58 protein-coding genes (2 of these 58 running past the window's edge) are annotated in these 54,101 nt (G+C 70.5%); 45 read left to right on the top strand and 13 right to left on the bottom strand.

Annotated elements, in window-relative coordinates:
• The 5 genes from DRV85_RS04910 to DRV85_RS04890 all read left to right on the top strand — a co-directional run.
• Positions 1–390 carry the final stretch of an ABC transporter ATP-binding protein gene (locus DRV85_RS04910; RefSeq protein ID WP_113288378.1) on the top strand. Its footprint begins 693 nt before the window's first position, so the window shows 390 of its 1,083 coding nt (coding positions 694–1,083); its start codon lies beyond the left edge, outside the window; it ends in the stop codon at positions 388–390.
• A complete protein-coding gene (locus tag DRV85_RS04905; protein WP_113288312.1) occupies positions 387–1,739 on the top strand; it encodes an aminotransferase family protein in 1,353 nt (450 codons plus the stop codon). The genes DRV85_RS04910 and DRV85_RS04905 overlap by 4 nt, the downstream gene beginning before the upstream one ends.
• Complete coding sequence (gene kce, locus DRV85_RS04900; RefSeq protein ID WP_113288311.1) at positions 1,740–2,666, top strand: 3,5-dioxohexanoate:acetyl-CoA acetone transferase; 927 nt, start codon at positions 1,740–1,742, stop codon at positions 2,664–2,666.
• A gap of 256 nt (positions 2,667–2,922) precedes the next feature.
• Positions 2,923–3,408 carry a GNAT family N-acetyltransferase gene (locus tag DRV85_RS04895; protein ID WP_113288310.1) on the top strand — a complete coding sequence of 162 codons (486 nt, stop codon included), beginning with the start codon at positions 2,923–2,925 and terminating at the stop codon, positions 3,406–3,408.
• Positions 3,408–4,427: a histone deacetylase family protein gene (locus DRV85_RS04890; RefSeq protein ID WP_113288309.1), complete on the top strand. Its 1,020-nt coding sequence runs from the start codon at positions 3,408–3,410 to the stop codon at positions 4,425–4,427. The genes DRV85_RS04895 and DRV85_RS04890 overlap by 1 nt, the downstream gene beginning before the upstream one ends.
• A gap of 46 nt (positions 4,428–4,473) precedes the next feature.
• On the opposite strand, the gene DRV85_RS04885 is transcribed toward DRV85_RS04890, so the two are convergent.
• Positions 4,474–5,238: a crotonase/enoyl-CoA hydratase family protein gene (locus DRV85_RS04885; protein ID WP_113288308.1), complete on the bottom strand. Its 765-nt coding sequence runs from the start codon at positions 5,236–5,238 to the stop codon at positions 4,474–4,476.
• A gap of 91 nt (positions 5,239–5,329) precedes the next feature.
• Positions 5,330–5,737 carry a PaaI family thioesterase gene (locus DRV85_RS04880; protein ID WP_113288307.1) on the bottom strand — a complete coding sequence of 136 codons (408 nt, stop codon included), beginning with the start codon at positions 5,735–5,737 and terminating at the stop codon, positions 5,330–5,332.
• Between the two features lie 152 nt (positions 5,738–5,889).
• On the opposite strand from DRV85_RS04880, the gene DRV85_RS04875 reads away from it, so the two are divergent.
• Positions 5,890–6,306, top strand: a complete 417-nt coding sequence (locus DRV85_RS04875; protein WP_113288306.1) for a c-type cytochrome — start codon at positions 5,890–5,892, stop codon at positions 6,304–6,306.
• Positions 6,303–6,701, top strand: a complete 399-nt coding sequence (locus DRV85_RS04870) for a c-type cytochrome (protein WP_113288305.1) — start codon at positions 6,303–6,305, stop codon at positions 6,699–6,701. The genes DRV85_RS04875 and DRV85_RS04870 overlap by 4 nt, the downstream gene beginning before the upstream one ends.
• Before the next feature lie 2 nt (positions 6,702–6,703).
• Here DRV85_RS04870 and DRV85_RS04865 read toward each other — a convergent pair whose 3' ends face one another.
• Positions 6,704–7,393, bottom strand: coding sequence for a hypothetical protein (locus DRV85_RS04865; RefSeq protein WP_113288377.1), 690 nt, complete (start codon positions 7,391–7,393; stop codon positions 6,704–6,706).
• An 83-nt stretch (positions 7,394–7,476) separates the two neighbouring features.
• On the opposite strand from DRV85_RS04865, the gene DRV85_RS04860 reads away from it, so the two are divergent.
• The 5 genes from DRV85_RS04860 to rnd all read left to right on the top strand — a co-directional run bounded on the left by DRV85_RS04860 (position 7,477) and on the right by rnd (position 11,947).
• Positions 7,477–7,938: a DUF3429 domain-containing protein gene (locus tag DRV85_RS04860; protein WP_113288304.1), complete on the top strand. Its 462-nt coding sequence runs from the start codon at positions 7,477–7,479 to the stop codon at positions 7,936–7,938.
• Between the two features lie 56 nt (positions 7,939–7,994).
• A complete protein-coding gene (locus DRV85_RS04855) occupies positions 7,995–8,876 on the top strand; it encodes a DUF305 domain-containing protein (RefSeq protein ID WP_113288303.1) in 882 nt (293 codons plus the stop codon).
• A gap of 190 nt (positions 8,877–9,066) precedes the next feature.
• Positions 9,067–10,113, top strand: a complete 1,047-nt coding sequence (purM, locus tag DRV85_RS04850) for a phosphoribosylformylglycinamidine cyclo-ligase (RefSeq protein WP_113288302.1) — start codon at positions 9,067–9,069, stop codon at positions 10,111–10,113.
• A complete protein-coding gene (gene purN / locus DRV85_RS04845) occupies positions 10,094–10,702 on the top strand; it encodes a phosphoribosylglycinamide formyltransferase (RefSeq protein ID WP_113288301.1) in 609 nt (202 codons plus the stop codon). Before purM ends, purN begins: the two co-directional genes overlap by 20 nt.
• Positions 10,703–10,786: 84 nt before the next feature.
• Positions 10,787–11,947, top strand: coding sequence for a ribonuclease D (gene rnd, locus DRV85_RS04840; protein WP_113288300.1), 1,161 nt, complete (start codon positions 10,787–10,789; stop codon positions 11,945–11,947).
• 3 nt (positions 11,948–11,950) lie between these two features.
• Here the strand turns inward: rnd and DRV85_RS04835 are convergent, their stop codons facing one another.
• Positions 11,951–12,451 carry a hypothetical protein gene (locus DRV85_RS04835; RefSeq protein WP_113288299.1) on the bottom strand — a complete coding sequence of 167 codons (501 nt, stop codon included), beginning with the start codon at positions 12,449–12,451 and terminating at the stop codon, positions 11,951–11,953.
• Between the two features lie 135 nt (positions 12,452–12,586).
• On the opposite strand from DRV85_RS04835, the gene DRV85_RS04830 reads away from it, so the two are divergent.
• Entirely contained in the window at positions 12,587–13,006 is a 420-nt protein-coding gene (locus DRV85_RS04830) for a SufE family protein (protein ID WP_113288298.1), read from the top strand.
• Between the two features lie 57 nt (positions 13,007–13,063).
• Here DRV85_RS04830 and DRV85_RS04825 read toward each other — a convergent pair whose 3' ends face one another.
• Both DRV85_RS04825 and DRV85_RS04820 read right to left on the bottom strand, forming a co-directional pair.
• Positions 13,064–13,714, bottom strand: coding sequence for a DUF1638 domain-containing protein (locus DRV85_RS04825; RefSeq protein ID WP_113288297.1), 651 nt, complete (start codon positions 13,712–13,714; stop codon positions 13,064–13,066).
• A 24-nt stretch (positions 13,715–13,738) separates the two neighbouring features.
• Entirely contained in the window at positions 13,739–14,443 is a 705-nt protein-coding gene (locus DRV85_RS04820; RefSeq protein ID WP_113288296.1) for a corrinoid protein, read from the bottom strand.
• 200 nt (positions 14,444–14,643) lie between these two features.
• Between DRV85_RS04820 and DRV85_RS04815 the strand changes: the two genes are divergently transcribed.
• Positions 14,644–15,744: a PA0069 family radical SAM protein gene (locus tag DRV85_RS04815; RefSeq protein WP_113288295.1), complete on the top strand. Its 1,101-nt coding sequence runs from the start codon at positions 14,644–14,646 to the stop codon at positions 15,742–15,744.
• Positions 15,745–15,750: 6 nt separating this feature from the next.
• Here DRV85_RS04815 and bmt read toward each other — a convergent pair whose 3' ends face one another.
• The 3 genes from bmt to DRV85_RS04800 form a co-directional block, all read right to left on the bottom strand.
• A complete protein-coding gene (gene bmt, locus DRV85_RS04810; RefSeq protein WP_113288294.1) occupies positions 15,751–16,767 on the bottom strand; it encodes a betaine--homocysteine S-methyltransferase in 1,017 nt (338 codons plus the stop codon).
• A gap of 74 nt (positions 16,768–16,841) precedes the next feature.
• On the bottom strand, positions 16,842–17,945 hold the full coding sequence (locus tag DRV85_RS04805) for a hypothetical protein (protein ID WP_113288293.1): 1,104 nt from the start codon (positions 17,943–17,945) through the stop codon (positions 16,842–16,844).
• A 22-nt stretch (positions 17,946–17,967) separates the two neighbouring features.
• Positions 17,968–18,282, bottom strand: coding sequence for a DUF1476 domain-containing protein (locus DRV85_RS04800; RefSeq protein ID WP_113288292.1), 315 nt, complete (start codon positions 18,280–18,282; stop codon positions 17,968–17,970).
• Positions 18,283–18,457: 175 nt separating this feature from the next.
• Between DRV85_RS04800 and purC the strand changes: the two genes are divergently transcribed.
• The 7 genes from purC (at position 18,458) to DRV85_RS04765 (ending at position 27,583) form a co-directional block, all read left to right on the top strand.
• Positions 18,458–19,219: a phosphoribosylaminoimidazolesuccinocarboxamide synthase gene (purC, locus tag DRV85_RS04795; protein WP_113288291.1), complete on the top strand. Its 762-nt coding sequence runs from the start codon at positions 18,458–18,460 to the stop codon at positions 19,217–19,219.
• A gap of 68 nt (positions 19,220–19,287) precedes the next feature.
• Entirely contained in the window at positions 19,288–19,518 is a 231-nt protein-coding gene (purS, locus tag DRV85_RS04790) for a phosphoribosylformylglycinamidine synthase subunit PurS (protein ID WP_113288290.1), read from the top strand.
• Complete coding sequence (locus DRV85_RS04785) at positions 19,518–20,561, top strand: alcohol dehydrogenase catalytic domain-containing protein (RefSeq protein WP_113288289.1); 1,044 nt, start codon at positions 19,518–19,520, stop codon at positions 20,559–20,561. Before purS ends, DRV85_RS04785 begins: the two co-directional genes overlap by 1 nt.
• A gap of 11 nt (positions 20,562–20,572) precedes the next feature.
• A complete protein-coding gene (gene purQ, locus DRV85_RS04780) occupies positions 20,573–21,241 on the top strand; it encodes a phosphoribosylformylglycinamidine synthase subunit PurQ (protein WP_113288288.1) in 669 nt (222 codons plus the stop codon).
• 36 nt (positions 21,242–21,277) lie between these two features.
• The gene (locus DRV85_RS04775; RefSeq protein ID WP_113288287.1) at positions 21,278–23,041 is read left to right on the top strand and encodes a sensor histidine kinase; all 1,764 of its coding nucleotides are present in this window, start codon (positions 21,278–21,280) and stop codon (positions 23,039–23,041) included.
• 6 nt (positions 23,042–23,047) lie between these two features.
• Entirely contained in the window at positions 23,048–24,382 is a 1,335-nt protein-coding gene (locus DRV85_RS04770) for a sigma-54-dependent transcriptional regulator (protein WP_113288286.1), read from the top strand.
• A gap of 444 nt (positions 24,383–24,826) precedes the next feature.
• Positions 24,827–27,583, top strand: coding sequence for an Rne/Rng family ribonuclease (locus tag DRV85_RS04765; RefSeq protein ID WP_113288376.1), 2,757 nt, complete (start codon positions 24,827–24,829; stop codon positions 27,581–27,583).
• Positions 27,584–27,594: 11 nt separating this feature from the next.
• On the opposite strand, the gene DRV85_RS04760 is transcribed toward DRV85_RS04765, so the two are convergent.
• A complete protein-coding gene (locus DRV85_RS04760; RefSeq protein WP_113288285.1) occupies positions 27,595–27,816 on the bottom strand; it encodes a sulfurtransferase TusA family protein in 222 nt (73 codons plus the stop codon).
• A gap of 100 nt (positions 27,817–27,916) precedes the next feature.
• On the opposite strand from DRV85_RS04760, the gene DRV85_RS04755 reads away from it, so the two are divergent.
• From DRV85_RS04755 to DRV85_RS04710, 10 genes are all read left to right on the top strand, one after another.
• Positions 27,917–28,666 carry a cytochrome c biogenesis CcdA family protein gene (locus DRV85_RS04755; protein ID WP_113288284.1) on the top strand — a complete coding sequence of 250 codons (750 nt, stop codon included), beginning with the start codon at positions 27,917–27,919 and terminating at the stop codon, positions 28,664–28,666.
• 68 nt (positions 28,667–28,734) lie between these two features.
• On the top strand, positions 28,735–29,946 hold the full coding sequence (locus DRV85_RS04750; protein WP_113288283.1) for a hypothetical protein: 1,212 nt from the start codon (positions 28,735–28,737) through the stop codon (positions 29,944–29,946).
• The gene (locus DRV85_RS04745; RefSeq protein WP_113288282.1) at positions 29,943–31,355 is read left to right on the top strand and encodes a cytochrome P450; all 1,413 of its coding nucleotides are present in this window, start codon (positions 29,943–29,945) and stop codon (positions 31,353–31,355) included. Before DRV85_RS04750 ends, DRV85_RS04745 begins: the two co-directional genes overlap by 4 nt.
• Positions 31,356–31,436: 81 nt before the next feature.
• Positions 31,437–31,820, top strand: a complete 384-nt coding sequence (locus tag DRV85_RS04740) for a winged helix-turn-helix domain-containing protein (protein WP_233495399.1) — start codon at positions 31,437–31,439, stop codon at positions 31,818–31,820.
• 69 nt (positions 31,821–31,889) lie between these two features.
• Positions 31,890–32,672 (top strand): molybdate ABC transporter substrate-binding protein, encoded by a 783-nt coding sequence (gene modA, locus DRV85_RS04735; protein ID WP_113288281.1) that lies wholly within the window; start codon positions 31,890–31,892, stop codon positions 32,670–32,672.
• Positions 32,673–32,675: 3 nt separating this feature from the next.
• Entirely contained in the window at positions 32,676–33,368 is a 693-nt protein-coding gene (modB, locus tag DRV85_RS04730; RefSeq protein ID WP_113288280.1) for a molybdate ABC transporter permease subunit, read from the top strand.
• Positions 33,365–34,450, top strand: coding sequence for a molybdenum ABC transporter ATP-binding protein (gene modC, locus DRV85_RS04725; protein ID WP_113288374.1), 1,086 nt, complete (start codon positions 33,365–33,367; stop codon positions 34,448–34,450). Before modB ends, modC begins: the two co-directional genes overlap by 4 nt.
• A gap of 69 nt (positions 34,451–34,519) precedes the next feature.
• Positions 34,520–35,179: a CDP-diacylglycerol--glycerol-3-phosphate 3-phosphatidyltransferase gene (pgsA, locus tag DRV85_RS04720; RefSeq protein WP_113288279.1), complete on the top strand. Its 660-nt coding sequence runs from the start codon at positions 34,520–34,522 to the stop codon at positions 35,177–35,179.
• A gap of 4 nt (positions 35,180–35,183) precedes the next feature.
• The gene (gene moaD, locus DRV85_RS04715) at positions 35,184–35,429 is read left to right on the top strand and encodes a molybdopterin converting factor subunit 1 (RefSeq protein ID WP_113288278.1); all 246 of its coding nucleotides are present in this window, start codon (positions 35,184–35,186) and stop codon (positions 35,427–35,429) included.
• Positions 35,430–35,432: 3 nt separating this feature from the next.
• Positions 35,433–35,876 (top strand): molybdenum cofactor biosynthesis protein MoaE, encoded by a 444-nt coding sequence (locus tag DRV85_RS04710; protein ID WP_113288277.1) that lies wholly within the window; start codon positions 35,433–35,435, stop codon positions 35,874–35,876.
• Between the two features lie 37 nt (positions 35,877–35,913).
• On the opposite strand, the gene DRV85_RS04705 is transcribed toward DRV85_RS04710, so the two are convergent.
• The 3 genes from DRV85_RS04705 to ubiA all read right to left on the bottom strand — a co-directional run bounded on the left by DRV85_RS04705 (position 35,914) and on the right by ubiA (position 39,235).
• Positions 35,914–36,240: a hypothetical protein gene (locus tag DRV85_RS04705; protein WP_113288276.1), complete on the bottom strand. Its 327-nt coding sequence runs from the start codon at positions 36,238–36,240 to the stop codon at positions 35,914–35,916.
• Positions 36,237–38,141: an OmpA family protein gene (locus DRV85_RS04700; protein ID WP_113288275.1), complete on the bottom strand. Its 1,905-nt coding sequence runs from the start codon at positions 38,139–38,141 to the stop codon at positions 36,237–36,239. Before DRV85_RS04700 ends, DRV85_RS04705 begins: the two co-directional genes overlap by 4 nt.
• A 119-nt stretch (positions 38,142–38,260) precedes the next feature.
• Entirely contained in the window at positions 38,261–39,235 is a 975-nt protein-coding gene (gene ubiA, locus DRV85_RS04695; RefSeq protein WP_113288274.1) for a 4-hydroxybenzoate octaprenyltransferase, read from the bottom strand.
• 111 nt (positions 39,236–39,346) lie between these two features.
• Here ubiA and DRV85_RS04690 point away from each other — a divergent pair, with 111 nt between their 5' ends.
• From DRV85_RS04690 to DRV85_RS04625, 14 genes are all read left to right on the top strand, one after another.
• Positions 39,347–40,102, top strand: coding sequence for a 16S rRNA (uracil(1498)-N(3))-methyltransferase (locus DRV85_RS04690; RefSeq protein WP_113288372.1), 756 nt, complete (start codon positions 39,347–39,349; stop codon positions 40,100–40,102).
• Positions 40,099–40,620 (top strand): hypothetical protein, encoded by a 522-nt coding sequence (locus DRV85_RS04685; protein WP_420820908.1) that lies wholly within the window; start codon positions 40,099–40,101, stop codon positions 40,618–40,620. Before DRV85_RS04690 ends, DRV85_RS04685 begins: the two co-directional genes overlap by 4 nt.
• 75 nt (positions 40,621–40,695) lie before the next feature.
• Entirely contained in the window at positions 40,696–42,066 is a 1,371-nt protein-coding gene (locus tag DRV85_RS04680; RefSeq protein ID WP_113288273.1) for a glutamate--cysteine ligase, read from the top strand.
• 361 nt (positions 42,067–42,427) lie between these two features.
• Complete coding sequence (gene ileS, locus DRV85_RS04675) at positions 42,428–45,403, top strand: isoleucine--tRNA ligase (protein WP_113288272.1); 2,976 nt, start codon at positions 42,428–42,430, stop codon at positions 45,401–45,403.
• The gene (locus DRV85_RS04670) at positions 45,396–45,647 is read left to right on the top strand and encodes a DUF3253 domain-containing protein (protein ID WP_275401711.1); all 252 of its coding nucleotides are present in this window, start codon (positions 45,396–45,398) and stop codon (positions 45,645–45,647) included. The genes ileS and DRV85_RS04670 overlap by 8 nt, the downstream gene beginning before the upstream one ends.
• A gap of 228 nt (positions 45,648–45,875) precedes the next feature.
• On the top strand, positions 45,876–46,535 hold the full coding sequence (locus tag DRV85_RS04665; RefSeq protein WP_113288271.1) for an ABC transporter ATP-binding protein: 660 nt from the start codon (positions 45,876–45,878) through the stop codon (positions 46,533–46,535).
• A complete protein-coding gene (locus DRV85_RS04660; protein WP_113288270.1) occupies positions 46,513–48,198 on the top strand; it encodes a KpsE/RkpR family capsule polysaccharide export protein in 1,686 nt (561 codons plus the stop codon). The genes DRV85_RS04665 and DRV85_RS04660 overlap by 23 nt, the downstream gene beginning before the upstream one ends.
• Before the next feature lie 113 nt (positions 48,199–48,311).
• Positions 48,312–49,805: a phosphomannomutase/phosphoglucomutase gene (locus DRV85_RS04655; protein WP_113288269.1), complete on the top strand. Its 1,494-nt coding sequence runs from the start codon at positions 48,312–48,314 to the stop codon at positions 49,803–49,805.
• A gap of 275 nt (positions 49,806–50,080) precedes the next feature.
• A complete protein-coding gene (locus DRV85_RS04650; RefSeq protein WP_113288268.1) occupies positions 50,081–51,001 on the top strand; it encodes a manganese-dependent inorganic pyrophosphatase in 921 nt (306 codons plus the stop codon).
• A 73-nt stretch (positions 51,002–51,074) separates the two neighbouring features.
• Positions 51,075–51,950, top strand: coding sequence for an HAD family hydrolase (locus DRV85_RS04645; RefSeq protein ID WP_113288267.1), 876 nt, complete (start codon positions 51,075–51,077; stop codon positions 51,948–51,950).
• 106 nt (positions 51,951–52,056) lie between these two features.
• Positions 52,057–52,500, top strand: a complete 444-nt coding sequence (locus DRV85_RS04640; protein ID WP_113288266.1) for a MaoC family dehydratase — start codon at positions 52,057–52,059, stop codon at positions 52,498–52,500.
• A 114-nt stretch (positions 52,501–52,614) separates the two neighbouring features.
• A complete protein-coding gene (locus DRV85_RS04635; RefSeq protein WP_113288265.1) occupies positions 52,615–53,553 on the top strand; it encodes a bifunctional riboflavin kinase/FAD synthetase in 939 nt (312 codons plus the stop codon).
• On the top strand, positions 53,550–54,023 hold the full coding sequence (locus tag DRV85_RS04630; RefSeq protein WP_113288264.1) for a YcgN family cysteine cluster protein: 474 nt from the start codon (positions 53,550–53,552) through the stop codon (positions 54,021–54,023). Before DRV85_RS04635 ends, DRV85_RS04630 begins: the two co-directional genes overlap by 4 nt.
• Positions 54,023–54,101: the 5' portion of a threonine aldolase family protein gene (locus DRV85_RS04625; RefSeq protein WP_113288263.1), read on the top strand. 968 nt of this gene lie beyond the right edge of the window; 79 of the gene's 1,047 nt are visible here — the first part of the coding sequence; it begins with the start codon at positions 54,023–54,025; its stop codon lies beyond the right edge, outside the window. The genes DRV85_RS04630 and DRV85_RS04625 overlap by 1 nt, the downstream gene beginning before the upstream one ends.

The raw sequence follows: 54,101 nt of genomic DNA, 5'->3' as shown, positions 1-54,101 counted from the left end.
CGTTTCCTCGGTGCCTCGAACATCCTCGAGGCGCAGGCCAAGGGCCGCGAGAACGGCGCCGTCATGCTGGAGACGCCGATCTTCGGCCGCTTGCCCGTGCCGGTGGAAAAGGCGCCCCGGCTCAATGGCGACGGGTCTGCCAAGCTGGTGATCCGGGCCGAGAAGCTGCTGCTCTGCCCGCGCGGCGCGGCGGGCGAGGGCGTGGCGACGGTCGATGCCCGCGTCGAGACCGTGGACTACCAGGGTCAGGCGGTGCGCTATTTCGTACGCGCCGGCGACACCCAGCTTCAGGCTATCAACATGATCGACGGACACCCCTTCGCCGAAGGCGCGGAGGTCACCCTGCACCTGCGCCCGCGCGACTGCGCTGCGCTGCCGGAGGATCGATGAGCGAAAGACCCCCTTCCCATCTCTTCTACCAGGGCCGCCAGCGCCGCCCGGTGCTGGACCAGGCGCGCGGCATCCACATGTGGGACGTGGACGGGCGGCGCTACATCGACGGCTCGTCGGGCGCGATGGTCTGCAACATCGGCCATTCCAACCCCCGCGTGCTGGAGGCGATGCAGCGGCAGATGGCGCGCTCGACCTTCGGCTACCGCCTGCATTTCGAGACCGAGGCGAGCGAAGCGCTGGCGCGGCGGACGGCCGAGCTGCTGCCGGGCGATCTCGAGCGGGTCTTCTTCGTCTCGGGCGGGTCGGAGGCGGTGGAATCTGCCCTGAAGCTCGCCCGCCAATGGGCGCTGGCGACCGGCCAGGGCAGCCGCTGGAAGGTGATCTCGCGCTTCCCCTCCTACCACGGGTCCACTCTGGGCGCGCTGGCCACGACCGGCTACGACGCGCTCACCGACCCCTTCGCGCCGATGATGCGGATGATGCCGCGGGTGCCGGCGCCGCGGGCCTATCTCGACGGGCTCGACCCCGCCGACCCGGCGACGGGCCGCCACTACGCCGACATGCTTGCCGCGAAGATCGAGGAGGAGGGGCCCGAGAGCGTGCTGGCCTTCATCCTCGAGCCGGTGGGCGGGGCCTCCACCGGCGCGCTGGTGCCGCCGGCGGGCTACATGGAGCGGGTGGCCGAGATCTGCCGCCACTACGGCATCCTGCTGATCTACGACGAGGTGATGACCGGAGCGGGGCGCACGGGCCGGTTCACGGCCGCCGAGCACTGGGGCGTCACGCCGGACATCATGGTGCTGTCCAAGGGCTTCGCGGCGGGCTACGTGCCCCTAGGCGCGATGGCCGCGCCCCCGCGCCTCGTCGAGCCGGTCCTCGACGCGGGCGGTTTCGTGCACGGCTACACCTACGCCGGCAATCCGCTGGCCTGCGCGGCGGGCCTCGCCGTGGTGGAAGAGATCGAGCGGCAGGGGCTGGTGCGCAACGCCGCGGCCATGGGCGAAGAGCTGATGGAGCGCCTGCGCGGCCTGATGCAGCGGTATCCCCTCATCGGCGACGTGCGGGGCATGGGGCTGCTCACCGCCTTCGAATTCGTCGCGGACAGGCAGAGCATGGAGCCGCTGCCGCCGCGCCTGAACGCGCATCAGCGCTTCGTGGACATGGCCTACGAGCGGGGCCTGATCGTCTATTCGCGCCGCACGCGGGGCGGCTACGCGGGCGATCACGTCCTCGTCGCCCCGCCGCTGATCGTGACCGCGGCGGACCTCGACGAGATCGCGGAAATCCTCGACGACACGCTCGCGGCCTTCTCGGCCGAAATCGAGGCGGAACTCGCGGCGGCCTGAATGTCCAAGATCCTCATCACCTGCGCGCTCACCGGCTCGATCCACACGCCGTCGATGTCGCCCTACCTGCCCGTGCGGCCAGAAGAGATCGCCGCGCAGGGAGTCGCGGCCGCCGAGGCCGGCGCGGCGATCCTGCACCTGCACGCCCGCGACCCCGAGAACGGGCGCCCCTCGGCGGATCCCGCGCATTTCATGGCTTTCCTGCCGACGCTGCGGGACGAGACCGAGGCGGTGCTGAACCTCTCGACGGGGGGCAGCGCGGTCATGGCGCTCGACGATCGGCTGGCCGCCCCCCTTCAGGCGGCGCCCGAGATGGCCTCGCTCAACATGGGAACGATGAACTTCGCGCTCTACCCGATGGCCGCGAAGATCACCGAGTGGCGCCACGACTGGGAGAAACCCTTTCTCGAAGGCTCCGACGACCTGGTGTTCAAGAACACGCCGCGCGACATCGCCCGCATCCTGACCGAGCTGGGGCAGGAGCGCGGCGCGCGCTTCGAGTTCGAGTGCTACGACGTGGGCCACCTCTATATGCTGCGGCACTTCGCCGACCGGGGGCTGGTGGAGCCACCCTATTTCATCCAGTTCGTCTTCGGCGTCCTGGGCGGGATCGGCGCGGACCCCGAGAACCTCGACCACATGAAGCGCATCGCGGACCGGCTTTTCGGCGAGGACTACGCCTTTTCTGTCCTCGCCGCGGGGCGGCACCAGATGCCCTTCGCCGCCAAGGCCGCCGCGCTGGGCGGGCACGTGCGCGTGGGGCTGGAGGATTCGCTCACCATCGGGCCCGGAGAGCTCGCCAGGAGCAACGCCGAGCAGGTGGCGAAGGTGCGCAAGATCGTCGAGGATCTGGGCCGCACGCCTGCGACGCCGCCAGAGGCCCGCGCGATGCTGGGGCTCAAGGGCGCTGACAAGGTGGCCTTCTGATGACGGCCCTGATGCCTCCTCCGGGCGCGGCGCGCCCAAGCTGCGCGCGCCGCGGCAGACCCGGGGTGCCGGAGGTTGAGCGGCCGAAGCGGGCATTGTCGTTGCGCTTGCCGCGTTGCCGCCCGCAGCCTCTGACGGCCATGCCTTCACCCACCCCTCGCGTCCCGCAGCTTCCTCTTGCCCGAAATACTCCGGGGGACCTGGGGCTGGCCCCCGGGACGCCGCTGCAGCCCGCGACCCGACAGGGGCTGCGCGCATGATCCGCCTGCGCCTTGCGGAGCGCGCGGACGCGCCGCGCCTGAACGCGTCGCTGGCGCAGCTTTCCGCCGCGCTCGGCGACACGCACCGCGCGAGCGATGCGCAACTGGCCGAGGCGGGTTGGGGCCCGACACCGCTTTTCCGGGCGCAACTGGCCGAGGCGGCGGGTGAGATTCTCGGTGCGGCGATGTATTCGCCCGTCTTCTCCACGGCGCTGGGCGGGCCGGGCGCCTATGTCTCCGATCTCTGGGTGGCCGAGGCGGCGCGCGGGCAGGGGCTCGGCCCGCGCCTTCTGCGCGCGGTCTTCGCCGACGCCGCGCGGGAATGGGGTGCGATCTATCTTCGGCTCGTCACCGGCCGCGACAACACCCGCGCGCGCGCCTTCTATGCGCGCATGGGATTCGAGGAAGCCACGGGCGACGTGCTGCTCCTGCTGACAGCCGAGCGGTTGCGGCAGGGCGAGACAGGGGAGAGCACAGACTGATGCGAGCCGTCTTCGATGCGCGACAGGAGCGCCACGATCCGCAGTTCTTTCTGGTCAACGGCGCGATGCGCCCAAGCCCGGAACAGCCCGAGCGCGTCGCGCGCCTCAAGGCCGGGGCCGAGCGTGCCGGCTGCACCTTCGAGGCGCCGGCCGATCACGGTCTGGGGCCGATCGCCGCGGTGCACAGCGCGGAATACGTCGACTTCCTGCGCACGATCTACCCGCGCTGGCAGCGGATCGAGGGGGCGGGGCCAGAGGTGATCCCCAACATCCACCCGGCCCGGCGCAGCGACGGCTATCCGAAGAGCGCCGTGGGGCAGGCCGGCTGGCACCAGGGCGACACCGCCTGTCCCATCTCGGAGCACACCTGGGAAAGCGCCTACTGGTCGGCGCAGACCGCCGTAAGCGGGGCCGAGGCGCTTCTGACCGGCGAGCAGGCGGTCTATGCCCTCTCGCGCCCGCCGGGACACCACGCCTTCGCCGATCTTGCTGGCGGATTCTGCTTTCTCAACAATTCCGCCATCGCGGCCGCGCATTTGCTGCGGGCGGGCCGGCGTCCCGCGATCCTCGACGTGGACGTGCACCACGGCAATGGCACGCAGGGGATCTTCTACGCGCGCAGCGACGTGCTCACCGTCTCGCTGCACGCCGATCCCGAGCGCTTCTACCCGTTCTACTGGGGCTACGCGCAGGAGCGGGGCGAAGGCGCGGGGATCGGGGCCAATCTCAACCTCCCGCTGGCGCGCGGTACGCGAGACGAGGACTATCTTCGCGCGCTCGACACCGCGCTGCGGCGGATCGAGGCCTTCGGCGCGGATGCGGTCGTCGTCGCGCTGGGGCTCGATGCGCACGAAAACGACCCGTTCCAGGGGCTCGCCATCTCCACGCCGGGGTTCGCCCGGATCACGGCGGCGGTCAGGGCGCTCGGCCTGCCAACGCTCTACGTGCAGGAGGGCGGCTATCTCTCGGACGATCTGGGCCCCAATCTGAGCTCTGCGCTGGAAGGGGCGCAGGGCTGATCCGATGCCCGCGCTCGGGCGCAGCTCACCGGCGCGGGCCCGAGCTTCAGCGGCCGGTCCAGTCCGGCGCGCGTTTCTCGGCGAAGGCGCGGGCGCCTTCGAGCGCGTCGTCGGATGCCTCGACACGGTCCCAGAGCGCATCGTTGGCCGCCCAGAGCTCGACCTCCGCCGTGGCCGCGGCATCGCGCGCGAGCGCGAGCGCAGAGCGCACCGCGAGCGGCGCGTTTTCGGCGATCCGGCCGGCGAGGGACAGCGCCGAGTCGAGCAGGACCGCCGGTGGCACCACCCGGTTGACGAGTCCCAGCGCATGGGCGCGGTCGGCCTCGATGAGCTCGCCCGTCAGCAGGATCTCGTTGGCGATCGCCGGCGGGATTCGCCGGGGCAGCCGGATCGTGCCGCCGCCGGCCGGGAAGAGGCCGCGCTTGACCTCTGGCAGGCCGAACTTCGCGCCCTCCGCCGCGACGACCATGTCGCAGGCGAGGACGATCTCGAAGCCCCCCGCCAGCGCCGCGCCCTGAACGGCGGCGATCACGGGCTTGGTCCGCTGCGCGTTGGCGAAGCCGGCGAAGCGGTCGGGATCGGTCAGGCCGGGGCGTTGACCCTCGGCGAAGGCGGCGAGATCCATGCCGGCGCAGAACGCGCGCCCGCGCCCCGCAAGCACGACGGCGCGCACGTCGTCGTCCGCCTCGATCTCGGGCAGCGCGGCGCGCATCGCTGCCGTCATCGCCTCGTCCACCGCGTTCAGCCGGTCCGGCCGGTTCAGCCAGAGCACGGCCACATGCCCCTGCCGCTCGATCTCGATCTCGCTCACCGCGCGCCTCCCCTGTGACCCTCTGCGCGATCAGGGATGCACGCAGGCCGCTGCCCTGTCCACTCCTGCCGGGTCGCGCAGGACCGGCGCGTCATGGCACGAAGAAGGTGGCGGTGGCGGTGGCGACCGCCTTGCCGGAGGGCTCCGCGAGCAGTGTCGCCCTGGCGAAGACGAGCGCCTTGCCGGCGCGCACGACCTCGGCGCGGCACAGCACCGAGTCGCCGGTGCCCGGCCGCAGGAACTGCGTGTCGAGGTTCGTGGTCGCAACCGGGCGGAAGGCGCCGAAATGCGCCGCCGCCGCAATGACCATCGAGGTGTCGGCCAGCGCCGCAAGCGCCTGTCCCGAGATGATTCCGCCCACACGGGCGAGCTCGGGCGTGATCGGCACGCGCAGGTCTGCGCTGCCTTCGCCCACTGCCGCGACGGCGGGCTTCAGCGCCAGCACCCAAGGTGCGAAATTCTCTTCCAGCCCGCGCTGGGCCGCCTCGACGTCGAACATGTCCCTCCCTCCGTATCGGCGCGCCGACCATGCACCGGCCGGGGCGCCCTTGTCACGAGGCCCTGCAATTGCTGCCGCAGCGGCTCCGTGCGCCGTTGCTCCGCCCCGCGGCTTCTGAGAGAGTGAAGGAAGTCCGCGAAGCAGGAGGCCCCATGAGCCCACGTGCCGCCTTCGTTCCCCTGGCGCTGATCGCCGCCGGCTGCGCCGCAGTGACAGCCATGCCCGAGCCGCCGGAGGGGCGGGCGCTCTATGCCGATTACTGCGCCGTCTGCCACGGCCCGGAGGGCCGCGGGGACGGGCCGCTGGCGGGAGAGGGCGGGCTCCGCCCGGCAGACCTGACGCGGATCGCGGCGCGTAACGGCGGAACCTTTCCGCGTGCCGAGGTTCTTTCCACGATAGACGGTTACACGCGCGGTCAGGTGGAAGGGCCGGAGATGCCGGAATTCGGCGAGTTGCTGATGGGCGAGACCGTGCCGGTCGACACCGGCGACGGCCTGCTTTCCCCCGTGCCCCGCCCGCTGGCCGCGCTGCTCGTCTATCTCGAAAGCATCCAGGAGGTGCCCTCTTGACCCGCGTCGCCTTCACGCTCGCCGCGCTCGTCGCCGCGACCCCGCTCGCCGCGCAGGACCCCGAGGTCGGCAAGGCGCTCTACCGCACCCACTGCGCCGCCTGTCACGGCATGGAGGGCGAGGGGAACGGGCCGATGGCGGCCATCCTCACGCTGCTGCCCACCGATCTTACGGCACTCAGCGCTGCGAAAGACGGCGTCTTTCCCACGACCGACGTCGTCCGGCGGATCGACGGGCGCGATCCGCTGGTGGCACACGGCAGCCCGATGCCGGTCTACGGCGATTTCTTCGAGGGTGGCGCGATGGTCGCGGTCAAGGCGCCTTCCGGCCAGCCGATCATGACGACCGAGCCGGTGGCCGACCTCGTCGCCTGGCTGCGCAGCGTCCAGGACTGAACTCAGGCGCGGCAGATCCCCTCCGTCTCGGCGCCGGCCCATGGAATCACAACCTCGGAAGTGCCGAGCGCCGCGTCGAGATCGCCCATCGGAATCTCCTGCGCGAGCATCGCGCGCAGCCGCGCGGTTCGTGGGGCTTCCGGGTCGAGCACGGCGCAGCAGACGTATTCCTCCATGATCGCGCCCTGCTGCTCGAAGCCGAAGCTCAGGAAATCCGCCGTCTGTTCCTCGAAGAGATAGGGGTCGTCCGACCGGACGTGCTCGGCCGCCGCCCGGAACGGGTGATAGCCGGTGCGGTCGCGGTGCTGCCACTGCCAGACGTGGGTGAGCTCGTGCGCGAGCAGCATCGCCTCGGCGAGGTAGAGCCGCTCGGGAAAGCCCGGCATGAAATCGGGCGCGTAGAGGTCGCGGCGATAGAAGATCCGGTTGAAGAGCGCGATCGCGCCGGGTGACACCTCGACCGGCTCGCCCACCTCGCCCGGCGGCCAGATCCGTTCGCGGCAGGTGGTGCGCGGGCGCGGCGGACGCACCCAGGTGTAGGAGCCCACCAGCGCGCCGTCGTGCAGCCTGATCCGGTCCAGGTGGAGGGATTCGCCGTGCGTGAGCGCCGCGAAGGCGCGCTCGCCCTGCGTGAGCGGCCGCGCGCAGGCGGCGAGGAGCAGACAGGCGAGGATCAGGGCGATGCGGCGCATGGCCGCGAGCATAGGGGCGCACCGGGGGCGGGCAAGGGGCCTGTCGCGGGGAACCGCGGGCCGCCCTGCCGGATTGGTCCGAGATGAGCGAAGCCGAGACCGAGCGCACCGTGATCGTGCACGAAACCACGCGCCCCCCGCGCGAAGGGCTCTGGCTGGCCTTCCTCGCCGTGGCGCCCTTTCCGCTCGCCGTGCTCGCGCTGTGGCTCTTGCCTGACGCGCCGGTGCGTGAGGCCGTGCGGCTCTGGGGTGCGGCGCTGCTGCTCTTCTTCTCCGGCGTGCGCCGCGGCCTGAGTTTCCGCACCGAGGGCGGCGCGACGCGGGCGCAGATGGCGATCTTCGCCTGGCTCTTCGCCGCCGGCCTCGCGGCGCTGCTCCTGCCATTGCAGGGCGCGCTGTGGCTGCTGATCGCGGGCTTCGCCAGCCTCGGCGCGCTCGACCCCTGGGCCGCGGGTCGCGGCGAAGCCCCGCTGTGGTTCGCGGGGCTCCGGGTCGTGCAGATGCCGGTGGCGGCGGCCGGCCTGCTGGGGGTCGCTCTGCTGTGATGCAGGTGGGCCGCATCGCGGCACGCCTTGCGTCGAAGGACCGAAGGAGACTGAGGATGTCCTACTGGCGTTTCGCCGCGATGATCGCGACCTCTACGGTCGTGATGTTCGGGCTGATGTATCTCAACACCTACGTCTGGTCGCATGTGTTCTGGAGCGAGACGCGCGCCTACATGGCCGTGCTCATGGGGGCCAGCATGGCGATCATCATGCTCAGCTTCATGCTGGGGATGTATCGCAACAGGGCGATCAATGCGGCCATCTATGCGCTCGCCGTCGTCGCCTTCGGCGGGTCGCTCTGGCTGGTGCGCAGTCAGGTGACCGTGGATGGCGAAAGCTACATGCGGGCGATGATCCCGCACCACTCCATCGCCATCCTGACCAGCAGCCGCGCCGAGATCGAGGATCCGCGCGTGCGCAAGCTGGCCGACGAGATCATCGCCGCGCAGCAGAAGGAGATCTCGGAGATGCGCTACCTGATCGCTGTGCTGGAGGGCGAGGTGGACGCAGAGGTGCCGCCCTCGATGCAGGAGCCGAAGACGTCCGCACCGGTTGCAGATGTGGAGGGCGCGCTCGCCGGGCCGACGCTCGCCACCCTCGATGCCGCGGACATGACTGCGGCGGAGATCGACCGCGCCACCGGCGGCGCCGAGGTGCGCTGCCGCTTCACCCGCACCACGCGCAGCGATCCGGTCCTCGTCACATGGGCGGGCGACGACGGGGCGCGGGCGGCGATGAAGCTGAGCGGCCGGATCGTGCCTCTGACCGAGATGCCTGGCACGCGCGACGGCACGCTGCCCGGCGATGGCCGCGTCTTTCGCGCGAACGGCCTGAGACTGGAGATCGTGCCGCGCGACGCGGACGACACGGCCGACCTGCGCTTCAAGCTCTCCGAAGGGTTGACGGTGGGCTACCGGGGAACCTGGGCTTGCGCTTGAGGGCGCTCCGCCGCCTTCGCCCGTCTCATGTGCCGGTCGCCCTTGATCGCGGCAGCACGCTGCCGTGGAGCGCCCGAACCCTGCGCCTGACGAAAGGCCCGCTCAGCGCGAAGCTCCCGACCACGGACATACCGTTGCCTGCGCCGCGCCGATGGTCTAGGCGCTGCGCGACGCAGAGGGAGCGACGCCGATGAGCGACACGCGCAGGGGGATGACCTATCGCGAGGCGGGCGTGGACATCTCCGCCGGCGAGGCGCTCGTGGAGCGCATCGCGCCGGCGGCCAGGCGCACGGCGCGTCCGGGCGTCATGGGCGGCCTGGGCGGCTTCGGCGCGCTCTTCGATCTCAAGGCCGCCGGCTTCGCGGATCCGATCCTCGTGGCGGCAACGGACGGGGTGGGCACCAAGCTGCGCATCGCGATCGACACCGGTCGGCTCTCGACCATCGGGATCGACCTCGTCGCGATGTGCGTCAACGATCTCGTCTGCCAGGGCGCCGAGCCGCTCTTCTTTCTCGACTATTTCGCCACCGGCAAGCTCGCCCCAGAGGCGGCCGCGCAGGTGATCGAGGGCGTGGCCGAGGGCTGTGCGGGCGCGGGCTGCGCGCTGATCGGCGGCGAGACGGCCGAGATGCCGGGCATGTATGCGACGGGCGACTTCGACCTCGCCGGCTTCGCCGTCGGCGCGCTGGAGCGGGGCTCGCATCTGCCCGCGGGCGTGGCCGAGGGGGATGTGCTGCTGGGCCTCGCCTCGGACGGAGTGCATTCCAACGGCTTCTCGCTCGTCAGGCGTGTGGCCGAGGCCGAGGAGCTGGATTGGCACGCTCCCTCGCCCTTCTCGGGCGCGACGCTGGGCGAGGCGCTGCTGACGCCCACCCGGCTCTACGTGCGCCCCGCGCTCGCGGCGCGTCGGGCTGGCGGGCTGCGGGCGCTCGCGCATGTCACCGGCGGCGGGCTGACCGAGAACCTGCCGCGCGTCCTGCCCGAGGGGCTGGGCGCACGGGTGGATCTCTCCGCCTGGACGCTGCCGCCGGTCTTCGGCTGGCTGCGCGAGGCGGGAGAGGTTGCCGAGGCGGAGATGCTGCGCAGCTTCAACTGCGGGATCGGCATGGTGGCCGTGGCGGCCCCGGAGAAGGCCGAGGCGGTGGCAGCTCTGCTCGAGGCCGAGGGCGAGCGCGTGCATGTCATCGGCCGCGTCGAGGCGGGGCAGGGGGTCGCCTATGACGGCCGGCTCGCCTGAGCCCGTCAGGGTCGCGATCCTGATCTCGGGGTCGGGATCCAACATGGTGCGGCTGGTGGAGAGCATGACCGGCGAGCATCCGGCGCGGCCCGTGCTCGTGCTCTCCAACGTCCCCGGCGCCGGGGGGCTGGATAGGGCCCGCGCCCTCGGCGTGCCGACGGCGGTGGTGGATCACCGCGCCCATCCGGACCGGGCCGCCTTCGAGGCGGCGCTGGAAGAGGCGCTCGCGCCCGCACGGCCCGATCTGATCTGCCTCGCCGGCTTCATGCGCGTGCTCTCGGCCGATTTCGTCGCCCGCCGCGCGGGGCGCATCCTCAACATTCATCCCTCGCTGCTGCCGAAGTTCCGCGGGCTCGACACCCACGCCCGTGCCCTCGCGGCCGGCGAGACGCGCCATGGCTGCACCGTGCACGAGGTCACGCCCGCGCTCGACGACGGGCCGATCCTGGGGCAGGCGGAGGTGCCGGTCCTGCCGGACGACACGCCCGAGACGCTTGCCGCGCGCGTGCTCGAGGCCGAGCACCGTCTCTATCCGGCCGTGCTGCGCCGGGTGGCCGAGGGCGACCGCACCCCGCTCCGCCTCGATTGAGGGCGGCTTTTCTTCGTCGCCCCCTTCGCGTATGCACTCCGCCACGCCCGCAAGGGGCCGTCCAGCAAGCGTTTCGGGGCCTGAATGCGCACCATCACCACCACCGAGGATCTCGCCGCGTTCTGCAGCCGCGCGCAGGAGGCCCCCTACGTCACCGTGGACACCGAGTTCATGCGCGAGCGCAGCTACTATGCGAAGCTCTGCCTGTTGCAGATGGCGATCCCCGGCGAGGGCGAGGATACGGCGGTGCTGGTCGATCCGATCGAGGGCGATCTGGATCTCGACCCGCTCTATGCGCTCTTCCGCGACCAGAGCACCGTCAAGGTCTTTCATGCGGCGCGCCAGGATCTCGAGATCTTCTACGTCGATGCCGGGGTGATCCCCACGCCGCTCTTCGACACGCAGGTGGCCGCCATGGTCTGCGGCTTCGGCGAGCAGGTAGGCTACGAGACGCTGGTCAGGAAGATCGCCAAGGCCGGCCTCGACAAGACCTCGCGCTTCACCGACTGGTCGCGCCGCCCGCTGTCCGAGGCGCAGAAGGCCTATGCGCTGGCCGACGTCACGCATCTGCGGGCGATCTACGAGCATCTCTCCGCGCGGCTGGCCGAGACGGGGCGCGACCGCTGGGTGGCCGAGGAGATCGCCGCGCTCACCGATCCCGAGACCTACGAACTCAGGCCGGCCGACGCCTGGAAACGGATCCGCACGCGCAACGACCAGCCACGCTTTCTCGCCATCGTGCGCGAACTCGCCCGCTTCCGCGAGGCCTACGCGCAGGCGCGCGACATCCCCCGCAACCGGGTCTTCAAGGACGACGCCCTGCTCGAGATCGCCTCGAGCAAGCCGCGCGACATGAAGGAACTGGGCCGCCTGCGGCTTTTGCTGCGCGAGGCGCGCAAGGGGGAGATCGCCGAAGGTATCCTCGCGGCCGTGAAGGCGGGGCTCGAGTGCCCCGAGGACGAGCTCCCCCGCGTCGACCGCAGCCGGGACAAGGCGCAGCCCAACCCGGCGCTGGCCGATCTCCTGCGGGTGCTGCTCAAGGCCAAGACGGAAAGCGCGGGCGTTGCTTCCAAGCTGATCGCCCCGGCCGCCGATCTCGACGCCATCGCGGCCGGAGAGCGTGACCTGCCCGCGCTGACGGGCTGGCGGCGCGAGGTCTTCGGCGAGGACGCGCTGCGGCTCTGCGAGGGGCGTATCGCGCTGGCCGCGAAGGGCCGCAACGTGCAGGTGATCGACCTGGAGTGAGCGTTACCGCCGAAGCTCGCGCGCGTTGCGTGCGGCGATGACGCGGATCGTCCGCACGCCGGCGAGCTCCAGATCGGTGAGATGCGTCGCGACCGTCACCTCCCGGGTCTGCTCGGGGCCCACCGGCGTGCCGCGCCGCGGCAGCCGCCGGTCGAAGGTGAAGGTCAGTATCTCGTCGGTCGAGGCGGCCTCGACGGGCGTGAGCTGCACGTCGTATGGGCCCTGCCGCGCCGCCACGCCGGTCGCGCGCAGCACCGCGCCGCCGGGCAAGGGCTCGATCGTGAGCGCCGTGATCCGGTCGATCGGCTCGCCCTGATAGACGTCCTCGGGCCGGGCGAAGGCGCCGCGGCGGGGAAGCAGGGGGTTGCGGTCGGTCTCGGCGCGCACCGCCACCTCGGCGCTGCGGCCGAACCAGTTCACCGGGTTGAGGCGCGAGTCGCGGATGGTCGCGCAGCCCGACACCAGCAGCGCCGCCGCCAGAAGCCCCGTCACCGTCGCGCGCATGGCCCGTCCCCCTTGTCCGGTCGTCTTTCCGGTTATCGCATCGGCCATGACTTGAAAAGCGCCGAACCGGGGCTGGACCCTTCGCGTCCCTGCGCCTAGGTCTGGCATGTCACGCAGGACGAGGAGCGCATAGGCATGGCGAGCGAAGCCTTCGAGCAGATGGTTGAGGATTTCGAGTTCCTCGACGACTGGGAGGACCGCTACCGCCTCGTGATCGAGGAGGGCAAGGCGATGCCGCCGCTCGACGACGCGCTCAAGGTTCCCGCGACCAAGGTCGAGGGCTGCGCGAGTCAGGTCTGGCTGCATCCCCGGATCGAGGAAGGGCGCTTCCACTTCGAGGGCGACAGCGACGCGATGATCGTGCGCGGGCTGATCGCGCTCCTGCGCCGGCTCTACGACGGGCTCACCCTCGACGAGGTACTGGCCACCGACGCCCGCGCCGAACTCGGCCGGCTCAATCTGCACGATCATCTGTCGGCGCAGCGGTCCAACGGTCTGCGCGCCATGATCGAGCGCATCCGCCAGCACGCCGCCGAGGCCAAGGCCAGCGCCTGAGCCTCGCGGGCCAAAGGCGGCCCCAGGGGGCGGACAGCCCCCCGGCAGCCTTCGCGCTCAGCGCGAAGCCCAGTCCCGAAGCGCCGTCTCCAACTCGCCGTAGCCCGTGAAACGCCGCTCGAAAGCCAGCCCCAGCCGAGCGGCGCAGTCGCGCGCCTTTTCGGTCAGCGCGGGGTCGTCGGTCTGCGCCTGATAGACGAGCGTGTCGTAATGCCCGAAATAGGCGTCCCGCAGCTCCGGGTGCCGGTCGAGGCCCAGCGGTTTCCACACGAAGGCGTCGAACTGCCGCACCAGGAAGTCGGTGAGATAGAACGCGGTGAACTCCTCCTCCGCGCGGGCGGCGAAGGCGGCGTTGCCCTCGAAGAAGGCGTAGCAGTGCGGCCCCGCGACCATCTCCACGCCCAGGTCGCGGCAGACCTCGGCCAGCCGTCCGCCCGTGCCGCAGTCGGCATAGACGACATGCACCGAGTCGTAATCCGCGCCGTGCTCCGCCACCGCCGCGCGCACGGCCTCGGGAATCCGGTCGGGGTGATTGTGCAGGATGGCGGGCAGGCAGTGCAGGTCGAGATGACTCCAGCCGTTGGCGTCGCGCAGCGCCAGGATCTCGCGCGCGAGCGCACCGCAGGCGATCAGCAGCACGCGGCCCGTGCGCGCGGGCGACAGGCCCGCCCGCGTGAGGGTCTCGTCGTCGGGTGCGTCGGTCGTCATCCTGCACGCCCCCCGGGGCGGCGGTCAGCCCGCCGCCATCTGGTTGTGCTTGCGCGCCACCAGGGTCTTGGCCGTCTCGACCGCGACGGCCGCGTCGCGGCAGTAGGCGTCGGCGCCGATCGCGCGGCCGAATTCCTCGTTGAGCGGCGCGCCGCCCACCAGCACGATATAGTCGTCGCGGATGCCCTTCTCGACCATCGTGTCGATCACGACCTTCATGTAGGGCATCGTCGTGGTGAGCAGCGCCGACATGCCGAGGATGTCGGGCTGTTCGGTCTCCAGCGCCTCCAGGTAGTTCTCGACCGGGTTGTTGATGCCGAGGTCCACGACCTCGAAGCCCGCGCCCTCCATCATCATCGACACGAGGTTCTTGCCGATGTCGTGGATGTCGCCCTTGACCGTGCCGATCACCATCTTGCCCACGCGCTGCGCGCCCGTCTCGGCCAGCAGGGGCTTGAGGATGGCCATGCCGGCCTTCATGGCGTTGGCGGCCAGCAGCACCTCGGGCACGAAGAGGATCCCGTCGCGGAAGTCCTTGCCCACGATGGTCATGCCGCCCACGAGCGCCTCGGTCAGGATGCGGTAGGGCTCCCATCCGCGCTCGAGCAGGATGTTGACGCCCTCTTCGATCTCTTCCCTCAGACCGTCGTAGAGGTCGTCCCACATCTGCTGGACGAGTTCCTCGTCGTCGAGTTCGGAGAGGATGATTTCGTCGTCTTCTTCGGACATTGCGCGCTTCCTTCGGCCAGGCCCCCGGCGTGCGCCGGTAACGCCTCTTCCGGGCGTGTTTGGGCAAAACGCGCCCACCTGACTTGGCGTTTCGCGACACAAGCGGTTCCGAAGCCGACGCGTTGCGCAATTGTCGGCGGACTGCGGCATACAGATCGCAGGGGTTGCCCGCGTTCACTATTTGTTCTATTTTTCGGCCAATGCGCCCCGCTGTCTCCGACCCGCTGCCCGACCGCGTCGATCCCGCCCGCCGCCGCGGCCGGGGGGCCGCCAGCGCGCGGTCGGGTCGGTTCGAGCCCGCCCGCGAGGCCGTGGACGACGGATGGGGCACGCAGGACGAGCCGCTGCCCCCGCTGCGCACCGAGGTGACCGAAGAGCGGGTCAGAAGCGCCATTGCGCGCAACACCTCGCCCGACGTGCCCTTCGACCGGTCGCTCAACCCTTATCGGGGCTGCGAACATGGCTGCATCTACTGCTTCGCACGGCCGACGCATGCCTACCTGGGCCTCTCGCCCGGCCTCGACTTCGAGACGCGCCTGGTGGCCCGTCCCAACATCGCCGAGGTTCTGGCGCGCGAACTCGGCAACCGCGGCTACCGGCCCGCCACCATCGCGCTCGGCACGGCCACGGACCCCTATCAGCCGGTCGAGCGCGAGCGGCGGCTGACCCGCGCCTGCCTCGAGGTTCTGGATGCAGCCGGCCACCCGGTCGGCATCGTCACCAAGGGCGCGCTCGTAGAGCGCGACATCGACATTCTCGCGCCAATGGCGGCAAGGGGAATCCTGCGCGTGGGTTTCTCGGTCACCACGCTCGACCCCGACCTCGCCCGGCGGATGGAGCCGCGCGCGCCCTCGCCCGCGCGCCGGCTGGCGGCGATCCGACGGTTGTCGGAGGCGGGCGTGCCGGTGCGCGTCATGGTCTCGCCGATCGTGCCAGGCCTGACCGATCACGAGATCGAGGCGATCCTGGCCGAGGCGGCGGCGGCCGGCGCCGTCGCGGCGAGCTGGGTCATGCTGCGCCTGCCGCGCGAGGTCTCGGAGCTCTGGCAGGAATGGCTGGCAGAGCACCGCCCCGACCGCGCGGCCCGCGTGATGGCACGGCTGAGGGAGATGCACGGCGGGCGCGATTATGCGCCCGACTGGGGGCACCGGATGCGCGGCGAGGGCGTGCATGCCGAGATGATCGCGCAGCGGTTCGCCAAGGCCGCCCGGCGCGCGGGGCTCGCCGAGCATCTGCCGCCGCTGCGCACCGACGCATTCGCGCCGCTCACCGCCGGGGCGGCACAGCTCCGCCTCTTCTGAGCCGCGTCAGCCGCGGCGACGGCGGCGAGGTCGGCGCTCGGCACCGCCTTCGTCGGCACCGGTCCCGTCCGAGGCCGAGGAGAACTCGCCCACCGCCGCGACGATCTGCTCCAGCGTCGGGCGGGCGCCTTTGGGCCGGGCCTCCAGCGCCTCGCGCATCCGCTTCAGGTGCTCGGGCTGCGTGCCGCAGCAGCCGCCGATGATTCGCGCGCCCGCGTCGCGGGCCAGCACGGCATAGTCCGCCATCAGCGCGGGCGTGCCGTCGTAGTGGATGTGCCCGTCGACGTATTTCGGAATGCCGGCGTTGCCCTTGGCGATCACGGGGCGCTTCGGATCGGCCTCCGTGAAGCCCAGGATCGTCCGCAGCAGGTCCGCCGCGCCGGTGCCGCAGTTCGCGCCGAAGGCGATGGGCGGGTTCGGCAGGCTCTCGACCATGTCCACCATGCCGGGCGCCGTGAGCCCCATCATCGTGCGCCCCGCCGTGTCGAAGCTCATCGTGCCGCACCAGGGCATCTCGGCCAGGGCGAAGGCCTCCGCCGCGGCGCGGTACTCCTCGGCCGCCGAGATCGTCTCGAGCCAGAGCACGTCGGCGCCGCCGGCCTTCAGTCCCTCGGCCTGTTCGTGGAACATCTCGACCGCGTCGGCGTGGCTGAGGCTGCCCACGGGCTCCATGATGTCGCCGGTAGGACCGACGGAGCCGGCCACGATCACCGTGCGTCCCGCGGCGTCTGCCACCTCGCGGCCGAGTTCGGCGGCGGCGCGGTTGAGCTCGAACACCCGGTCCTGCGCCGCGTGCAGCTTGAGCCGCGAGGCGTTGGCCCCGAAGGAGTTGGTCAGGAACAGGTCGCTGCCCGCCTCCACGGCCCCGCGGTAGAGCGCGCGGATGCGGTCGGGATGATCGATGTTCCACAACTCCGGCGCGTCGCCCGACATCAGCCCCATGTTGAAGAGCGTGGTGCCCGTCGCACCGTCGGCGAGCAGCCAGTCGCGCGCGTCGAGAAGGCGGGAAAGAGGATCGCTCATGTCTGTCGCCCCGAGCGGATGATCTGCCCGCACCGTGTTGCACGCTCTCCGACGCGACGCAAATCCATATTGGGTCAGGACGCCGACGGATCGCGGAGCGCGCTTCGTGCCCGGCCGAACGCGCGGGCGATCCGCGCGCCGAGCCTCTGCTCGCGGGCCGCGATGTGCTGCAGCGTGGCCTGGAGCGCGGCGTGCCGCACGGGATCGATCAGGCATATGTCGGCCACGTCTCGCAGTTCAGCGACACGCGCCTCTGCCGCCTCCACGCTCATGGCGGCAGGCTCCACCTCGTCGAAGGTTATGCCGAAGGTATCCTCGAGCCAGCCGAGATCGGTGGCGCGCGCCTCGAAGGCCTCCTTGAGGCCGGCATTCAGGCGCGGCTTGGCGAAGCCGGGGGTCGCCGCGTCTGCGGTGCGGATCAGCGCCTTCATACGCTGCGGCCGACGGCCATACCACGGGTGCGGCGGCAGCAGCGCGCCGCGGAAGTAGGTCTGCAGCATCTCCATGGCCTCGGCGCTCACGGTGACGTTCTCGGGGTCGTCCATCCGCGTCAGCGCGGCAAAGTCGAGCGGCAGGAAGCGCGTGCAGAAATCCTCGACCACGTCGCCGTTGTGCAGATCGGCGCGCCCGAAGCGCAGGCAGGTGACCTGGCCGGGGCCATGCCGCATCCACGGCTCCAGGGTATCGCGGTAGCGGCTGCGCGAGGGGATCTCGAACTCGGGGCGCTTCTTGAGATCCTGCTGCGCGGCCGACAGGAAATGCGAGGCGGGCGCGCGCAGGTAGGCCACCACCCGGATCGCGCCGAACTGCGGCGCCAGAAGCCCGCTCAGACGCGCGAGCGCGGCTGGGGCGAAGGGGCGGAACTGGTTCTCGCAGGAGAGCACGACGAGCCTTGGCCGCTCCGCCGCGATGCGTTCCAGCAGGGTCTCCCAGAGCCGGGCGCTACGCCGGAGCCGCCGCGCGTCGTCGCGCGGGGAGGCCGGCGCGCCGGGCGCGCGCTTCACCTCTCCGGTCAGGTGATGGAAGATCTCCTGATGGTTGGCGTGCCCGTCCGCGTCGGGCCAGAGCACGCCGGCGGCGGCGAGTGCCGGGGCGTTGCGCTGCAGCGTGCGCTGGATCGCCGTCGAGCCGGTCTTGCCGTGCCCGATGTGCACCAGAAGATCGGGGCGATCCGACATGGCGCCGGCCGGCGCTGCCGGCTCAGTGTTCCTCGATCATCTGGCCCTTGGCCACGACGAGCAGCTCGGCCATCTTGGCGCGGATCTCTTCCGGGGTGGAGAGGTTCCCCAGATCGCCCGCGACCTTGCGCACGACGTCCTCGTGGCCGGCCTCCTCGAAATCGGCCTTCACCACCTCGCGCGCATAGGCCTCGGCGTCGGCGCCGGACTTGCCGAGCTTCTCGGCCGCCCAGAGCCCCAGCAGCCTGTTGCGGCGCGCCTCGGCCTTGAACTGCATCTCGGCGTCGTGGGCGAACTTCGCCTCGAAGGCGTGCTCGCGGTCGTCGAAGGTGGTCATCGCTCGGTCCCTCAAGAAGCCTGCGCGGGCTGGCCGCATGTCGTCGTCAGATATGCCCGCCCGGACCCCGCGCCGCAAGGGGCGGGTGCCGCCGCGCTTGCGGCAGCAGCCGCCATGCCCTATGTGAGCGCAACGCCGCCGGAGCGGGTCTCCGGCGCTTTTGCATGGAGTCCTGATGGCGCGGCGCAAGAAGATCTACGAGGGCAAGGCGAAGATTCTCTACGAAGGCCCCGAGCCCGGCACGCTGGTCCAGTACTTCAAGGACGACGCGACCGCCTTCAACGCCGAGAAGCACGACGTGATCGACGGCAAGGGCGTGCTCAACAACCGCCTTTCCGAATTCTTCATGACAGGGCTCAACAACATCGGCGTGCCCACCCATTTCATCCGCCGTCTCAACATGCGCGAGCAGCTCGTGCGCGCCTGCGAGATCATTCCGCTCGAGGTGGTGGTGCGCAACTTTGCCGCCGGCTCGATGTCCAGGCGGCTCGGCATCGACGAGGGCACGCCGCTGCCGCGTCCGATCGTCGAGTACTACTTCAAGGACGACAAGCTGGGCGACCCGCTGGTGACGGAGGAGCATATCGCCGCCTTCGGCTGGGCCTCGCAGCAGGATCTGGACGACATGGTCAGCCTCGCGCTGCGGGTGAACGACTTCCTGTCGGGCGTGATGATGGCTGTCGGCATCCGGCTGGTGGACTTCAAGATCGAGATCGGCCGGGTCTACGACGGCGATTTCCAGCGCCTGATCGTGGCCGACGAGATCAGCCCCGATTCCTGCCGGCTGTGGGATCTCCAGACGGGGCAGCGGCTGGACAAGGACGTGTTCCGCCGCGATCTGGGCGATCTTTCCGACGCCTATACCGAGGTCGCTCGGCGCCTTGGCGTGATGCCGAAGAACGCCGCCACGGCGACCAAGCCGCATCTCATCAACTGAAGGCCCGCCCGCGGGGATTGCGAGCGCCGCATGGGTATTTTCGGACCATTGAAAGGACGGGACGCGCCATGAAGGCACGGGTCACGGTGATGCTCAAGGACGGCGTGCTGGATCCGCAGGGCGAGGCGGTGCGGCACGCCCTGGGCGCGCTGGGGTTTTCCGGCGTGACGGGCGTGCGGCAGGGCAAGGTGATCGAGCTCGATCTCGCCCCCGGCACCGAACGCGACGAGGTCGAGCGGATGTGCGAGGCGCTTCTCGCCAACACGGTGATCGAGCGCTACGAGATCGAGATGGGCTGATGCGCGCCGCGCGGCTCTCGGCCTGGCGCGCGCCGCTGGAGATCGTCGCGGCGCATGATCCCGCGCCTGCGCCCGGCGGCGTCGTGCTGCGCGTTCTGGCCTGCGGGGTCTGCCGCTCGGACTGGCATGTGTGGACGGGCGCCGACCCGGACGTGTCGCTGCCGCATGTGCCGGGGCACGAGTTCTGCGGCGAGGTGGTGGCGGTCGGCGCCGGGGTGACGCGCTGGCGGGAGGGCGATCGGGTGATCGCGCCCTTCATCCTCGCCTGCGGCGCCTGCCCCGATTGCGCGGCCGGACATCAGACGATCTGCGCGCACCAGGTGCTGCCGGGGTTCACGGCGCCGGGCGCTTTCGCGGAGCTCGTCGCGGTGCCGCATGCGGATGCGAATCTGACCCGCCTGCCGGAGGCCGTGCCGCCGGAACTTGCGGCGGCGCTGGGCTGCCGCGTGACCACGGTCTGGCACGCGCTGACGGGCCGTGCCGCGCTGGCTGCGGGCGAGTGGCTGGCCGTGATCGGCGGCGGGGGCGTGGGCGTCGCGGCGCTGTTGCTGGGCCGTGCGCTGGGGGCGCGGGTGATCGTGGTCGATGTGGTCCCCGAGAAGCTGTCGTTCGCGCGCGCGCTCGGCGCCGACGCGGTCGTGGACGCGGGCGGCGGCGACGCGGCAGAGGCGGTGCGCGCGGCGACCGGCGGCGGCGCGCATGTGGCGGTCGAGGCGCTGGGCGTGGCGGACACCACCGCGACGGCCCTGAAGTCGCTGCGCAAGCTGGGTCGCATGGTGCAGGTGGGCATGCCCGCGGGCGCGCACGCGACGATGACGCTGCCGTGGGACGTGGTTTACTCGGGACAGCTCGCGATCTACGGAACACGGGGCATGCCCGCCTGGCGCTACCCGCCGCTGCTCGATCTGGTCGCCGCGGGGCGGGTGGATCTCTCGCCGATGGTGACGCGCCGGATCGCGCTGTCGCAGGTCACTGCGGAACTCGCCGCCTTCGACCGCCCTGCGCCGCCGGGCGTCGCGGTGGTCACCGATTTCGCCGCCTGAAGGAGGGTTTCATGCGCGCCGCCGTTCTCGTCTTTCCCGGCTCCAATTGCGACCGCGACCTCGCCGTGGCGTTGCGCGCCGCGGGCGCGCGGGTCGACATGGTGTGGCACAAGGATACGGCCTTGCCGGAGGGTACCGATCTCGTCGCGGTGCCCGGCGGATTCTCCTACGGTGACTATTTGCGCTGCGGGGCGATCGCGGCGCAGTCGCCGATCTGCCGGGCGGTGGCGGCGCACGCTGAGCGGGGCGGCCATGTTCTGGGCATCTGCAACGGCTTCCAGGTGCTCACCGAGATGCGGCTGCTGCCCGGCGTGCTCATGCGCAACGCCGGAATCACCTTCGTCTGCCGCACGGAGCGGCTGATCGTCCGAACCGCCGAGAGCGATTTCACCGCCGGCTATTCGGAAGGCCAGGAGGTCGTCTTTCCGATCGCCCATCACGACGGCAACTACACCGCCAGCGAGGACGAACTGGACCGCCTCGAGGGCGAGGGGCGCGTGGCCTTCACCTACGCCGAGAATCCCAACGGCTCGGCGCGCGACATCGCCGGGGTGCTGTCCGAGAACCGGCGGGTGCTGGGCCTGATGCCGCATCCCGAGCGGGCCGTGGACCCGGCGCACGGCGGCACCGACGGGCAGGCGCTCTTCCGCTCACTCGTGGGTGCGCTGGCGGCGGCCTGACTTGAGGCCGGCACTGGGGGGGCTTATCCTCCGCCCATGCGGGAGCTCGTAACCACGGAAACGGAGCGGCGGCGCGAAGGACCGCTCGGCTGGCGCGTGCGCCTCGCGCTGGTGGCGCTCGTCGCGCTGGCCGTGGGCGTCGTCTGGATCACCAACAGCTTCCTGACCGAACGTTTCACCGAGACGACGCGCAACCGCGCCGAGGTGCGGCTCGCGCTCTATTCCGGCAACCTCGTCTCGGAACTGCGGCGCAACGCGATCGTGCCGCAGCTGCTCGCGCGCGATCCGACGCTGATCGGGGCGCTCAATTCGAGCGACTATTCGCAGTCCACCCAGCGGCTGATGAGCTTCGTGGACGAGATCGGCGCCGCCTCGCTGATGCTGCTCGACCGCGAGGGCCGCGCGGTCGCCGCCACCGACCGCAACCGGCTGGGCTCCAGCCACCGTTCGGAGCCCTATTACGTCGAGGCGCTGCGCTCCTCCAACACGGTCTTCACGACCCTACCGCGCGAGGCGGGGGGATACCGCTTCACCTATTCGCGCCGCGTCGAGGGGCAGGCCGGCACGCTGGGCGTGATCCTCGTCGAGGTCGATCTCGCGAAGTTCGAGCGGGCCTGGGCCGGCATCTCGGACGCCGTGCTGGTGACCGACAGCGAGGGCACCATCATCCTGTCCACCGAGCCGCGCTGGCGCGGGCTGACCGAGGCCGCGGCGCTCGAGCGCGAGCCGCCGATGAACGCGATCGAGCGGGCGCTGCAGGAGGCGGTGGACTGGGCGACGATACCCGCCGATGCCTATCTGGAGGGGCAGGCGGTGATGCGCATGGAGACGCGCATCCCCTTCCGCGGCTGGCGCATGGCGAGCTTCACCACCTACGCCAGCGTGCGCGACCAGGTGAACGCCGTGCTCGCGCTCGAGATCATGGGCTTCGCGATCCTGCTTGCGGGCGCCTTCTATCTGCTCAGCCGCAAGACGGCGCTGCGCATGGCGCTCTTCCAGCGCGAGTCCGCCGAGCTGCGCGAGCTCAACGCGCGCCTGCAGCGCGAGATCGCCGAACGCGAACGGATGCAGCAGACCCTCGCCGTGGCCGAGCAGAGCCTCGCGCAGAGCTCGAAACTCGCGGTTCTGGGCGAGATGTCGGCGGCCGTCAGCCACGAGCTGAACCAGCCGCTCGCGGCGATGAAGACCTATCTGGCGGGCGCCAGGCTGCTGCTGCGGCGCAACCGGCCCGAGGAGGCGCTGACCGCCTTCCACCGTATCGACGGGCTGATCGAGCGCATGGGCGCGATCACCCGGCAGCTCAAGTCCTACGCCGGCAAGGGCGCCGATCAGCTCGCGCCGGTCGATCTCGCCGACGCGCTGACCTCGGCGCTGTCGATGATGGAGCCGCAGCTCAGGCAGGGCAAGGTACGCATCAACCGCGTGCTGCCGGAAGGGCCGGTCATGGTGATGGGTGACCGGGTGCGCATCGAGCAGGTGATGGTGAACCTGATCCGCAACGCCTTCGATGCCGTGAAGAACGTGCCCAGCCCCGAGATCGACATCATCCTCGCCCGCGGGGAGACCGCCGTTCTGACGGTGCGGGACAACGGCGACGGCATCGAGGATCTCAATGCCCTCTTCGAGCCGTTCTACACCACCAAGCAACCGGGCGAGGGCGTGGGCCTGGGGCTCGCCATCTCCTCGGGGATCGTTTCCGACCTGGGCGGGCGGCTCACCGCGCGCAACGCCGAAGGCGGCGGCGCGGTCTTCGAGATGCAGCTTCCCATCCTCGGCGAAGAGACAAGAGCAGCGGAGTAAGCGGCCATGGCCAAGGCAATGAAGATCGCGATCATCGACGACGAACGCGACATGCGACAGTCGATCAGCCAGTGGCTGGCGCTGTCGGGATTCGACACGGAGGCCTTCGCCGGCGCCGAGGAGGCGCTCAGGGCGGTGGGGCCGGACTATCCCGGCATCGTCATCACCGACATCAAGATGCCCGGCATGGACGGAATGCAGTTCCTGCGCAAGCTGATGGGGATGGACAGCGCCCTGCCGGTCATTCTCATCACCGGGCACGGCGACGTGCCGATGGCGGTGGAGGCGATGCGCATGGGCGCCTTCGACTTCCTCGAAAAACCCTTCAACCCCGACCGGATGACCGAACTGGCCAAGCGTGCGTCCAACGCGCGGCGGCTCACGCTCGACACCCGAGCATTGCGCCGCGAGCTCGCCGAAGGCGGGCAGATCATGAAGAAGCTCATCGGCTCCAGCCCGGCGATGGAGCGGCTGCGCGACGATATCCTCGATCTCGGTCAGGCCGACGGGCATGTGCTGATCGAGGGCGAGACCGGCACCGGCAAGACGCTCGTGGCCCATGCCCTGCACGCCGTCGGCAGCCGCGCGGGGCGCCGTTTCGTCCTGCTCTCCTGCGGCGCCCTGGAAGAGGGCGCGCTGATGCGCCGCCTCTTCGGACCCATCCAGCCCGAGGACAGCCGGCTGCCCGCGATGGAGGAGGCGCGCGGCGGCACGCTGGTGCTCGAGGACATCGAGACTCTGTCGGATTCCGCCCAGGCGCGGCTGTTGTCGGTGATCAACGACGAGGGCACGCCGCCCGAGACGCGGATCGTGGCGATCTCGAACCTTCAGGACGAGGGCAAGACCTGCGAGACGGTGCTGCGGCCCGATCTCTACTACCGGCTGGCCGCGCTCAAGATCGTCGTCCCGCCGCTCAGGGCGCGGGGCGAGGACATCCTGACGCTCTTCACCCGCCTCACGGAGCAGTTCGCCGAGGAATACGGCTGCGAGACGCCCAACGTCAGCGCGCAGGAGGCCGCGCAGCTTCTGCAGGCGCCCTGGCCGGGCAACGTCCGCCAGCTCATCAACCTCGCCGAGCGCGCGGTGCTGCAGGCGCGGCGGGGGCAGGGGTCGATCTCGTCGCTTCTGATGAACGACCATGACGACATGCGCCCTGTGATGACCACGGAAGGAAAGCCGCTCAAGGAATACGTCGAGGCCTTCGAGCGCATGCTGATCGACAACACCATGCGCCGCCATCGCGGTTCGATCTCGGCGGTGATGGAGGAGCTGTCGCTGCCGCGACGGACCCTCAACGAGAAGATGGCGAAATACGGGCTGCAGCGGGCCGACTATCTCTAGATCCCGGCGGGCATGGGCAGCCCGGTGGAGGGCGCCGCCGCCGCGCATGCGGGTTCTTGTCATGTTAACGTTTTTGCCATTGTAATCCGCGCGCCGGTGCCCTTATGTTGTCCGGCAGGCGGGCGGCACTCCGGCCGGCACCGCAGCGAAAGTTTCTCTGTTTCCAGACGCTCCAGGGCGACAAGGCCCGACGGTCCGGAACAGACCGATCCGGCCCCGCGCCGGCAAGATTGCCCGGACCGCACCCGCGGAGGGCCCCGAACGGATGCCCCCGAGGGGGTGTCGGAGTAGAACCGCGATGACGCGCAGAGGACCCGATCGCAAGAACAGGTCGCCGGGACGAAGCCCGCTCTGCCGCGCAGCATCAATCGCACAGACAAGACACGGGCGCCTGGCGCCGCGCCTTTCGGGCGCGCGCCGAAGGCCCTCGTGCAAATGGACGACATGCCAAAGAAAATGCTCATCGACGCCACCCACGCGGAGGAGACCCGCGTCGTGGTGGTGGACGGAAACAAGGTCGAGGACTTCGATTTCGAGTCGGTCAACAAGCGCCAGCTGGCCGGCAACATCTATCTCGCCAAGGTCACGCGCGTAGAGCCGTCGCTGCAGGCCGCCTTCGTCGATTACGGCGGCAACCGGCACGGCTTTCTCGCCTTCTCGGAAATCCACCCGGATTACTACCAGATCCCCGTCGCCGACCGCGAGGCGCTGATGGAGGAGGAGCGCGCCTACGCCGAGGCGCAGCGCGCCCGCGACGAGGCCGAGGACGAAGGGAAGAAGCCGAAGAAGCCCGCCCGCTCGCGCAGCCGCTCGAAGGCCGCCAAGGCCAAGGATCAGGACGCCGTCGCCAAGGGCGATATCGTTTCCGAGTCGATCGAGGGGATGGAGACCATCGACCTCTCCGACGGCGAAGAGGGTCTCTCCCCGATGGAGCGCGTCGGCGAGACCCCGGTCGAGGAACCCGAGGGCAACGGCGCTGCCGCGGAACCCAATGGCGACGACGAGGAGGAGGCGCCCTTCGTCGCGGCCGATCACGCCGCCGAGCGTGACGAGACGATCGAGGCCGTCTCGGAAGTCGACGATCAGGAGGACATTCGCCCGCCGCGCAAGCCGCGTCCGCGCAAGTACAAGATCCAGGAGGTCATCAAGGTCCGGCAGATCATGCTGGTCCAGGTCGTCAAGGAAGAGCGCGGCAACAAGGGCGCGGCGCTGACCACCTATCTCTCGCTGGCCGGGCGCTATTGCGTGCTGATGCCCAACACGGCGCGCGGCGGCGGCATCAGCCGCAAGATCACCAACGCGGCCGACCGCAAGAAGCTCAAGGAGATCGCGCAGTCGCTCGACGTGCCGCGCGGCGCGGGCCTCATCGTGCGGACAGCGGGGGCGAAGCGCACCAAGACCGAGATCAAGCGCGACTACGAATATCTCCAGCGTCTTTGGGAGCAGATCCGCGAACTCACGCTGCAGTCGATCGCGCCCGCGAAGATCTACGAAGAGGGCGACCTCATCAAGCGATCGATCCGCGACCTGTACAACCGCGAGATCGACGAAGTCCTGGTCGAGGGCGAGGCGGGCTACCGCAACGCCAAGGACTTCATGAAGATGATCATGCCGTCCCACGCGAAGAACGTGAAGCACTACCAGGACCCGCTTCCGCTCTTCGCCCGCTACCAGGTCGAGAGCTATCTGGGCTCGATGTTCAACCCCACCGTCCAGCTCAAGTCGGGCGGATACATCGTGATCGGCGTGACCGAGGCGCTCGTGGCGATCGACGTGAACTCGGGCAAGGCCACCCGCGAGGGCTCGATCGAGGAGACGGCGCTCAAGACCAACCTCGAGGCGGCCGAGGAGATCGCGCGCCAGCTGCGGCTGCGCGACCTTGCGGGACTCATCGTCATCGACTTCATCGACATGGACGAGCGCAAGAACAACGCCGCCGTCGAGAAGAAGCTCAAGGACAAGCTCAAGAACGATCGGGCGCGCATCCAGGTGGGCCGCATCTCGGGCTTCGGCCTTCTGGAGATGAGCCGCCAGCGCCTGCGCCCCGGCATGATCGAGGCGACGACGCAGCCCTGCCCGGCCTGCCACGGCACCGGGCTGATCCGCTCGGACGACAACCTTGCGCTGGCCATCCTGCGCCAGATCGAGGAAGAGGGCGTGCGCGGCCGCTCGCGCGAGGTGCTGATCAAGTGCCCCGTGGCGATCGCCAACTTCCTGATGAATCAGAAGCGCGAGCACATCGCGCAGATCGAGGCGCGCTACGGTCTTTCCGTGCGCGTCGAGGGCGATCCGATGCTGGTGAGCCCCGACTACGTCGTCGAGAAGTTCAAGCAGGCGACGCGGCCCGTGCCAGACACCGCCGCGCCGGTCGTCTCGCTGGCGGCTTCCGCCATGCAGGAGGAGACGCAGGAAGAGCCTGCCGAGGCCCCCGAAGAGGCGCAGGCCGCCGAAGAGCCCAAGCCCGCCAAGAAGAAGCGCCGCCGCCGGCGTCGGCGGAAACCCTCGTCCTCCGGGGCGCAGGCCGGTCAGGAGAACGGCGAGGACATGTCGCTCTCGGCGAGCGCCGGGGCGCAGTCTCCTGCCGAGGCGGGCGAGCCGCTCGAGGCCGAGTCGCAGAGCCCGCATCCTGCCGGTGAGTCCCCCGCGGCTGCCGAGGAGGCTCCTGCCGAGGCCGAAAAGGCGGACGCCGAAGCGGAAGCGCCCGCGCCCAAGCGCCGCACGACGCGAAAGCGCAGCAGCTCGTCGCGCAAGCCGAAGACCGCGAAGGCCGAGGGCGATGCCCCCGCCGCCGAGACCGTGTCCGAAGCCGGCGCGGAGGCGGCGCCTGCGCCGGGCGGTCAGGGCGCCCAGGAAGAGGCCGTGGCAAGCACCACGGCTCCGGTGGCGGAGGAAGCAACGGCTACGCCGGAGTCGGAGGAGGCACCCGCTGCGCCGGAGGCGGAGGAGGCACCCGCTGCGCCGAAGGCGGAGGAGGCACCCGCTGCGCCGGAGGCGCGCGGTCCGGCACCGGCGCCCGCGGACTCCGAACGCCGGACCGAGAAGGCTGCGCCGCGTCCCGCAGCCGAGGGCAGCGCGCGCGATGAGGCTGCAGGCGCATCGCGCGAGGAAGACAAGGTACCCGAGACCGTCGGCCCCGCCCAGGAGGACGAGGAAAAGTCCAAGCCGAAGAAGCGCGGCTGGTGGATGCTCGGCCCGCGATAAGGCGCGGCGGCTCAGCCGCGCCGGATCGTGAAGCGCAGGACGCCGGCCTCTTCGCCGGCGTCCTCGAGCACATGCCCTTGTTCGGTGCAGAAATGCGGCACGTCCACCTGCGCCAGCGGATCGTCCGCCAGAAGCCGGACGCGCGCGCCGGGCGCGAGCGCAGCGAGCCGTTTGCGCAGGCGCAGGACGGGCAGGGGGCATCGCAGCCCGATGGCGTCGATCTCTTCCATCATGCATGGGCAGTAGGCCGCCGGCCCTCATCTGTCCATGCCTTGCGCGAATGTGACCGTTGGCCGCGTGACGCCGCCGCCGGGCTGCGCTAAGCGGAGAGCCATGTTCGGGATCGAGATCATCGACGCGGGGCTGATCCCCGCCATGACCGTGGCGCTGCTCGCAGGGGTGATATCGTTCCTGTCGCCCTGCGTGCTGCCGATCGTGCCGCCCTATCTGGCCTACATGAGCGGGGTCTCGCTCGGCGAACTCAGCGCCGGGCGGGGCCGCAACCGCGCGCTGCTGCCGGCCTTCTTCTTCGTCCTGGGGCTCTCGACGGTCTTTCTCTTTCTGGGCTTCACCGCCTCCGCGGTCGGGCGGGCCTTTCTGGCCTATCAAGGATGGTTCAACACGATCGCCGGCGTGATCGTGATGGCGTTCGGCGCGCATTTCGTCGGCGTCTACCGCATCGGCTTTCTCGACCGCGAGGCGCGGCTCGACGCAGGCGACCGGGCCGGCAGCGCCTTCGGCGCCTATGTCCTTGGCCTCGCCTTCGCCTTCGGCTGGACGCCCTGCATCGGTCCGCAGCTGGGCGCGATCCTGTCGCTCGCCGCGTCCGAGGCCGACATGACGCGCGGCACGACACTTCTCGGGGTCTATGCCATCGGGCTCGGCGTGCCATTCCTGCTGGTGGCGGCCTTCCTGCCGCGGCTTTCGGGGCTGATGGCCTGGATGAAGCGGCACATGGACCGGATCGAGAAGGTCATGGGCCTGCTTCTTTGGACCATCGGGCTGCTGATGCTGACCGGCGGGTTCTCGGCCTTCTCCTTCTGGCTGCTGGAGACCTTCCCGGCGCTCGCCGCGCTGGGCTGAGGGCGCGGGCCGCCGGCCTTACTCTCGCCCGATTGCAGGAGTAGCCTGCGGACAGTCGGAGAGGGCCGATGGGTGGCAGGACGGACGGAACGGTCGCGCGGCGCCGGGTGTTCTACATCCCCGGCTACGACCCGATTCACCCGCGCAGATACCGCGAACTCTATCGCAAGGAAGGTCGCGCGCAGGCGGAGATCTCGGGCTACGAGCTGTCCCTGCACCCCCGCACCGGCCAGCCGGGCTACGGCTGGCACGTCGCGGCGCGGATCGAGGGCGCTAAGGTCGAAACCGAGGTCGAGGTTCTGGTCTGGTCCGACATCGTGCGCGACAGCATGGCGCAGGGCATCCTCGCGACCTATGGCCAGCTCGTCCGGACGGCCTGGACCTACGGTGCGACCGGCGCGCTCTGGCGGCTGATGCGGCTGCGCAAGGGGCCGGTGATCGCCGCGCTCTATCCGGTGGCGATGCTTCTGGCGCAGCTCGCCGTGGCGCTGCTGGCCGCCTGGGCCCTGGGCGCGGCGCTGGCCCGGGCGATCGCCCCCTGGGCGGCGCCGGCCGGGCTTGCCGTGATCTGGCCCCTTCTCGCCTGGTTCAAGAAGCAGGACGGTCGACTCTTCGCCTATTACCTGATGCATGACTACGCCTTCTCCGCGCGCTGGCGCGGCGCGAACCCGCCGGCGCTCGAGGCGCGGCTGCGCGCGTTCGCCGACCGGATCGGGGAGGCACTGACCGAAGACTGGGACGAGGTGCTCGTCGTCGGTCATTCCTCGGGCGCGCATCTCGCGGTCTCGGTGCTTGCCGATCTCGTCCGCGCGGGCCGCGTGCCGGCCAATGGCCCGGCGCTGGGCTTCCTCTCGCTGGGGCAGGTGGTGCCGATGGTCTCCTTCCTGCCGGCGGCGGACCGGCTGCGCGCGGATCTCGCCTATCTGTCCGAACGCGACGACCTGACCTGGGTGGACGTGACCGCGCCGGGCGACGGCTGCGCCTTCGCGCTCTGCGATCCGGTCGCGGTCTCGGGCGTGGCGGGGCCCGGGAAGCGTTGGCCGCTGGTGATCTCGGCGGCCTTCACCCAGACGCTGTCGCCCGCCCGCTGGCGCGAGCTGCGCTGGCGCTTCTTCCGGCTGCACTTCCAGTATCTCTGCGCCTTCGACCGGCCGGGAGACTACGACTACTTCCGTATCACGGCAGGGCCGCGCACGCTGGCCGCGCGGTTCGCCGGCCGGCGGCCCTCGCGCTCGCGCATCGAGCGGGCGCTCTCCAAATACACGAGCCGCGCCGCATGATCCCGCCCAAGCCCGCGTCGCGCGCCGATCGCGTCTCGCTCTGGCGCTATCTGAGGCTCTTCCGGGCCGACATCCTGTCGGCGCAGCCGGCGCGGCTCTACCGCGCGTGGATGGCCGAGTTCCGCACGCCCTTCTTCAGGTCCTATCTCGTCAATCAGCCCGATCTCGTGCGCCTGGTGCTCAAGGAGCGGCCGGAGGATTTCCCCAAGTCGAACCGCATATCCGAAGGGCTGCGCCCGCTTCTGGGCGAGTCCGTCTTCCTGACCAACGGCGAGACCTGGAAGCGGCAGCGCCGGATCATCGACCCCGCGTTCGAGGGCGGGCGGCTCAGGGACACCTTTCCCGCGATGTGGGACGCTGCGGAGGCGGCCGCGGCACGGCTCGCCGCGCATGCGGGCGAGGAGGTCGAGATCGAGGAGCAGACCAGCCACGCGGCCGCCGACGTCATCTTCCGCACGCTCTTCTCGATTCCCATCGAGCACAGGCTCGCCGCCCGCGTCTTCCACGAGTTTCGCGCCTATCAGCGCACGCAGCCGATCCTGAACGCCGCCGCCTTCGTGCCGCTGCCGCGCTGGCTGCCGCGCGGGCACCGGCGGCGCACGCGGGCGGCGGCGCGGTCGATCCGCGCGCTCATCACCGAGCTCACCGCCGACCGCATGCGCGCGATCGAGGAGGGAACCGCCCCGGACGACCTCGCCACCAAGATCATGACGACCCGCGACCCGGAAACGGGCGAGACCTTCACGACCGAAGAGATGGTCGATCAGGTCGCGATCTTCTTTCTCGCAGGGCACGAGACCTCGGCCTCGGCGCTGGCCTGGACCCTCTATTTGATGGCGCTCTTCCCCGAGTGGCAGGATCGTGTGGCCGACGAGGCGCGCGCGCATCTGGCCCCCGACTTCGCTGCCGTGCCCCGGCTGCGCATCGCGCGCGACGTCTTCCGCGAGGCGCTGCGCCTCTACCCGCCGGTGCCGATGATGGTGCGCGAGGCGACCGGGCCCGAGCGCTTCCGCGACCGCGCGGTGCCGCGCGGGGCGCAGATCGTTCTCTCGCCATGGCATCAGCATCGCCACACGCGGCTGTGGGAGAACCCCGACGGTTTCGATCCCGCGCGCTGGGAGACGGAGAACGGCCGCGCCTGCGCCCGCGAGGCCTACATGCCCTTCTCGGCCGGGCCGCGCGTCTGCACTGGTGCGGGCTTCGCGATGGTCGAGGGCGTGCTCCTGCTGTCGCGCCTGCTGCGCGACCTGCGGGTGGAGCTTACGGACCGGCCCCCGCCGGTGCCTGTTGCGCATCTGACGGTGCGTGCGCGGGAGGGCATCTGGCTGCGTGTCTCGTCGCGCGCAGCGACGCCGGCACCCCGAGAGGCGCCCGTGGCTGCCGAGGCGGCATCGCCTGCGGCCGACTGATCCCGTCCGCTGTCCGGGAAGGGTGGCCGAGCCGTGCGATATGACTTGTGGTGCATATCGCCGCGCTGGCATGCTGCACGCATGAAGCCCGACCACAGCGACGGACAGCACGCCGCCAGCCTGCGCATCCGCATCCTCTTCGGCGAGGCGGCGATGCTGGGGCCGGGCAAGGCCGATCTGCTCGAACGGATCCGCGACACCGGCTCGATCGCGGGCGCGGGCCGGGCGATGGCGATGAGCTACAAGCGCGCCTGGTCGCTGGTGGAGGAGCTGAACGCCGCCTTTCGCGAGCCGTTGGTCGAGCGCGCGCGCGGCGGCGCCGGCGGCGGCGGGGCGCGGCTGACTCCGGCGGGTGCGGCGGTGCTCGCCCATTATCGGAAGCTCGAGGCGATCACGGCAGAGGCCGGCGCCGCGGAGATCGAGGCGATCCGGGGGCTGCTGTCGGATATGTCCAGCGAGAAATAGCGCTTGTGCGCGCATCGGGCCGAAGGCAATATGTTTCGCGGAACATAACCAATCCCGAAGGTTGCCCTCATGTCCAGCCGCCATCGCAGGACAGGTCTCGCCGCCGCCATGGGGGTGTTCGCCGCGCTGCTGCCCGCCGGCGCCGTCCTGGCCGACCGGATCACCGTCTTCGCCGCGGCCAGCCTGACGAACGCGATGGCCGAGATCGAGGCGGGCTTCGAGGCCACCACCGGGCACGAGGTCGCCGTCTCGCTCGCCGGTTCCTCGGCGCTCGCCCGCCAGATCCAGCAGGGCGCGCCCGCCGACATCTTCATCTCGGCCAATCCGGGCTGGATGGATGCGCTGGAATCAGACGGGCTGCTCGAGACGGGCACGCGGGTCGATCTTCTGCGGAATTCGCTCGTTCTGATCGCGCACGGGCCGGAGGCCGCGCCGGTCGAGATCGGCGCCGGGCTCGACCTCGCGGGGCTTCTGGGCGAGCGGCGCCTCGCCATGGCGCTGGTCGAGGCGGTGCCTGCAGGCATTTACGGCAAGGCTGCGCTGGAGAGCCTCGGCCTCTGGGAGAGCGTGGCTCCGCGGGTGGCGCAGGCCGACAACGTGCGCGCGGCGCTCGCGCTCGTCGCGACGGGCGAGGCGCCCTACGGCATCGTCTACGCCACGGACGCCGTGGCCGAAGAGGACGTCACCGTCATCGGCACCTTCCCCGCCGCGTCGCATCCGCCCATCGTCTATCCTGCGGCTGACCTCGCCAACCGCGACGTGGCGGCGGAAGCCGCGTTCCTCGACTACCTGCGGGGGCCCGAGGCGCGGGCCGCCTTCGAGCGGCAGGGATTCATCGTGGTCGCGGACTAGCGCATGGACTGGCTCGGCCCGGAAGAGTGGCAGGCGGTCGCGCTGTCGCTGCGCGTCTCGCTCTGGGCGACCGTGGCGAGCCTGCCATTAGGCATCCTCGCGGCCTATGCGCTGGCGCGCTGGTCCTTCCCCGGCAAGCAGTTGCTCAACGGGCTCGTGCACCTTCCGCTGATCCTGCCGCCGGTGGTCACGGGGTATCTGCTGCTGCTGACCTTCGGCACGCAGGGGCCGGTGGGCGGGCCGCTCTCGGAACTCGGCATCGTCTTCGCCTTCCGCTGGACGGGCGCGGCGCTCGCCGCCGGGGTCATGGCCTTTCCGCTGATGGTGCGCGCGATCCGGCTGTCGATCGAGGCGGTGGACCCCAGGCTCGAACAGGCGAGCGCCACCCTGGGCGCCTCGCCGCCCTGGGTCTTCGTGACCGTCACGCTGCCGCTCATCCTGCCGGGCGTCGTCGCGGGCGCGATCCTCGCCTTCGCCAAGGCGATGGGAGAGTTCGGCGCGACGATCACCTTCGTCTCGAACATCCCCGGCGAGACGCGCACCATCCCCTCCGCGATCTACGCCTTTTTGCAGGTGCCGGGCGGCGAGGATGCGGCGACGCGGCTGGTTCTCGTCTCGGTGGGCGTGGCCATGGGGGCCCTGCTGCTGTCGGAATGGATCGCGCGCCGCGTCGCCGCGCGGGTGGGCGGCGCATGACGCTGGAGGTGCGGATCCGGCACAGCTTCGGTGGCTTCACGCTCGACGCCGCCTTCGACGCGCCGGCCGGTGTCACCGTGCTTTTCGGGCGGTCGGGCTCGGGCAAGACCACGATCGTCAACGCGGTGGCCGGGCTGCTGCGGCCCGAGGGGGGGCGCATCGCCGTGGACGGGCGCGTGCTGACCGACACCGAGGCGCGCGTCTGGCTTCCGCCGCATCGCCGGCGGCTCGGCACGATCTTTCAGGAGGGGCGGCTCTTGCCGCATCTCACGGTGCGGCAGAACCTCCGCTATGGCGCCTGGTTCGCCCCGCGGGACGCGCGGCGCGAAGACATGGGCCGCATCGTCGAGATGCTGGGGATCGGGCACCTGCTCGACCGGAGGCCCGGGGCGCTGTCGGGCGGCGAGAAGCAGCGGGTGGCCATCGGGCGTGCGTTGCTCTCGGCACCGGCGGCGATCCTCGCGGACGAGCCGCTCGCCGCGCTCGACGAGGCGCGGAAGGCCGAGATCCTGCCCTACTTCGAGCGGCTGCGCGACGAGGTGGCGGTGCCCATCCTTTATGTCAGCCACGCCGCCTCCGAAGTGGCGCGGCTGGCCACCACGGTCGTCGCGCTGGAGGCGGGGCGTGTCGTGGCGCAGGGACCGGCGGCGGAGGTGCTCGGCGATCCCGGCGTCACGCCGCTGGGGCCGCGCGAGGTGGGCGCGGTGCTCGAGACGCGAGTCGTCGCGCATCACGCGGACGGTCTCACCGAACTCTCGGCGGGCGGCGTGCAGCTCTTCCTGCCGCGCATCGCCCGGGCCGAGGGTGCGAGGGCGCGTGTCCGCATCGCCGCGCATGAGGTGCTCCTCTCGCGCGGCGCGCCCGCCGGGCTATCGGCGCTCAACATCCTGCCCGGCACGGTGCGCGAGGTGCGGCCGGGCGACGGGCCGGGCGCGATCGTCGCGCTCGACACCCCCGCGGGCCGCGTGCTCGCACGCGTGACGCGCCGCTCGGTCGCCGCGCTGAGTCTCGCCCCGGGCGTGCCGGTCCACGCGGTGGTCAAGAGCGTCTCGGTCGCGCCGGAAGACGTCGGCGCGCGCTGAGCGCGGGGCGGGAACCGGGGCCGGCGCGCGCGCCTTTCCCCACTGCGCGGGACGCGCTATGGAGCGGCCATGCGGTGGAACCTGCCCAATATCCTCACGATCCTGCGCCTTCTGGCCGCGCCGGCGGTCGCGGTGATGTTCCTCTACTTCAACCGGCCTTGGGCCGACTGGTTCGCGCTTTGTCTGTTCCTCGCGGCCGCCGCGACCGACTGGATCGACGGCCGCCTCGCCCGCGCCTGGGGGCAGGAGACGAAGCTGGGCGCGATGCTGGACCCGATCGCCGACAAGGCGATGGTGGTGATCGCGCTGATGGTGATCGTGGGTTACTCGTCCTATTCGCCCTGGGTGGTGCTGCCGGCCACGGTGATCGTCTTCCGCGAGGTCTTCGTCTCGGGGCTGCGCGAGTTCCTGGGCGCCACGGCCGGCACGCTCAGGGTCACGCAGCTCGCCAAGTGGAAGACCACGGTGCAGATGCTGGCCATCGCCATCCTCTTTGCGCAGGGCGTCTTCGAGCACTATCTGGGGATGGAGATCTACGGCATGGGGCAGGAGATGTTCGATGCGGTGCTGGCGGGCGAGGTCGAGGACGTGCGCGGCCTGCGCTGGATGTATCAGGGCATGGTCGTTTCGGGCTATGCGGGGCTCGTCCTGCTCTGGATCGCGGCGCTTCTCACGCTCTGGACCGGCTGGGAATACTTCCGCAAGGCGCTGCCCTATCTGAAGGACTGACGCGATGGACGTTCTCTATTTCGCCTGGGTGCGCGAGCGGATCGGCCTGCCGAAGGAGCGGGTCGAGACGGAGGCGGCCACGGTGGCCGATCTGGTCGAGGAGCTCCGCGCGCGCGAGGAGCGCTACGCGATGGCTTTCGCCGATCTCTCGGCGTTGCGCGTGGCCGTCGATCAGGAACTCGCCGATTTCGACGCGCCGCTGGCCGGCGTGCGCGAAGTGGCCTTCTTCCCGCCGATGACCGGGGGCTGAGCGATGCGCGTGCGCGTGCAGGAGGCAGCCTTCGACTATGGCGCGGAATGCGGCGCCTTCGCGGCGCGACAGGAGGGGCAGGGCGCGGTCGTGACCTTCGCGGGCATCGTGCGCGACACGGCGCAGGGCGACCTGCAGGCGATGGAGATCGAGCACTATCCCGGCATGACCGAAAGGGCGCTGGCGAGGATCGCCGAGGAGGCGCAGACGCGCTGGGGGCTCGGTGACGTGCTGGTGATCCACCGGCACGGTCGGCTCGCACCGGGCGAGGTGATCATGATGGTCGCCACCGCCGCGCCGCACCGGGCCTCTGCCTTCGCCGCCGCCGAGTTCCTGATGGACTACCTGAAATCCCGCGCGCCCTTCTGGAAGCGCGAGATCACCGCCCGCGGCGCCGACTGGGTGGCCGCGCGGGACGAGGACGAGGCGGCGCTCGGGCGCTGGTGACGGCGTGGTGCGTGCGGAGCACGCACCCTACGCGTGTTCAGCGCGCCTCGATCCGTTCCAGCCTGGCGCGCAGTTCCTCGGCCTCGCGCCGCGCGTCGCGCAGGCCTTCCATCGCCGCGGCGAGTTCGGCCTCGGTCTGGTGGAGCTGGTTGGAAAGCTCCGCCTCGCGCTGCTGCATGTAGGTGATCGCCTGGTCGCGCGTCTCCTCGGCCTCGTGCAGCTCCTGGGCCATCTTCTCGAGTTCGCCCATGTCGGTGCGCGACACTCGCGTGAAGCGATGCACCAGCCAATGCGCGAACCAGCCCAGGCAGAAGGCCACGAAAAGGATCGCCGCCGTGGCGATCACGAAATCCGCTCTGGTCATCCCTCGTTGGCCCCGCCCGTGTCCGCGTCCTCGCCGGCGGGTTCTTCCTGCCCGTCGGCGGCGCCGCTTTCAAGCGGCTCGTCCGCCTCGGACCGGATGAGGCGGAACTCGATCCGGCGGTTCGCCTCGCGCCCCTCCTCGGTCGAATTGTCCGCGATGGGCTCGGATTCGCCATAGCCCTCGGCCCGGAAGGAGGCGGTCAGCACGCGGCGGTTGCGCAGCTCGTCGAGCACCGCCTGCGCCCGCGCCTGGCTGAGTTCGAGGTTCATCGACTCCCGCCCCTGGCTGTCGGTGTGTCCCGCGATCTCCAGCGGGATCGCGCCGCAGCGCCGCAGCAGTTCCGCGATGTCGTCGAGGATGAGCCGCGCCTCGGAGTCGAGCGTCGCCGAGCCGGGCTCGAAATTGATCTTTCGGCCGTCGAGGAGACCCTGAAGGTTGGCTACGCATTCTTCCGGCGTCGGCTGGGCCGCCTCGGGGTCCAGTTCCTCGCGGTAGGCAACGTCGAGCGTCAGGCCCTGGGTGCCGCCCAGTTTCTCGGCCACGAGCGCGGCGATCTCGGCGCTGGCCTCGGCGTTTCCGGTCTCGCCGCGCAGTTCGATGCCCGCGGGCGTGACCACCAGCGCGCCGCGCTCCAGCTCTGCAAGGCCCTCGAGCCCGGCCAGCACGCGCGTCTGCCAGCTCTCGGGCAGGTCCGGGTCGATCTCGGCCGACGTGTGAACCGCCTCGCTGCCGAAGCGCGCACGCGCGAGGCTGTCGGTGATCACGCGGGCGTTCTCGCTCGCCAGCGGACCGCGGAGCTGCACCGCGCCCTCCGGGCTCAGGGTGGCGACAAACTCGGTCGGGCCGGCCTCTCCCTCGGCGGCGCCCGGCGGCTCGGGCAGGACGGCGTCGAGGGCGAAGACGTCGGGCAGCGTGGACGCCAGTTCGCTCACAACGCGCTCGAATCGCTCCGGGTCCGTGCCCTGCTGCGCCACGAGCGCGATTTCGGCGTCGGTCATCGTCAACGTGCCCCCGCCCAGCCGGTCGAGCGCGCCGAGTGCGCGTTCCGCGGCATCCGGCCACTGCGCGCTGGGCACGCCGAGGCCGATCCGGCAGTCCGCCTTGCCTTCCAGCCCCGCCGCGGCGGCGGCGCGCAGGATACGGTCGCGGCCTTCCGGGCTTGCCGCCGCGCAGGCGTCGAACCGCGCGCCTGACGCGTCCTTGACGAAACGCAGGGTGAAGGGGCTGATCACCGGGCGCGGCGCGGAAATCTCGAGCGCGAGGCTGACATCCTCGGGGGCGGCGCGCGCGAGTTCGGCCTCGAGGCGGCGTCGGTCGGCTTCGCTCTCGGCGGCGCCCTTGACCGTCACCTGCCCGGCCGCGACCGAGACCTTGGCGCGCGGCAGCCGCTCGAGCGCATCGAAGGCGGCTCCGAGCGCCGGGCGCCAGCCTTCGGGTGCGGGATGATCGGCGACCTCCAGAAGGTCGGAGACGGGCACCTCGCCCGCAGCCTCCTGCGCCCGCGCGACGAGCGCGGCGCGGTCGGTCGAGGCCGGCACGAGCCCGATCAGCGTAAGCCCGCTGTCGTGCCGCAGGATCTCGATCGAGAAGCGCGGCGGCGCGAGCGGCTTGCTTTCGGCCACGTTGACGTCGTCGACGACCCGGGCCGCGTCGACCACCTTGCCGGCGGTCGAGAGCGCGCGAAAGCGGTCCGCCTCGGAGGGGGCGGTTCCGAGCAGATAGACCTGCAGTCCGTAGGCGTCGACATCGGCCCAGTCGATCCCTTCCCGGTCCAGCGCCGCCCGCACCTCGGTCTCGGACGCATCCTCGACGAGACGCACGGCGAAGGACGCGGTGACCGCGCTGACGCCCAGGGCCAGGGCGAAGGCGAGAACTGGAAGGGCGAGGCGGGACAGGCGCATCTGCGGGTCCGGTGTGGTCCGAGTGGAGTGAAACTAGGGGCAGCCCGCCGCGGTTGCAATCGCGGCCGGTGCGTCACGCCCGCATCGAGCGGCGCCTTGTCGCGCATGCGCGCAGCCGGTCAGACGAAGAGCGCCGCCAGCGCGAAGAAGGGAATCGCCAGCAGCCCCGCGTCGCGGTTCGCGCGGAAGAGGGTCAGCAGGCGGCCGTGATCCTCGAGATCGAGGCGCTGCAGCTGCCATGTCATGTGCCAGCCGAAGGCCAGCGGGCCGCCGAGGGCGATCACGAGGGCGAGGATCTCGCCGCGCGGCGCGGCGCCGAGCACCGCGAGCCCCATGAGCGTCACCGACGCGACGAGAAAGCGCCGCAGCCAGCGCGGGGTCCTTGCGCCGAAGAGCCGCGCGGTGGACTTCACGCCTATGAGCGCGTCGTCCTCGCGATCCTGGTGGGCGTAGATCGTGTCGTAGAAGAGCGTCCAGGCGATCCCCGCGAGGTAGAGCGCGACCGCCGGCCAAGCCAGCGCGCCGGTGTGCGCCGTCCACGCGAGCAGAGCGCCCCAGTTGAAGGCGAGGCCGAGGAAGACCTGCGGCCACCAGGTGAAGCGCTTGGCGAAGGGATAGACCGCCACCGGCAGCAGCGCGAGGATGCCCAGCCCGATGGCCGCGGCGTTGAAGGTGAGCAGGATGCCGAAGGCCACGAGCGCCTGCGCGCACATCCACAGGATGGCGCCGCGCAAGCTCACCTGTCCCGAGGGGATGGGCCGCTGCGCCGTGCGCCAGACGTCGCCGTCGATGTCCCGGTCGGTGATGTCGTTCCAGGTGCAGCCGGCGCCGCGCATCAGCCAGGCCCCGATGCCGCAGCCCGCTAAGATCCAGAGGTCGTGCCAGCGCGCCGTCCCCGTGGACAGAATCGCCAGCGTCAGGCCCCACCAGCAGGGCAGCAAAAGAAGCCACGTCCCGATCGGGCGGTCGGCGCGCGAAAGCCGCAGATAGGGCTTCCAGCGCTCGGGCGCGCGGCTGTCGACCCAGTTGCCGCTCACCGCGTCTGCGATGACGCCGGGCTTCTGGTCTCCGGGGGTCTGGCCCTCTGCGGGCATCGCTTGTCTCCGGCAGCCTGGGATCGGCTTCTTCCTAGTGCAGGGGGTGGGCCGGCTGCAAATGCTTCGGCGGGCCTTCCGCCCGGGCCTGGGCAGGGTTAGATGGGCGGCATGGTGTCGCGCGTGCGCCTTTTCGTCGAGCATCCCCTGGCCGCAGGCGCCCGGCTGCCGCTGGAGCGCGCGCAGGCGCATTACCTCTTCAACGTGATGCGGCTGGGCGAGGGGGCCGAGATCGCGGTGTTCGACGGGCGTTCGGGCGAATGGACGGCCCGAGTGGCCGAGGCCGGCAAGCGGGCGGGCGTGCTCGAGTGCCTGTCGCAGAGCGCGCCGCAGCGCGACCCGCCCGATGTCTGGCTGCTCTTCGCGCCGGTGAAGAAGGCGCGCACCGATTTCATCGTCGAGAAGGCGGTGGAGATAGGCGCGCGGCGCCTCGTGCCGGTGCAGACCGGCTTCACGAACGCCGAGCGCATCCGCCGCGACCGGCTGCAGGCCCACGCCGTCGAGGCCGCTGAGCAATGCGGCGCGACCCACGTGCCCGAGGTGGCGGACCTCGTGCCGCTGCCGAGGTTGCTGGACGACTGGCCGGAGGGCCGCGCGCTGCTCTATGCCGACGAGGCGCAGGCGGGGCGCTCGTCGCCCCTCGCGGGGCTCCTCGCGCGCGACGACGCCCGCGAGGGCGGAGGAGCGCCGCCGCCCGCCGCGCTACTGATCGGCCCCGAGGGCGGCCTGTCGGACGCCGAGCGGGCGCGCCTCGCGGCGCTGCCCTTCGCGCAACCGCTCGCGCTCGGCCCGCGCATCCTGCGCGCCGATACCGCGGCGGTCGCTGCGCTGACGCTTTGGCAGGCTACCTGCGGAGACTGGCGATGATCCGGGCCGAGGCGCTCGCGGCGCTGTCACGCTGGCGCGAGGCGATGGCCGGCCTCGCGCTGGCTGCGTTGGGGCTGTGGGCCGCGCTCGCCTCCTTCGGGCTGCTCGCCTGGCTCGGCTGGGCGGCCGTCGCGGCGGGTGTGGCGCTGGTCTTCGCCGGCGTCCAGCGCGGGCGCTTCCGTGGCCGACAGGGCGGGCCGGGCCTCGTCGAGGTGGTGGAGGGACGCATCGCCTATTTCGGCCCGCTCGAGGGCGGCACCGTGGCGCTCTCGGAGATCGAGGAACTGCGGCTCGATCCCTCCGCGCGCCCGCCGGTCTGGGTGCTGATCCAGCCCGAGCGCCCGCCGCTGTCGATTCCGGTGAACGCCGAAGGCGCCGATCAGCTCTTCGATGCCTTCGCATCCCTGCCCGGACTCAGGACAGGGCATCTGCTGGCCGAACTGGAGAAGGGCGGACGCTGGCCCGTGGTGATCTGGGAGCATCCGTCGCGCCGTGCGCAGCGCCCGCTGTTGCACTGAGCCCCTCGCATTGACACCGCGGCGCAACCGGACCATCCCTAGCGTCCGACCGAAGCGAGGCCCGGAAGCACACGCATGTCCATTCCCCAGTCCGGCGGCGGGCCGATCGAACGTCGCGAGCAACTCGCCGAGTATCTCGAGTCCGGCTGCAAACCGCCCGCGGACTGGCGCATCGGCACCGAGCACGAGAAGTTCGGCTACTGCCGCGACACCCTGCGGCCGCTGCCCTACGAGGGCGAACGCTCGGTGCGCGCGGTGCTGGAGGGGCTGCGCGACCGCCACGGCTGGGCGCCCATCGAGGAGGCGGGCCACCTGATCGGGCTCGAGAAGGACGGCGCCAACGTGAGCCTCGAGCCCGGCGGGCAGCTGGAGCTTTCGGGCGCGCCGCTGGAGCACATCCATCAGACCTGCGACGAGGTGAACGCCCATCTCGCCGACGTGAAGGATGTGGCGGATGCGCTGAACGTGGGCTTCATCGGCCTCGGCGCCGCGCCGGAGTGGCGGCACGAGGACATGCCGATGATGCCCAAGGGGCGCTACCGGCTGATGACCGACTACATGGACCGCGTCGGCACCATGGGGAAGTCGATGATGTACCGCACCTGCACGGTGCAGGTGAACCTCGACTTCGGCTCCGAGGCCGACATGGTGAAGAAGCTGCGCGTGGCGCTCGCGCTGCAGCCGGTGGCGACCGCGCTCTTCGCCAACTCCCCCTTCTTCGAGGGGCGGCCCACCGGCTACAAGTCGTGGCGGAGCCGCGTCTGGCGCGACCTGGACGACGCGCGCACCGGCATGCTCCCCTTCGTCTTCGAGGAGGGCTTCGGCTTCGAGCGCTGGGCGGACTACGCGCTCGACGTGCCGATGTACTTCGTCTACCGCGACGGCGTCTACGTGGACGCGCTGGGCCAGTCCTTCCGCGATTTCCTCGAGGGGCGGCTGCCGGCCCTGCCGGGCGAGACGCCGACGCTCTCGGACTGGGCCGATCACCTGACGACGATCTTTCCCGAGGCGCGGATCAAGAAGTTCATCGAGATGCGCGGCGCGGATGGCGGGCCGTGGCGAAGGCTCTGCGCGCTGCCGGCGTTCTGGACGGGGCTCATGTACGACCAGTCGGCGCTCGACGCGGCCTGGGATCTGGTGAAGGGCTGGAGCGCGCCCTTCCGCGAGGCGCTGCGCATCGCTTCTGCCGATCAGGCGCTGCAGGCGCGGGTGGAGGGCGTCTCGATGCACGATCTCGCGCGCGAGGTGCTGGCGATCTCGGAGGCCGGGCTGAAGGCGCGGGCGCGGGAGGGTGCGGGCGGGCTGCTGCCCGACGAGACGCATTTCCTCAACGCCCTGAAGGAAAGCGTCGAAAGCGGGAAGGTGCCGGCCGACGAGTTGCTCGAACGCTACCACGGCGACTGGGGCGGGGATCTGTCGCACATCTACGGCGAATTCTCCTACTGACGCGCTGGGCGCGCGCCGCATCGCTCTGGCGTGCGCCCCTGGCCGCCGTCGCGCGAAGGGGTATTTGAGGACCATTGAAAGGCAGGTTGGTCGGCGCTCCGGGGGGGGGAGGCGCGCGTCCGGCCGGAAGCTGCGAAGACCCTCGGAGCGTCTGGGCGGGGCGGAGCCCGTGGCAGGCCTGCGCCCTCTGGACGCTGCGGCGCGGCGGGCCTATAAGCCCGCACCATGACCCGGGGTGTCGCGATCATTCGTCGAATTAGCGGCCCGGCGCGCTGATCCCAGCCGCCGGGACAAAGGCGCAGGGCGTCCCGCGCCGCCATTTCCGAACCGACCCCGAGACAAGAGCGAAGGACGATTTCCCATGTCCGCCGACGACGCCGCCCCGCTGCCCGACTACAAGGATACGCTGAACCTTCCCCGGACCGACTTTCCGATGCGCGCGGGCCTGCCCAGGCGCGAGCCCGGCTGGCTGGAGCGGTGGGAGCGGATCGGCATCTACGACCGACTGCGCGAGCGCGCCGAGGGCCGCGCGCCCTTCACGCTGCATGACGGGCCTCCTTACGCCAACGGGCACCTGCACATCGGGCACGCGCTCAACAAGGTGCTGAAGGATCTGGTCGTGCGCTCGCAGCAGATGATGGGGCGCGACGCGCGCTACATCCCCGGCTGGGACTGCCACGGCCTGCCGATCGAGTGGAAGATCGAGGAGCAGTACCGCGCCAAGGGTCAGGACAAGGACCAGGTCGATGTCGTGGCCTTCCGGCAGGAGTGCCGGAAGTTCGCCGAGGGCTGGATCGATGTGCAGCGCGAGGAGTTCAAGCGCCTCGGCGTCACCGGCTGCTGGGAGCGGCCGTATCTCACGATGGACTTCCACGCAGAGCGGGTGATCGCCGAGGAGTTCATGAAATTCCTCATGTCGGGCCTGCTCTACCAGGGCTCGAAGCCGGTGATGTGGTCGCCCGTGGAAAAGACCGCGCTCGCCGAGGCGGAGGTCGAGTACCACGACCACAAGAGCCACACGATCTGGGTGCCGTTTCGGGTTGTGGCGGCAAACACTGTCGAAATCACTGACGCTTTTGACCCTTCGTCTCCAATGGAAGGCCCGGAAAAACGGCGTGCGCAACTAGAGGCGGCGCGCGTCGTGATCTGGACGACCACCCCCTGGACCATCCCCTCGAACCGCGCGGTCGCCTACAACCCGGACGTCGCCTACGGCCTCTACCGGGTCGACGCCACGCAGGAGGAATGCTGGGCAAGCGCAGGCGACACCTACATTGTCGCGGACAACCTCGGCGAGGACACGCTCTCGCGTGCCCGGGTGACGGAGTACACGCGCCTGCGGGACGTGACGGCCGAGGAACTGGGCGCGCTCACCCTCGCCCACCCCTTCGCCGGGCTCGAGGGCTCGGAGGGGTTCTGGGACTACGACGTGCCGATGATCGCCGAGGATTTCGTGACCGACGATCAGGGCACCGGCTTCGTGCACACCGCCCCCAGCCACGGGGCGGACGACTACGACGCCTTCGCGCGGCGCGGCTGGCTCGACCGGATGACGCACAACGTGGGCGAAGCCAGCGAATTCCGCGAGCACGTCCCGTTCTTCGCCGGGCTCCGGGTGTTCGACGAGACGGGCCGCGAGGGCAAGGCCAACGCCGCCGTCATCGACAAGCTGGTGGAGGCCCGGGGCCTGATCGCGCGGGGGCGGCAGACCCACAGCTACCCGCATTCCTGGCGCTCGAAGGCGCCGGTGATCTTCCGCAACACGCCGCAGTGGTTCGCCGCCATCGACCGCCCCGTGGGCGACGGGCAGGACACCTACGGCGAGACGATTCGCACCCGCGCGCTGACCTCGATCGACCAGCTCGTGCAGTGGACCCCAAAGACCGGGCGGAACCGCCTCTATTCGATGATCGAGAATCGCCCCGACTGGGTGCTGTCGCGCCAGCGCGCCTGGGGCGTGCCGCTGGCCTGCTTCACGAAGAAGGGCGCGCTGCCGACCGACCCGGACTTCCTGCTGAAGGACGAACGCGTCAATGCCCGCATCCTGACGGCCTTCGAGGAAGAGGGCGCGGACGCCTGGTACAAGCCTGGCGCCAAGGAGCGGTTCCTGGGCGGGGATCACGACCCGGCCGAGTGGGAAAAGGTCGACGACATCCTCGACGTCTGGTTCGATTCGGGCTCCACCCACGCCTTCGTCCTGCGCGACCGCGACGACGGCTCCGCGGACGGCCTTGCCGATCTCTACCTCGAGGGCACCGACCAGCACCGGGGGTGGTTCCATTCCTCGATGCTGCAGGCCTGCGGCACCATCGGCCGGGCCCCCTATCGCGGCGTGCTGACCCACGGGTTCACGCTCGACGAGAAGGGCAACAAGATGTCCAAGTCGCTCGGCAATACCGTGGCGCCGGAGGACGTGGTCAAGCAGTACGGGGCCGACATCCTGCGCCTCTGGGTGGCGCAGTCGGACTACACGGGCGATCTGCGAATCGGGCCCGAGATCCTGAAAGGGGTGGCCGACAGCTACCGCCGGCTGCGCAACACCCTGCGTTTCCTGCTGGGCAACGTGGCGCATTTCACCGAGGCCGACCGCACCGCGCCAGAGGACATGCCCGAGCTCGAGCGCTGGGTGCTGCACCGGATGGCGCATCTCGACCGGGTCGTGCGCGAGGGCTACGACGCCTACGACTTCCAGGGCGTGTTCCAGGAAGTCTTCAACTTCTGCACCGTGGACCTCTCGGCCTTTTACTTCGACATCCGCAAGGACGCGCTCTACTGCGACGGCGACACGGCGCGCAGGCGGGCAGCGCGCACCGTGCTGGACCTGCTGTTCCACCGGCTGACCACCTGGCTCGCGCCGGTGCTCGTCTTCACGATGGAGGAGGTCTGGCTGGAGCGCTTCCCGGGCGAAGGCTCCTCGGTGCACCTGCAGGACATCCCCGAGACGCCGGAGGCATGGCGCGACGACGCGCTGGCGGAGAAATGGACGCAGGTGCGCCGCGCCCGGCGCGTCGTCACCGCCGCGCTCGAGGTCAGACGCACCGACAAGGAAATCGGCGCGAGCCTCGAGGCCGCGCCGGTGGTGCACGTCGAGGACGCCGCGATGCTCGCCGCCCTGCGTGAGGTCGATTTCGCCGACATCTGCATCACCTCCGATCTGCAGCTCACCGCGGACCCGATGCCGCAGGAGGCCTACCGCCTGCCCGAGGTGCCGGGCGTCGGCGTCGTCTTCGAGCGCGCCGAGGGCGAGAAATGCCAGCGCTGCTGGAAGATCCTGCCGGACGTGGGCACGCACACCCATCCGGGCGTCTGCGGGCGCTGCGACGCGGCGCTTGACTGACGACGGCGCCGTTACCGACGACGCGATCACCGAAGCCCTCATGCGGCTGGCGCGCGCGCGGGGGCCGGGCAAGAGCTTCTGTCCTTCCGAGGCGGCGCGCGCGCTCGCGCAGGACTGGCGGCCCCTGATGCCGGAGGTGCGGCGCGTGGCGGCGAAGCTCCCTCTCCACGCGACGCAGAAGGGGCGCCCGGTGGACCCCGCGGCGGCGCGCGGTCCGATCCGGCTCTCGCTCGCGCCGGAGTGACCGGCGGCTCCGGGCCTTCGGGCCGGCGCGGCCCCGGCTGCGGTTCCTGCTGCGCGGCGGGAATGCGGCGGGTCGTTTCGCGCGTGGCGACATTGCGACGAGAGCTTGTGTTGTGCCGGCCACTGGCGACATAATACAGCCCAATTCGGGGATTAGGACTGCTTCAACCGCGCGCCCGCAGGGTAGGGGCGCACGACAGCGTGTCAAAGGTGCGCCCCGGGGCAGGTGATGATCGAGTTCGACAACGTCAGCAAGTCCTTCTGGACCGGCACGCAGCGCAAGGTCATTCTTGACAGCGTGTCCTTTCGCGTGGAACTCGGGCGCTCGCTCGGCGTGCTCGCACCGAACGGGACGGGCAAGACGACGCTGATCAAGATGATGGCCGGGCTCGAGAAGCCGGACGAGGGGGAAATCCGCCGCAACTGCAAGGTTTCCTTCCCATTGGGCTTCATGGGCGGGGTGATCTCGAAGCATTCCGCGCGCGAGAACGCCCGCTACATCGCGCAGCTCTACGGGCTCGATCCCGACTACGTCGAGGCGTTCTGCCGCTGGCTCTGCGGGCTCGAGGAGTATTTCGACCAGCCGCTGGGCACCTATTCCTCGGGCATGAGGGCGCGGTTCACCTTCTCGCTCATGCTCGCGCTCGACTTCGACGTCTATCTCATCGACGAGGGGATGCCGTCCTCCACCGACGCCGAGTTCAACCGCAAGGCGGGCGAGATCCTGCGCGAGCGGCTGCGCACCACGACCCTGGTGATCGTCTCGCACCAGCCCCAGGTGCTGGAGCGCTTCGCCGTCAGTGCCGCGGTGCTGCTCGACGGAAGGCTCCACATGTTCGACACCCTCGAAGAGGCACGTCAACTCTATGACTACCAGACCGAAGGTTAGGAAGTTCCGCCTGCGCCGGCCGGTGCAGCGCTCCGGCGCGTCTGCCGGGGCGGGCGTGGCTGCCGGCGCCGCCGCGTCTGGGCGGCCCAAGGCGCAGGGCTCGGGCGGCCGCGCCTCTGAAAATGTCGCGGCGCTGCGCGCGGCGCTGGGCGGGCAGGGCGCTTCGGCCGCCGAGGAGACCCGCGGCGTCAGCGGCGAGGTCCAGAGCCCGGAGGAGGTCACGGTCTCCGATCAGATCGACGCGATCCGCCGCGAGGGGCTGACCGGCCGCCAGCTCCGCATGGCCCGGCGTGTCGCCCAGCGGCACGGGATCGCCGCCACATCGGACTTCGACGCGGTGCGCCAGTTGCGCGCTCGCGGCATCGATCCGTTCCGCCACGCCAGCATGCTCGAGCTTGTGGTCCCCGAGGAGCGCGCGCCCGACGAGGCAAAGGAAGAGCCCGCTCGACTGCCGCAGACCGTGCCGCAGAACCGCAGCGGAACGACGCTGCCCTCCACCGAGGTCAACCCGGCGGACCGCCGCGCGAGCGAGATCATGCGCATCCAGCGCGACATCGCCCGGCGACGCCGGCGCAAGCTCGCGCTGCTGCTCACGCGGCTCGCCTTCTTCGTCTTTCTGCCCACCTTCCTGGCCGGCTGGTATTTCTTCGTCATGGCCACGCCGATGTACGCCACGAAGTCGGAGTTCCTGATCCTGAAGTCCGACAGCGGGGGCAGCCCGGTGGGCGGTCTTCTTTCGGGCACGCAGTTCGCGACGAACCAGGATTCCATCGCCGTGCAGTCCTATCTGGAGTCGAAGGACGCGATGGTGCGGCTCGACGAGGACGAGGGCTTTCGGGCGCATTTCTCGCAGCCCTGGATCGACCCGATCCAGCGGCTCGATCCGGACGCCTCGATCGAGGATGCCTACAGCCTCTACACACGCAACGTCGATCTGGGCTACGACCCGACCGAGGGCGTGATCCGCATGGAGGTGACCGCCGCCGATCCGGAGGTCTCGGCCCGGTTTTCCGAGGCGCTTCTGTCCTACGCCGAGGAGCGGGTGGACAACCTCTCGCAGCGCAAGCGCGAAAACCAGGTGGCCGACGCGGAGCGCGCGCTGGCCGAGGCCGAGGAGGCCCGCCGCGAGGCGCAGCAGGCACTGGTCCAGCTCCAGCAGGAGGGCGCGGTGCTCGACCCGGAGGGCCGGATCGCGGCGCTGCGCAGCCAGATCAACAACATCGAGATGCAGATCCAGGAAAAGCAGCTGGAGCTCGCCGCGCTCGAGGACAACCTGCGGCCCAACGCCGCGCGGCTGGAGGGCGTGCGCGGCGATATCCGCCGTCTCGAGGCGCTGCTCGAGCAGGTCAACTCCCAGATGACCGAGGCCACGACCTCGCAGGGCTCGCTCGCTGCGCTCGCTTCGCAGATCCAGCTGGCGCAGGCCGATGTGGCCACGCGCGACATGATGCTGCAATCCGCGCTCGAGGCGCTCGAACAGGCACGGCGCGACGCCAACTCGCAGACGCGCTACCTGACGACATCGGTGCGCCCGCTTCCGCCCGAGGATCCGAGCTATCCGCGCGCCTTCGAGAACACGGTCTTGGCCTTCCTGATCTTTTCGGGCATCTACCTGATGATTTCGCTGACCGCCTCGATCCTGCGCGAACAGGTCTCGTCCTGAGACGCGGATAGAGAGGGTCGCGCCCGCCGATCGAACCGGGCCGCCCGAGGCGGCCCGCGCCTTGTCTGGACTGCCGCGCGCGCCGCGGCGCAGCCGAAAGAGGCCCCTTGCCGATGCGCCCCCATCCCGAGAGCCGCCCGAACACCTGGGAGTTCCTGTCCGAGCCGATGATCGCGCCGACGGGCTTTCGCGAATACGACGCCCGCTGGCGCTACCCGGAGGAGATCAACCTGCCGGGCATGACGGCTCTGGGCCGCGGGCTCGGCACGCAGATGCAGCGCCGCGGCATCCGGCCGGAGATCGCGGTCGGCAACGACTACCGGGACTATTCGCTCGCCATCAAGCAGGCGCTGATCCTCGGGCTGGTGCAGGCGGGCATCCGGGTGAAGGACATCGGCCCGGCGCTCTCGCCGATGGCCTATTTCGCGCAGTTCCACCTCGACGTGCCGGCGGTGGCGATGGTCACGGCGAGCCACAATCCCAACGGCTGGACCGGCGTGAAGATGGGCTTCGAGCGCCCGCTGACGCATGGCCCCGAGGAGATGGCGGAGCTGCGCGACATCGTGCTCGAGGGCCGCGGCGAACGGCGCGAGGGCGGCGGCTGGGAATTCGTCGAGGGCGTGCGCGACGCCTATCTCGAGGATCTGGCCGGCGATTTCCGCATGTCGCGCAAGCTGCGCGTGGTCTGCGCCACGGGCAACGGCACCGCCGGCGCCTTCGCCCCGGTGCTGCTGGAGCGCATCGGGGTCGAGGTCATCCCGCTCCACACCGAGCTCGACTACAGCTTCCCCAACTACAACCCCAACCCAGAGGCCATGGAGATGCTGCACGACATGGCCCGCGTGGTGCGCGAGACGGGCGCTGACCTTGCGCTGGGCTTCGACGGGGACGGCGACCGCTGCGGCGTGGTGGACGACGAGGGCGAGGAGATCTTCGCCGACAAGGTGGGCGTCATCATGGCCCGCGACCTGGGCAAGCTGCACCCGGGCGCCACCTTCGTGGCGGACGTGAAATCGACCGGCCTCTTCGCCGCCGATCCCGAGCTTCAGAAACTCGGCGTCAAGGCCGACTACTGGAAGACCGGCCACAGCCACATGAAGCGCCGGGTCAAGGAGATCGGCGCACTCGCCGGCTTCGAGAAGTCGGGGCACTACTTCCTGGCCGAGCCGGTGGGTCGGGGCTACGACGACGGGATGCGCGTGGCCGTGGAGATCTGCCGGATCCTGGACCGCAACCCCGAAAGCCGGATGTCGGACCTGCGCAAGGCCCTGCCGCGCACCTGGTCCACGCCCACCATGTCGCCCTTCTGCGGCGATACGGAGAAATACGAGGTGCTGGGCCGTCTCGTCGGCAAGCTCGAGGCCAAGGCCGAGGCGGGCGACACCTTGGGCGGGCGCCCGATCGACCGCGTGGTGACCGTGAACGGGGCGCGCGTGATCCTCGACAACGGCGCCTGGGGGCTGGTGCGGGCGAGTTCGAACACCCCCAACCTGGTGGTGGTCTGCGAAAGCCCCGAAAGCGAGGAGGAGATGCGCGCGATCTTCGCCGATATCGACGCGGTGATCCGGACGGAACCGGTGGTCGGGGACTACGACCAGAGGATCTGAGCGGAGCGCGAGAACGCGCTTGCAAAGCGCGTTCAAGGCGTTTGCAAACGCCTTGGCCACCGCTCCGCGGCCATCGGCCCGCCCGGGACCTCGGCGAGGGGGCGCTGCCCCCTCGGCCCGTTCCGGGCCTCACCCCCGGGGTATCTTTCGCAAGAGGAAGGAGCGGGCCGTTGCGCCGGCCGCGATGCTGCAATGCAGCGACGGCCCCGTGACAAGGGCGTGCGCCGCTCCTATAAGGCGCGCGACATTTCAGAGCAGCAACGGGACCGCATTCCATGACGCTTCAGGTTTTCGGCCACAAGGCCCCCGACACCGACTCCACCGGCTCGCCCATCATCTGGGCGTGGTATCTTTCCGAGGTGAAGGGCGAGGCGGCCGAGCCGGTTCTGCTGGGCGAGCCCAACACCGAGGCGGCCTTCGTGCTCGAGCGCTGGAAGCTCGACCGCCCGCGGGTCGCCGAGCGGATCGAGGACGGTGCGCCGGTGGTGATCGTGGATACCAACAACCCCGCCGAACTGCCCGAGAACGTCAACGCGCTCGACATAAAGGCGATCATCGACCACCACAAGCTGACGGGGGGCATCGAGACGAAGGCGCCGATCGACATCACGGTGCGTCCGCTGGCCTGCACCGCGACCATCATGCACGACCTGATGGGCGCGGACGCCGAACGGATGCCCGAGAGCGTCAAGGGCGCGATGCTCTCCTGCATCCTGTCCGACACGCTCGCGTTCCGCAGCCCCACCACCACCGACAAGGACCGCGCGGTGGCCGAAAGCCTCGCCGCCGATCTCGGGGTTTCGATCCCGGACTACGCCGCCGAGATGTTCGCGGCGAAATCCGACGTCTCCGCTTTCTCGGAGGCGGAGCTCCTGCGGATGGACTCGAAGTCCTACGAGGTCGGCGGCACGAAATTCCGCGTGAGCGTGCTGGAGACGACGAGCCCGGACCAGGTGCTGTCGCGCAAGGACGCGCTGATGGCGGCCATGCCCAAGGTCGCGGAGGAGGACGGCGTCGATCAGGTGCTGCTCTTCGTCGTTGACATCCTGCGTGAAGAGGCGACGCTCCTGGTGCCGAACGAGCTTGTAAAACGGGTGGCCGAAAAGAGCTTCGGCGCGGCGGTCGAGGGCGACACGGTGGTGCTGCCCGGCGTGATGAGCCGCAAGAAGCAGATCATCCCGAACCTCGCGGTCTGAAGGCCAGCGCGGGGCGATCGCGAATAGTACGGGGCGTCCGCGGCGACGCCCCTCTTCGTGCCGGAGGGGCGTCATGACCCGCATCATCGAGTCGCTCGACGAGATTTCCGCCCGTTACGATGCACTCCTGGTGGATCTCTGGGGCTGCGTGCACGACGGGGTGCGTGCGCTGCCCGAGGCGGTGGCGGCGCTCAGGCGCTATCGGCAGACGCGGGGCGGCGCGGTGGTGCTGGTGACCAACTCGCCCAAACCGCGTACCGGGGTGGAACGTCAGCTCGACAGGCTGGGTGTGCCGCGCGACGCCTGGGACGCGATGGCCACCTCGGGCGACAGCGCGCGGGCGGCGATGTTCCGCGGCGTGGTGGGGCAGAAGGTCGGGTTCATCGGGCAGGACCACGACCACGGCTTCTTCGAGCCGCTGAAGCTGCTCGACGATCCGCTCGAGATCGAGCGCGTGCCGCTGCGCGCGGCCGAAGGCATCGTCTGTACCGGGCCGTTCGATCCGATGGCCGATCCGGCGGTGCTGCGTCCCGAGCTGCTCTACGCCAAGACGCAGGGGCTCAAGCTGCTCTGCGCGAACCCCGATATCGTCGTGGACCGGGGCGAAACGCGCGAGTGGTGCGCGGGGGCGGTCGCCGCGCTCTATACCGAGATGGGCGGGGAGAGCCTCTATTTCGGCAAGCCGCATCCGCCGATCTACGATCTGGCCTACCGGCGGCTCGCGGCGCTGGGGCGCGACGTGCCCCGCGAGGCGATGCTGGCCATCGGCGACGGCACCCGCACCGACATCGCCGGCGCGATGGGGGAGGGGATCGATTCGCTCTACATCTCCGGCGGTCTCGCACGGGCGGAAACACGGACCGAGGGGCAGCCCGATCCGGCGGCGCTCGCGCGCTGGCTGGAGGCGGAGCAGGTGTCGCCGCAATACGCCATCGGTGCGCTCAGGTGACGCGCGGCAGACTTCGCTCTTGCTTTTCTGCGCACGCGAAGTAATTAAATTGCCCTACGGCGCATCGCAGCGCCGGAATATTGCTCGCGCGATCCGGGAGGCCCTGATGTTGGACAACATGCCCCGCGGCACGATCTGCATCGAGGACATTGAGATGGGCATGACCCGTCACCTGCGAAAGGTGGTGACGGATGCGGACATCGAGATGTTCGCCGAGGTCTCGACCGACCGGAACCCGGTGCATCTCGACGACGACTACGCCCGCGACACGATTTTCGAGGGCCGTATCGCCCACGGGATGCTGACCGCCGGGCTGATCTCTGCGGTGATCGGCGAGCAGCTGCCGGGTCACGGCACCGTCTACATGGGCCAGACGCTCAAGTTCCTGGGGCCCGTTCGCCCCGGCGACATGGTCACCGCCGAGGTCGAGGTCACGGCCATCGACCATGCAAAGCGGCGCGTCACCCTCGACTGCCGCTGCCTCGTGAACGGCAAGAAGGTGCTCATCGGCGAGGCCGTCGTGCTGGCGCCGTCGCGCAAGTTCGACTGAGGCGGGCGCTCATCGGCCCCTTGCGGGGCCTCTTCGCGAGAAGCGCCCGAAAGGGCGCGCCGAGCCGGCGGCCCGGCTTGCGCCCTGCGGCGGGCGGCGCTAGGTGCCTGTCCCATGCGGATCGTGCGCGACCATCAGTTCACCACGCCCGAGGATCGCGGCGCGGCCGCCGCGATCGGCAATTTCGACGGCGTGCATCTGGGCCATATCGCGGTGATCGATCAGGCCCGCGCGGAGGCTGCGCGGCTTCACGTTCCGCTCGGTGTCGTGACCTTCGAGCCTCACCCCCGGCAGTATTTCGCGCCGGACGCGCCTCCTTTCCGCCTGACGGGGCCGGAGGCGCGGGCCAACCGCCTGGCGAAGCTGGGCGTGGACGTGCTCTACGAGCTCCAGTTCAACGCGGCCATGGCCGCGCTCAGCCCCGAGGGGTTCGCGGGCGAGGTGCTGCGCGATGGACTCGGGCTCGCGCATGTGGTGGTGGGCAGCGACTTCTGCTTCGGCAAGGACCGCGCCGGCAGCGTCGCGGACCTGAAGCGATTCGGCGCGACGATGGGCTTCGGCGTGACGGTGGCCGAGATGGTGACGGCGGGAGAGACGCGCGTCTCCTCCACCGCGATCCGCGAGGCGCTGTCGCGGGGGCGGCCGCGTGAGGCACAGGCTCTGCTTGGGCACTGGCACCGGATCGAGGGGCCGGTGATCGGAGGCGAGCAGCGGGGTCGCGAGCTCGGTTATCCAACCGCGAACATGTCGATCGAGGGGCTGCATCCGCCGCGCTTCGGGGTCTATGCGGTACTGGTTGACGTGCTCGACGGGCCGAGCGCGGGCGCCTACCACGGCGCGGCCTCGCTCGGCGTGCGCCCGATGTTCGGTGAGAACCGCGCCAACCTCGAGACCTATCTTTTCGACTTCTCCGGCGATCTCTACGGTGCGCATCTCTCCGTCGCGCTGGTGGAGTTCCTGCGCCCGGAAGAGCGCTTCGACAGCCTCGATGCGCTGATTGCGCAGATGGACGCGGACTGCGCCCGCGCGCGCGCCGTGCTGGAGGCGCTGTGAACCGCGATCCGATCGACCGTACCGGGCTTGCGCCCCGCTACTGGGAGCGCAAGCGCCTCGACGAGATGACGCGCGCCGAGTGGGAGGCGCTGTGCGACGGCTGCGGCAAGTGCTGCATGAACAAGCTCGAGGACGCGGACACCGGCGAGGTCTGGCTGACCCGTGTGGCCTGCCGGCTCTTCGACGATTCGACCTGCCGGTGCGGGCAATACGAGATCCGCCACCAGTTCGTGCCGGAGTGCATCGTGCTCACGCCTGCGACGATTCCCGAAAACCTTTACTGGCTGCCTGCGACCTGCGCCTATCGGCTGCTTCACGAGGGCCGGTCGCTCTACGACTGGCACCCGCTGATCTCGGGCGATCCGGAAACCGTGCACCGCGCCGGCGTCTCGATGCGCCACCGCACTGTCCCCGAGTTCGAGATCGACGAGGACGACTGGGAAGACCATCTGATCGAGGAGCCCCGCTGATGCAGTTCGCCTCCGACAACGCCGGCCCCGCGCACCCCGCGGTGCTGGAGGCAATGGTTTCGGTCAACGAGGGCTACG

It is taken from the genome of Rhodosalinus halophilus (assembly GCF_003298775.1).
Taxonomy (GTDB): Bacteria; Pseudomonadota; Alphaproteobacteria; order Rhodobacterales; family Rhodobacteraceae; genus Rhodosalinus; species Rhodosalinus halophilus.
This window is presented reverse-complemented; position numbering and strand designations above follow the sequence as displayed.

Bases quoted from the DNA above. Each gene is read 5' to 3' on its own strand.
- DRV85_RS04905 (WP_113288312.1), top strand. From the start codon at position 387: ATGAGCGAAAGACCCCCTTCCCATCTCTTCTACCAGGGCCGCCAGCGC.
- kce (WP_113288311.1), top strand. From the start codon at position 1,740: ATGTCCAAGATCCTCATCACCTGCGCGCTCACCGGCTCGATCCACACG.
- DRV85_RS04895 (WP_113288310.1), top strand. From the start codon at position 2,923: ATGATCCGCCTGCGCCTTGCGGAGCGCGCGGACGCGCCGCGCCTGAAC.
- DRV85_RS04890 (WP_113288309.1), top strand. From the start codon at position 3,408: ATGCGAGCCGTCTTCGATGCGCGACAGGAGCGCCACGATCCGCAGTTC.
- DRV85_RS04880 (WP_113288307.1), bottom strand. From the start codon at position 5,737: ATGTTCGACGTCGAGGCGGCCCAGCGCGGGCTGGAAGAGAATTTCGCA.
- DRV85_RS04875 (WP_113288306.1), top strand. From the start codon at position 5,890: ATGAGCCCACGTGCCGCCTTCGTTCCCCTGGCGCTGATCGCCGCCGGC.
- DRV85_RS04865 (WP_113288377.1), bottom strand. From the start codon at position 7,393: ATGCGCCGCATCGCCCTGATCCTCGCCTGTCTGCTCCTCGCCGCCTGC.
- DRV85_RS04860 (WP_113288304.1), top strand. From the start codon at position 7,477: ATGAGCGAAGCCGAGACCGAGCGCACCGTGATCGTGCACGAAACCACG.
- DRV85_RS04855 (WP_113288303.1), top strand. From the start codon at position 7,995: ATGTCCTACTGGCGTTTCGCCGCGATGATCGCGACCTCTACGGTCGTG.
- purM (WP_113288302.1), top strand. From the start codon at position 9,067: ATGAGCGACACGCGCAGGGGGATGACCTATCGCGAGGCGGGCGTGGAC.
- purN (WP_113288301.1), top strand. From the start codon at position 10,094: ATGACGGCCGGCTCGCCTGAGCCCGTCAGGGTCGCGATCCTGATCTCG.
- rnd (WP_113288300.1), top strand. From the start codon at position 10,787: ATGCGCACCATCACCACCACCGAGGATCTCGCCGCGTTCTGCAGCCGC.
- DRV85_RS04835 (WP_113288299.1), bottom strand. From the start codon at position 12,451: ATGCGCGCGACGGTGACGGGGCTTCTGGCGGCGGCGCTGCTGGTGTCG.
- DRV85_RS04830 (WP_113288298.1), top strand. From the start codon at position 12,587: ATGGCGAGCGAAGCCTTCGAGCAGATGGTTGAGGATTTCGAGTTCCTC.
- DRV85_RS04825 (WP_113288297.1), bottom strand. From the start codon at position 13,714: ATGACGACCGACGCACCCGACGACGAGACCCTCACGCGGGCGGGCCTG.
- DRV85_RS04820 (WP_113288296.1), bottom strand. From the start codon at position 14,443: ATGTCCGAAGAAGACGACGAAATCATCCTCTCCGAACTCGACGACGAG.
- DRV85_RS04815 (WP_113288295.1), top strand. From the start codon at position 14,644: ATGCGCCCCGCTGTCTCCGACCCGCTGCCCGACCGCGTCGATCCCGCC.
- bmt (WP_113288294.1), bottom strand. From the start codon at position 16,767: ATGAGCGATCCTCTTTCCCGCCTTCTCGACGCGCGCGACTGGCTGCTC.
- DRV85_RS04805 (WP_113288293.1), bottom strand. From the start codon at position 17,945: ATGTCGGATCGCCCCGATCTTCTGGTGCACATCGGGCACGGCAAGACC.
- DRV85_RS04800 (WP_113288292.1), bottom strand. From the start codon at position 18,282: ATGACCACCTTCGACGACCGCGAGCACGCCTTCGAGGCGAAGTTCGCC.
- purC (WP_113288291.1), top strand. From the start codon at position 18,458: ATGGCGCGGCGCAAGAAGATCTACGAGGGCAAGGCGAAGATTCTCTAC.
- purS (WP_113288290.1), top strand. From the start codon at position 19,288: ATGAAGGCACGGGTCACGGTGATGCTCAAGGACGGCGTGCTGGATCCG.
- DRV85_RS04785 (WP_113288289.1), top strand. From the start codon at position 19,518: ATGCGCGCCGCGCGGCTCTCGGCCTGGCGCGCGCCGCTGGAGATCGTC.
- purQ (WP_113288288.1), top strand. From the start codon at position 20,573: ATGCGCGCCGCCGTTCTCGTCTTTCCCGGCTCCAATTGCGACCGCGAC.
- DRV85_RS04775 (WP_113288287.1), top strand. From the start codon at position 21,278: ATGCGGGAGCTCGTAACCACGGAAACGGAGCGGCGGCGCGAAGGACCG.
- DRV85_RS04770 (WP_113288286.1), top strand. From the start codon at position 23,048: ATGGCCAAGGCAATGAAGATCGCGATCATCGACGACGAACGCGACATG.
- DRV85_RS04765 (WP_113288376.1), top strand. From the start codon at position 24,827: ATGCCAAAGAAAATGCTCATCGACGCCACCCACGCGGAGGAGACCCGC.
- DRV85_RS04760 (WP_113288285.1), bottom strand. From the start codon at position 27,816: ATGATGGAAGAGATCGACGCCATCGGGCTGCGATGCCCCCTGCCCGTC.
- DRV85_RS04755 (WP_113288284.1), top strand. From the start codon at position 27,917: ATGTTCGGGATCGAGATCATCGACGCGGGGCTGATCCCCGCCATGACC.
- DRV85_RS04750 (WP_113288283.1), top strand. From the start codon at position 28,735: ATGGGTGGCAGGACGGACGGAACGGTCGCGCGGCGCCGGGTGTTCTAC.
- DRV85_RS04745 (WP_113288282.1), top strand. From the start codon at position 29,943: ATGATCCCGCCCAAGCCCGCGTCGCGCGCCGATCGCGTCTCGCTCTGG.
- DRV85_RS04740 (WP_233495399.1), top strand. From the start codon at position 31,437: ATGAAGCCCGACCACAGCGACGGACAGCACGCCGCCAGCCTGCGCATC.
- modA (WP_113288281.1), top strand. From the start codon at position 31,890: ATGTCCAGCCGCCATCGCAGGACAGGTCTCGCCGCCGCCATGGGGGTG.
- modB (WP_113288280.1), top strand. From the start codon at position 32,676: ATGGACTGGCTCGGCCCGGAAGAGTGGCAGGCGGTCGCGCTGTCGCTG.
- modC (WP_113288374.1), top strand. From the start codon at position 33,365: ATGACGCTGGAGGTGCGGATCCGGCACAGCTTCGGTGGCTTCACGCTC.
- pgsA (WP_113288279.1), top strand. From the start codon at position 34,520: ATGCGGTGGAACCTGCCCAATATCCTCACGATCCTGCGCCTTCTGGCC.
- moaD (WP_113288278.1), top strand. From the start codon at position 35,184: ATGGACGTTCTCTATTTCGCCTGGGTGCGCGAGCGGATCGGCCTGCCG.
- DRV85_RS04710 (WP_113288277.1), top strand. From the start codon at position 35,433: ATGCGCGTGCGCGTGCAGGAGGCAGCCTTCGACTATGGCGCGGAATGC.
- DRV85_RS04705 (WP_113288276.1), bottom strand. From the start codon at position 36,240: ATGACCAGAGCGGATTTCGTGATCGCCACGGCGGCGATCCTTTTCGTG.
- DRV85_RS04700 (WP_113288275.1), bottom strand. From the start codon at position 38,141: ATGCGCCTGTCCCGCCTCGCCCTTCCAGTTCTCGCCTTCGCCCTGGCC.
- ubiA (WP_113288274.1), bottom strand. From the start codon at position 39,235: ATGCCCGCAGAGGGCCAGACCCCCGGAGACCAGAAGCCCGGCGTCATC.
- DRV85_RS04690 (WP_113288372.1), top strand. From the start codon at position 39,347: ATGGTGTCGCGCGTGCGCCTTTTCGTCGAGCATCCCCTGGCCGCAGGC.
- DRV85_RS04685 (WP_420820908.1), top strand. From the start codon at position 40,099: ATGATCCGGGCCGAGGCGCTCGCGGCGCTGTCACGCTGGCGCGAGGCG.
- DRV85_RS04680 (WP_113288273.1), top strand. From the start codon at position 40,696: ATGTCCATTCCCCAGTCCGGCGGCGGGCCGATCGAACGTCGCGAGCAA.
- ileS (WP_113288272.1), top strand. From the start codon at position 42,428: ATGTCCGCCGACGACGCCGCCCCGCTGCCCGACTACAAGGATACGCTG.
- DRV85_RS04665 (WP_113288271.1), top strand. From the start codon at position 45,876: ATGATCGAGTTCGACAACGTCAGCAAGTCCTTCTGGACCGGCACGCAG.
- DRV85_RS04660 (WP_113288270.1), top strand. From the start codon at position 46,513: ATGACTACCAGACCGAAGGTTAGGAAGTTCCGCCTGCGCCGGCCGGTG.
- DRV85_RS04655 (WP_113288269.1), top strand. From the start codon at position 48,312: ATGCGCCCCCATCCCGAGAGCCGCCCGAACACCTGGGAGTTCCTGTCC.
- DRV85_RS04650 (WP_113288268.1), top strand. From the start codon at position 50,081: ATGACGCTTCAGGTTTTCGGCCACAAGGCCCCCGACACCGACTCCACC.
- DRV85_RS04645 (WP_113288267.1), top strand. From the start codon at position 51,075: ATGACCCGCATCATCGAGTCGCTCGACGAGATTTCCGCCCGTTACGAT.
- DRV85_RS04640 (WP_113288266.1), top strand. From the start codon at position 52,057: ATGTTGGACAACATGCCCCGCGGCACGATCTGCATCGAGGACATTGAG.
- DRV85_RS04635 (WP_113288265.1), top strand. From the start codon at position 52,615: ATGCGGATCGTGCGCGACCATCAGTTCACCACGCCCGAGGATCGCGGC.